38 protein-coding genes, 2 tRNA genes and 2 pseudogenes are annotated in these 49,986 nt (G+C 54.4%); 28 read left to right on the forward strand and 14 right to left on the reverse strand.

What is annotated here, in order from left to right; genetic code table 11:
- Positions 1-14: 14 nt before the first annotated feature.
- The 6 genes from ABIE29_RS22510 to yjfF all read left to right on the forward strand — a co-directional run bounded on the left by ABIE29_RS22510 (position 15) and on the right by yjfF (position 5,018).
- Positions 15-91, forward strand: a tRNA-Asp gene (locus tag ABIE29_RS22510).
- A 53-nt stretch (positions 92-144) separates the two neighbouring features.
- Positions 145-220 (forward strand) — tRNA-Trp (locus ABIE29_RS22515).
- Between the two features lie 296 nt (positions 221-516).
- Positions 517-1,473 (forward strand): galactofuranose ABC transporter, galactofuranose-binding protein YtfQ, encoded by a 957-nt coding sequence (gene ytfQ, locus ABIE29_RS22520; protein ID WP_429621461.1) that lies wholly within the window; start codon positions 517-519, stop codon positions 1,471-1,473.
- Between the two features lie 22 nt (positions 1,474-1,495).
- The gene (gene ytfR / locus ABIE29_RS22525) at positions 1,496-3,010 is read left to right on the forward strand and encodes a galactofuranose ABC transporter, ATP-binding protein YtfR (protein ID WP_429621463.1); all 1,515 of its coding nucleotides are present in this window, start codon (positions 1,496-1,498) and stop codon (positions 3,008-3,010) included.
- Entirely contained in the window at positions 3,007-4,029 is a 1,023-nt protein-coding gene (gene ytfT, locus ABIE29_RS22530; RefSeq protein ID WP_429621465.1) for a galactofuranose ABC transporter, ATP-binding protein YtfT, read from the forward strand. Before ytfR ends, ytfT begins: the two co-directional genes overlap by 4 nt.
- A complete protein-coding gene (gene yjfF, locus ABIE29_RS22535; protein ID WP_429621467.1) occupies positions 4,026-5,018 on the forward strand; it encodes a galactofuranose ABC transporter, permease protein YjfF in 993 nt (330 codons plus the stop codon). The genes ytfT and yjfF overlap by 4 nt, the downstream gene beginning before the upstream one ends.
- A gap of 4 nt (positions 5,019-5,022) precedes the next feature.
- Here the strand turns inward: yjfF and hdfR are convergent, their stop codons facing one another.
- Entirely contained in the window at positions 5,023-5,850 is an 828-nt protein-coding gene (gene hdfR / locus ABIE29_RS22540; protein WP_429621469.1) for an HTH-type transcriptional regulator HdfR, read from the reverse strand.
- A 119-nt stretch (positions 5,851-5,969) separates the two neighbouring features.
- On the opposite strand from hdfR, the gene ABIE29_RS22545 reads away from it, so the two are divergent.
- Complete coding sequence (locus ABIE29_RS22545) at positions 5,970-6,308, forward strand: DUF413 domain-containing protein (protein ID WP_021181829.1); 339 nt, start codon at positions 5,970-5,972, stop codon at positions 6,306-6,308.
- Positions 6,309-6,336: 28 nt separating this feature from the next.
- On the opposite strand, the gene ABIE29_RS22550 is transcribed toward ABIE29_RS22545, so the two are convergent.
- Complete coding sequence (locus ABIE29_RS22550) at positions 6,337-7,860, reverse strand: YifB family Mg chelatase-like AAA ATPase (RefSeq protein ID WP_429621471.1); 1,524 nt, start codon at positions 7,858-7,860, stop codon at positions 6,337-6,339.
- 342 nt (positions 7,861-8,202) lie between these two features.
- Between ABIE29_RS22550 and ABIE29_RS22555 the strand changes: the two genes are divergently transcribed.
- The 8 genes from ABIE29_RS22555 to ABIE29_RS22590 all read left to right on the forward strand — a co-directional run bounded on the left by ABIE29_RS22555 (position 8,203) and on the right by ABIE29_RS22590 (position 16,849).
- On the forward strand, positions 8,203-9,435 hold the full coding sequence (locus ABIE29_RS22555) for an MFS transporter (protein WP_429621473.1): 1,233 nt from the start codon (positions 8,203-8,205) through the stop codon (positions 9,433-9,435).
- Positions 9,436-9,568: 133 nt separating this feature from the next.
- Positions 9,569-9,667: an ilv operon leader peptide gene (gene ilvL, locus ABIE29_RS22560; protein ID WP_071681478.1), complete on the forward strand. Its 99-nt coding sequence runs from the start codon at positions 9,569-9,571 to the stop codon at positions 9,665-9,667.
- 141 nt (positions 9,668-9,808) lie between these two features.
- Positions 9,809-11,455, forward strand: a complete 1,647-nt coding sequence (gene ilvG, locus ABIE29_RS22565; RefSeq protein WP_429621520.1) for an acetolactate synthase 2 catalytic subunit — start codon at positions 9,809-9,811, stop codon at positions 11,453-11,455.
- Positions 11,452-11,709: an acetolactate synthase 2 small subunit gene (ilvM, locus tag ABIE29_RS22570; RefSeq protein WP_021181824.1), complete on the forward strand. Its 258-nt coding sequence runs from the start codon at positions 11,452-11,454 to the stop codon at positions 11,707-11,709. The genes ilvG and ilvM overlap by 4 nt, the downstream gene beginning before the upstream one ends.
- 21 nt (positions 11,710-11,730) lie before the next feature.
- Positions 11,731-12,657 (forward strand): branched-chain-amino-acid transaminase, encoded by a 927-nt coding sequence (gene ilvE, locus ABIE29_RS22575; protein ID WP_021181823.1) that lies wholly within the window; start codon positions 11,731-11,733, stop codon positions 12,655-12,657.
- A gap of 68 nt (positions 12,658-12,725) precedes the next feature.
- Positions 12,726-14,576: a dihydroxy-acid dehydratase gene (ilvD, locus tag ABIE29_RS22580; RefSeq protein ID WP_429621475.1), complete on the forward strand. Its 1,851-nt coding sequence runs from the start codon at positions 12,726-12,728 to the stop codon at positions 14,574-14,576.
- Positions 14,577-14,581: 5 nt separating this feature from the next.
- Complete coding sequence (ilvA, locus tag ABIE29_RS22585) at positions 14,582-16,126, forward strand: threonine ammonia-lyase, biosynthetic (protein ID WP_429621477.1); 1,545 nt, start codon at positions 14,582-14,584, stop codon at positions 16,124-16,126.
- A gap of 21 nt (positions 16,127-16,147) precedes the next feature.
- Complete coding sequence (locus tag ABIE29_RS22590) at positions 16,148-16,849, forward strand: DUF2461 domain-containing protein (RefSeq protein WP_429621479.1); 702 nt, start codon at positions 16,148-16,150, stop codon at positions 16,847-16,849.
- On the opposite strand, the gene ilvY is transcribed toward ABIE29_RS22590, so the two are convergent.
- Complete coding sequence (gene ilvY / locus ABIE29_RS22595; RefSeq protein WP_429621481.1) at positions 16,844-17,728, reverse strand: HTH-type transcriptional activator IlvY; 885 nt, start codon at positions 17,726-17,728, stop codon at positions 16,844-16,846. The genes ABIE29_RS22590 and ilvY overlap by 6 nt on opposite strands.
- 168 nt (positions 17,729-17,896) lie before the next feature.
- Between ilvY and ilvC the strand changes: the two genes are divergently transcribed.
- Complete coding sequence (gene ilvC / locus ABIE29_RS22600; protein WP_021181818.1) at positions 17,897-19,372, forward strand: ketol-acid reductoisomerase; 1,476 nt, start codon at positions 17,897-17,899, stop codon at positions 19,370-19,372.
- A gap of 86 nt (positions 19,373-19,458) precedes the next feature.
- Here ilvC and ABIE29_RS22605 read toward each other — a convergent pair whose 3' ends face one another.
- Both ABIE29_RS22605 and ABIE29_RS22610 read right to left on the reverse strand, forming a co-directional pair.
- Positions 19,459-20,391: a sugar kinase gene (locus ABIE29_RS22605; protein WP_429621483.1), complete on the reverse strand. Its 933-nt coding sequence runs from the start codon at positions 20,389-20,391 to the stop codon at positions 19,459-19,461.
- 153 nt (positions 20,392-20,544) lie between these two features.
- Entirely contained in the window at positions 20,545-20,748 is a 204-nt protein-coding gene (locus tag ABIE29_RS22610; protein WP_021181815.1) for a 2-hydroxymuconate tautomerase family protein, read from the reverse strand.
- A gap of 143 nt (positions 20,749-20,891) precedes the next feature.
- Between ABIE29_RS22610 and pdeH the strand changes: the two genes are divergently transcribed.
- Positions 20,892-21,692, forward strand: a complete 801-nt coding sequence (gene pdeH / locus ABIE29_RS22615) for a cyclic-guanylate-specific phosphodiesterase (protein WP_429621485.1) — start codon at positions 20,892-20,894, stop codon at positions 21,690-21,692.
- A gap of 105 nt (positions 21,693-21,797) precedes the next feature.
- Complete coding sequence (locus ABIE29_RS22620) at positions 21,798-23,843, forward strand: AsmA family protein (protein ID WP_429621487.1); 2,046 nt, start codon at positions 21,798-21,800, stop codon at positions 23,841-23,843.
- Positions 23,844-23,850: 7 nt separating this feature from the next.
- Here ABIE29_RS22620 and ABIE29_RS22625 read toward each other — a convergent pair whose 3' ends face one another.
- From ABIE29_RS22625 to yhjD, 3 genes are all read right to left on the reverse strand, one after another.
- Entirely contained in the window at positions 23,851-24,603 is a 753-nt protein-coding gene (locus tag ABIE29_RS22625) for a CDP-diacylglycerol diphosphatase (protein ID WP_429621489.1), read from the reverse strand.
- A gap of 91 nt (positions 24,604-24,694) precedes the next feature.
- Complete coding sequence (locus ABIE29_RS22630) at positions 24,695-26,017, reverse strand: MFS transporter (protein ID WP_429621491.1); 1,323 nt, start codon at positions 26,015-26,017, stop codon at positions 24,695-24,697.
- A gap of 341 nt (positions 26,018-26,358) precedes the next feature.
- Positions 26,359-27,354, reverse strand: a complete 996-nt coding sequence (gene yhjD, locus ABIE29_RS22635) for an inner membrane protein YhjD (protein ID WP_429621493.1) — start codon at positions 27,352-27,354, stop codon at positions 26,359-26,361.
- A gap of 320 nt (positions 27,355-27,674) precedes the next feature.
- Between yhjD and ABIE29_RS22640 the strand changes: the two genes are divergently transcribed.
- The gene (locus tag ABIE29_RS22640) at positions 27,675-28,541 is read left to right on the forward strand and encodes a crotonase/enoyl-CoA hydratase family protein (RefSeq protein WP_429621495.1); all 867 of its coding nucleotides are present in this window, start codon (positions 27,675-27,677) and stop codon (positions 28,539-28,541) included.
- 19 nt (positions 28,542-28,560) lie between these two features.
- On the opposite strand, the gene pdeR is transcribed toward ABIE29_RS22640, so the two are convergent.
- Positions 28,561-30,552: a cyclic di-GMP phosphodiesterase gene (pdeR, locus tag ABIE29_RS22645; protein WP_429621497.1), complete on the reverse strand. Its 1,992-nt coding sequence runs from the start codon at positions 30,550-30,552 to the stop codon at positions 28,561-28,563.
- Positions 30,553-30,962: 410 nt separating this feature from the next.
- Between pdeR and spy the strand changes: the two genes are divergently transcribed.
- Positions 30,963-31,466 (forward strand): ATP-independent periplasmic protein-refolding chaperone Spy, encoded by a 504-nt coding sequence (gene spy, locus ABIE29_RS22650; protein ID WP_429621499.1) that lies wholly within the window; start codon positions 30,963-30,965, stop codon positions 31,464-31,466.
- An 82-nt stretch (positions 31,467-31,548) separates the two neighbouring features.
- Here the strand turns inward: spy and ABIE29_RS22655 are convergent, their stop codons facing one another.
- The gene (locus ABIE29_RS22655) at positions 31,549-32,769 is read right to left on the reverse strand and encodes a Tm-1-like ATP-binding domain-containing protein (protein WP_429621501.1); all 1,221 of its coding nucleotides are present in this window, start codon (positions 32,767-32,769) and stop codon (positions 31,549-31,551) included.
- Between the two features lie 389 nt (positions 32,770-33,158).
- Here ABIE29_RS22655 and ABIE29_RS22660 point away from each other — a divergent pair, with 389 nt between their 5' ends.
- Together ABIE29_RS22660 and ABIE29_RS22665 are read left to right on the forward strand one after the other, a co-directional pair.
- Positions 33,159-33,695 carry a TetR/AcrR family transcriptional regulator gene (locus tag ABIE29_RS22660; RefSeq protein WP_429621522.1) on the forward strand — a complete coding sequence of 179 codons (537 nt, stop codon included), beginning with the start codon at positions 33,159-33,161 and terminating at the stop codon, positions 33,693-33,695.
- A gap of 398 nt (positions 33,696-34,093) precedes the next feature.
- The gene (locus tag ABIE29_RS22665; RefSeq protein WP_429621503.1) at positions 34,094-34,945 is read left to right on the forward strand and encodes a helix-turn-helix domain-containing protein; all 852 of its coding nucleotides are present in this window, start codon (positions 34,094-34,096) and stop codon (positions 34,943-34,945) included.
- Here ABIE29_RS22665 and ABIE29_RS22670 read toward each other — a convergent pair.
- The 3 genes from ABIE29_RS22670 to ABIE29_RS22680 are packed head-to-tail and all read right to left on the reverse strand — an operon-like array spanning position 34,935 to position 38,270.
- Positions 34,935-36,722: an ATP-binding response regulator gene (locus ABIE29_RS22670; protein ID WP_429621505.1), complete on the reverse strand. Its 1,788-nt coding sequence runs from the start codon at positions 36,720-36,722 to the stop codon at positions 34,935-34,937. The two genes, ABIE29_RS22665 and ABIE29_RS22670, sit on opposite strands and share 11 nt — an antisense overlap.
- Entirely contained in the window at positions 36,719-37,213 is a 495-nt protein-coding gene (locus tag ABIE29_RS22675; RefSeq protein WP_429621507.1) for a molybdopterin-dependent oxidoreductase, read from the reverse strand. Before ABIE29_RS22675 ends, ABIE29_RS22670 begins: the two co-directional genes overlap by 4 nt.
- Positions 37,214-37,235: 22 nt before the next feature.
- On the reverse strand, positions 37,236-38,270 hold the full coding sequence (locus tag ABIE29_RS22680) for a glycosyltransferase family 9 protein (protein WP_429621509.1): 1,035 nt from the start codon (positions 38,268-38,270) through the stop codon (positions 37,236-37,238).
- A 303-nt stretch (positions 38,271-38,573) separates the two neighbouring features.
- On the opposite strand from ABIE29_RS22680, the gene ABIE29_RS22685 reads away from it, so the two are divergent.
- The 4 genes from ABIE29_RS22685 (at position 38,574) to ABIE29_RS22700 (ending at position 46,252) form a co-directional block, all read left to right on the forward strand.
- Positions 38,574-40,139, forward strand: a complete 1,566-nt coding sequence (locus ABIE29_RS22685; protein WP_065683959.1) for a PTS transporter subunit EIIC — start codon at positions 38,574-38,576, stop codon at positions 40,137-40,139.
- A gap of 12 nt (positions 40,140-40,151) precedes the next feature.
- Positions 40,152-41,504 (forward strand): class-II fumarase/aspartase family protein, encoded by a 1,353-nt coding sequence (locus tag ABIE29_RS22690; protein ID WP_429621512.1) that lies wholly within the window; start codon positions 40,152-40,154, stop codon positions 41,502-41,504.
- Positions 41,497-42,705 (forward strand): N-acetylglucosamine-6-phosphate deacetylase, encoded by a 1,209-nt coding sequence (locus ABIE29_RS22695; protein WP_429621514.1) that lies wholly within the window; start codon positions 41,497-41,499, stop codon positions 42,703-42,705. Before ABIE29_RS22690 ends, ABIE29_RS22695 begins: the two co-directional genes overlap by 8 nt.
- A gap of 298 nt (positions 42,706-43,003) precedes the next feature.
- Positions 43,004-46,252 (forward strand): S8 family serine peptidase, encoded by a 3,249-nt coding sequence (locus ABIE29_RS22700; RefSeq protein WP_429621516.1) that lies wholly within the window; start codon positions 43,004-43,006, stop codon positions 46,250-46,252.
- 51 nt (positions 46,253-46,303) lie between these two features.
- On the opposite strand, the gene ABIE29_RS22705 is transcribed toward ABIE29_RS22700, so the two are convergent.
- Entirely contained in the window at positions 46,304-47,851 is a 1,548-nt protein-coding gene (locus ABIE29_RS22705; RefSeq protein WP_429621518.1) for a hypothetical protein, read from the reverse strand.
- Positions 47,852-48,833: 982 nt separating this feature from the next.
- Between ABIE29_RS22705 and ABIE29_RS22710 the strand changes: the two are divergent.
- Together ABIE29_RS22710 and ABIE29_RS22715 are read left to right on the forward strand one after the other, a co-directional pair.
- A pseudogene (locus ABIE29_RS22710) lies at positions 48,834-48,925 on the forward strand (IS1 family transposase); the annotation flags it as partial.
- 907 nt (positions 48,926-49,832) lie between these two features.
- A pseudogene (locus ABIE29_RS22715) lies at positions 49,833-49,986 on the forward strand (fimbrial protein); the annotation flags it as partial.

The raw sequence follows: 49,986 nt of genomic DNA on the forward strand, positions 1-49,986 counted from the left end.
GTAAAAGAATCGGTGGAGCGGTAGTTCAGTTGGTTAGAATACCTGCCTGTCACGCAGGGGGTCGCGGGTTCGAGCCCCGTCCGTTCCGCCACTTATTTAAATTATGCCTGCTACTGTTAGCAGGCATAATGTTAAGCGTAATTTAGGGGCGTAGCTCAGTTGGTAGAGCACCGGTCTCCAAAACCGGGTGTCGCGAGTTCGAGTCTCTCCGCCCCTGCCATATTAGAAACCCTTTGCGAAAGCGAAGGGTTTTTTTTGCTTTCTACTCGCCTAGAATTGCCAGTCCTTCCGCTAACGCGTACAAAATTCCCGCCGAAATCGTTCCCAATTTAGACATTTCTAGCTGTATCTATGTACAAAATGGTTGTAATCCCGCGCTGTGATATCGCTCATCATTCCTGTCTGTATTTCAACTACACCTTATAAGCCCCACGAGTTTTTGGGCACACTCGATGAAAGCGAATACACCAACGGCCATCTCTGTCTGACGGGGTCAGGCAGAGCGAGGAGAAAAACATGGTTAAGCGTTTACTGTTAGCGGCCGCCGTCAGCGGCGTGTTGATGGGAGCGGCGCAGGCTGCCCCCTTGGTTGTCGGCTTTTCTCAGATTGGTTCTGAATCAGGATGGCGTTCGGCAGAAACCAAAGTGGCGAAGCTGGAGGCGGAAAAACGGGGTATTACGCTGAAAATCGCCGATGCGCAGCAAAAGCAGGAGAACCAGATCAAGGCGGTGAGATCCTTTATTGCTCAGGGCGTTGACGCCATCTTCATTGCGCCAGTGGTGGCAACCGGTTGGACCCCGGTATTGCAGGAAGCGAAAGAGGCCAACATTCCGGTCTTCCTGCTGGATCGCATGATCGAAGTGAACGATCCCTCGCTGTATACCGCTGCCGTCGCCTCTGACAGCGTCCATGAAGGGAAGGTCGCAGGAGAATGGCTGGTGAAAGAAGTGGCAGGCAAACCCTGTAACGTGGTGGAACTGCAAGGCACCGTCGGGGCCAGCGTGGCGATTAACCGCAAAAAAGGCTTTGCGGATGGAATTGCCTCTGCCGGTAACGTCAAAATCATTCGTTCGCAGTCCGGCGACTTTACTCGCAGCAAGGGTAAAGAGGTGATGGAAAGCTTTATCAAGGCCGAGCAGAACGGCAAAAACATCTGTGCCGTTTATGCACATAATGACGATATGGCCATTGGTGCCATCCAGGCGATCAAAGAAGCCGGTCTCAAACCGGGCTCACAGATCAAGGTTGTTTCCATCGATGGCGTGCCGGATATCTTTAAAGCGATGATGGAAGGGGAAGCCAACGCCACGGTTGAACTGACGCCAAATATGGCAGGGCCTGCGTTTGATGCCTTGATTGCGCTGAAAAAAGACGGCACACAGCCACAAAAATTTATCCAGACCGAGTCGAAACTGCTGCAGCCTGAAACGGCCAGACAGGAATACGATATGAAGAAAAGCATGGGATATTGATCGTTAACAGGCGGAGCAGATAATGGCTACACCTCAGGCAGCATTATTGGCAATAAGCGGGTTATCCGTGGAGTTTCCAGGTGTAAAAGCGCTGGAGCAGGTTGATTTCACACTACAACGCGGTGAGGTCGTGGCGCTTCTTGGGGAAAACGGCGCGGGCAAGTCCACGCTGATTAAGGCATTGACCGGTGTTTACCAACGCTCCGCCGGTGAGATCTGGCTAGAAGGCACCGCGATTGCGCCACAGAATACGGCCCAGGCGCAATCGTTGGGGATTGGCACCGTCTATCAGGAAGTTAACCTGCTGCCTAATATCTCGGTGGCCGCCAATCTGTTTATCGGCCGGGAACCTACCCGTTTTGGCCTGATCGATCAAAAAACCCTGTTGCGTAATGCCCGTAAGCTGCTGGAAGGTTATGGTTTACCGCTGGATGTCAGCCAGCCGCTGGGCAATTACTCGATCGCCATTCAGCAAATTGTCGCGATTGCTCGCGCCGTCGATCTCTCCGCCAAGGTGCTGATCCTGGATGAACCTACTGCCAGCCTGGATGCCAAGGAAGTCACCATGCTGTTGGATATTCTCAGCCAACTGCGATCTCAGGGAATGGGGATGATCTTCGTCACCCATTTTCTCGAACAGGTTTACCGCATCAGCGATCGTATTACGGTGTTGCGTAACGGCAAGCTGGTCGGGAGCCGTGTCACCGCCGAGTTGCCACGGCTCGAGTTGGTGCAGATGATGCTTGGCCACAGTTTTGATGAGACGCTGCTCAAACGCAGCGAACATCAGGCCGTGCAGGCACCGCCATTGGTGGAGTTTAGCGGTTATGGCCGACGCGGTATGGTTGAGCCTTTCGATCTGGCGCTACGGCCTGGGGAAATAGTCGGACTGGCTGGGTTATTGGGCTCGGGGCGTACCGAGACGGCACAACTGATCTTCGGTATTAAGGCTCGGGATAAAGGCACGGCAAAGGTTGAGGGCAAAACGGTGGCGATCCCAACGCCCCGTAAAGCGGCCAGCCTGGGATTTGGCTATTGCCCAGAAGATCGTAAGACCGACGGTATTGTCGGCGCGGCCACGGTAAGGGAAAACATCATTCTGGCATTACAGGCGCAGCGCGGTTGGTTACGGCCTCTCCCGTTGCGTGAGCAAACCCGAATTGCCGAGGATTTCATCAAGCTGCTGGGGATCCGCACACCGGGGCCGGAGCAGCAAATCCAGTACCTTTCCGGCGGAAACCAGCAGAAGGTGCTGCTTTCCCGCTGGTTGGCGACTAAACCCCGTTTCCTGATCCTGGATGAGCCAACCCGCGGCATTGACGTAGGGGCCCATGCGGAAATTATCCGCCTGATTGAACGGCTCTGTGATGAAGGGTTGGCACTGCTGGTTATTTCCTCCGAACTGGAGGAGCTGGCAGGCTATGCCGATCGCATCGTGGTATTACGCGATAGAAAACATGTGGCGCAGCTTGAACATGATGCCATTACGGTTCCCGCCATTATGCAGGCCATTGCCGTGCAACAGGGGGCAGCATGAACCACAGGAGTTTTCCCATGACCGGTGGACCGCGCAAAGTAAGGTGGGTAATGCCCGCCGGAGCGACGCAACTGGGGGCGCTGGCGGTGATTTTACTTATCGATAGCCTGGTCGCCCCCCATTTCTTTTCAATCCATATCCAGGATGGCCGTCTGTTTGGCAGCGTGATTGATATTTTTAACCGTGGCGCCCCTGTCGCGCTGCTTGCTTTGGGTATGACGTTAGTGATCGCCACCGGTGGGATCGATCTCTCCGTCGGTGCGGTAATGGCGATTGCCGGGGCGACCGCTGCCACCATGACCAGCGCTGGTTACCCATTGGCTTACATCCTGGGGGCTGCATTAGCGGTAGGGGCGCTGTGTGGTCTGTGGAACGGCTTTCTGGTCGCGGTGCTGCAAATCCAGCCGATAGTCGCCACCCTGATGCTGATGGTGGCCGGGCGCGGTATCGCGCAGTTGATTACCGAAGGGCAAATCGTCACCTTTGAGAGTGAAGGATTGGCCAAGCTCGGCAGCGGTGCGCTGATGTATCTGCCGATGCCAGTGATCATTGCCGCCATCATGCTGCTGCTGATTTGGTTACTGACGCGCAAAACCGCCTTGGGGCTGTTTATTGAGGCGGTCGGCATCAATTTGCGCTCGGCACGTAATGCTGGCGTCAGTACTCGCTGGGTGATTATTGCAGCGTATATCATTTGCGGCCTGTGTGCGGCGGTGGCGGGGGTTATCGTCACGGCGGATATCCGCGGTGCGGATGCCAACAATGCGGGCCTGTGGCTCGAACTGGATGCGATCCTGGCGGTGGTGATTGGCGGTGGGTCACTGCTAGGCGGGCGTTTTAATCTGCTGCTCTCCGTCGTCGGTGCATTAATTATTCAGGGTATGAATACTGGAATTCTGCTGTCGGGCTATAAACCGGAGTTTAACCTGGTGTTGAAAGCGGTGGTGGTATTGGCCGTGTTGTTGGTGCAATCCCCCAGTGTGTCATTACAGCGGCTGTGGCGGAGACGTAAATCATGATGAAACGTAACCTTCCCCTATTGATCACGATCGCGGTTTTCCTGCTGGGCTATGCCTTCTGCCTCAGCCAATTCCCCGGCTTCGCTTCCACCCGCGTCTGGTGCGATCTGCTGACCGACAACGCCTTTCTCGGCATTGTGGCCGTGGGCATGACCTTTGTGATCCTTTCCGGCGGCATCGATCTTTCTGTAGGCTCGGTGATCGCCTTTACCGGCGTACTGCTGGCCAAGCTGATTGGTACTTATGGTATTTATCCAGGTTATGCATTTGTCATTGCCCTGCTGATGGGAGCCTCGTTTGGCGCGCTGATGGGGTGGATCATTGACGTGCTAAAATTACCCGCCTTTATCATCACGCTGGCGGGAATGTTCTTCGTGCGCGGCATGAGTTTTATCGTGTCAGAAGAGTCTTTGCCAATCGATCACCCGCTGTATGCCACGTTGGCAAACTATGCCTGGAAAGTCCCCGGTGGTGGCCGATTTACCTTATTGGCACTGGTGATGTTGTTGGTCGTGGCGCTGGGCATGATCCTGGCGCATCGTACCCGTTTTGGCCATAACGTCTATGCCATTGGTGGTAATCCGGTATCCGCTGGGCTGATGGGGGTGCCGGTGCGGCGTACCACCATCCAGATTTACATGCTTTCCAGCACGCTGGCGGCCCTCTCCGGCATTATTTTCTCGTTATACACTTCCGCCGGTTACGCACTGGCTGCCAGCGGTGTCGAACTGGATGCCATTGCGGCGGTCGTCATTGGGGGAACGTTGCTGACCGGCGGTGTCGGCACCATCTTGGGTACCCTGTTTGGCGTGTTGATCCAGGGCTTAATCCAGAGTTACATCACTTTCGATGGCTCGCTCAGCTCCTGGTGGACCAAGATCGTCATCGGTATCCTGCTGTTTTGCTTTATCGGCCTCCAGAAGGCGATGAGCGCCTTTTGGCAGACCAGACGGGCGAAACCCCGGCATCCACGCCTGAAGCCGTCATAGCGGCTCAGGTTGCGGTATTTAAAGGTATTTTCAGCAGTTGGCGGATTAACGGCTGTTGGTCGCTGTTTTGCAGCCAGACGGCGTAAAGCGGGCGAATGATCGGCTGGGTATCTGCAACGGCGATCAGCTGAGGGTACTCTTTTTCCCACTGGCTGGGGAGAAAGGCGCAACCGCCGGTTGTCTCCAGCAATTGGCGCGTCAGATGTGCCGAAGTGGTGGTTAGCACGGGCACGTTGTCGCCCTCAAGCATGCGGGCTTCCTGTTGGTGAAAATCGGCCCCCCATTCCAGTTTGATGTAAGGCATGGGAGTTGGCATGTCGCGTAGCGATGAGGAAAACAGGCGTAGCGAGAAGTTACCCAACAGCTGGCTGGACAACTCATCCATCTTTGGCGGTTCGGTGGTGATTAGCAAATCGAGCTGTCTTTCATGTAGTTGCTTCACCAAAGAATGGCGCAGTGCCACCCTGGCTTCGAGCTGCAAGGCTTCCCGCTGCTGGTAGAGCGATTGCAGCCAGGGGGTAAGGTAAGCTTCCCATAGCGACGCGGTGGCACCGATAGAAAGTTCGCTGTGCTGTAGCGATCGCACCACCTCTTTCTTTGCCAACTGCCAAGTGTTCATCAGGCTCTCGGCATAGGGCAACAGCCGTTCTCCTGCGGGTGTCAGGCGGATGTTGTTGCGATGGCGGGTGAATAAATTCGCCCCTAATTGAGTTTCAAGCTGGCGGATACGGAAACTCACCGCAGACTGCGTTAAGTACAGGGATTCCGCTGCGCGGCCAAAGTGTCGCGTTCTACTGACCTCCAAAAAGGTTTTCAGTAATTCGGTGTCCACACCTATCTCCAAATTTTTTTATCGTTAAGATTTAAATGTTTTGTTTTACACGATGTCAAGCCTATCTAATACTCCGCGCCATAAACAGCACGGCCATGAGAGAATTAGGAGCGTGTCAGATGGCGGATAGCTTCACCACCAACAGTCGTTTTTTTGATAATAAAAACTATCCTCGCGGGTTCTCCCGTCACGGCGATTTCACCATTAAAGAAGCGCAATTGCTAGAGCGTTTCGGGTATGCGTTCAACGAGTTGGATGCCGGCAAACGCCAGCCAGCCACTGAAGAAGAACAGTTGTTCGTTGCAGTGTGTCGCGGTGAGCGTGAACCGGTGACCGAGCAAGAAAAAGTATGGTCTAAATATCTGGCGCGCACCCGCCGCCCGAAAAAATTCCATACGCTGTCAGGTGGCAAGCCGCAGGCTGATGCGGTAGAAGACTACACTGAAAGCGACGATTGATCATTATGGGGCCATTCGGCCCCATTTTCTATTCCAGACTGCGGTGTAGCTGCAGCAGCAGGCGATCCATACTGCGATAGCTGAGCGCTTCGCCGAGATGACGTTTATCAATCTGTTGTTCCCCCGCCAAATCGGCCAGCGTGCGTGCCACTTTCAGGATGCGATGCCAGGCTCGAACCGATAATCCCAACTGACTCAGCGTTTTCTCCAAAAAATCCGCCTCTGCCGTTGGCAAGTGGCAATCTCGATCCACTTCGCGGTTACTCAACAACGCATTCACCTTACCAGCCCGCGCCAGCTGATGCTCGCGAGCCACCAGTACCCGTTGACGTACCTGTTGGCTGCTTTCACCTGCATGGTGCTGCTTGGCCAACACACCGGGTGGCAGCAGTGGCACCTCAATCGACAAATCAAATCGATCGAGGAAGGGGCCGGAGAGCCTGCCTAGGTAACGCAAAATCTGTTGCGGTGGCGTGCGGTTGTGTATTCCCTGATAGTGCCCGGTTGGGCTAGGGTTCATCGCCGCAATCAGCTGCACTCGGGCAGGGAAGCGTACCTTGGCGCTGGCGCGTGAGATGACGATTTCACCGGATTCCAGTGGTTCACGTAGCGCGTCCAACACTCGCCGTTCAAATTCGGGTAACTCATCCAGAAACAGCACGCCGTTGTGCGCCATGGAGATTTCCCCTGGCCGTGGCAAGGAGCCTCCCCCAACCAGGGCGGCCATCGAAGCGCTATGGTGCGGCGCGCGAAATGGCCGCTGGCGCCATGGCAGGGGTTCATCCGGGTGGTGCAATAAGCTGGCAACGGCGACGCTTTCCAGCGCCTCTCGATCGGTTAACGGTGGTAACAAACCGTTGAGGCGGCTGGCCAGCATGGTTTTGCCGGTGCCCGGAGGGCCGAGTAACAGCAGGTTATGGCCCCCGGCAGCGGCGATTTCCAACGCGCGCTTTGCCTGCTCTTGGCCGATGACCTCCTGCAGGTCGGCCGTTTCCGTTGACGTGGCAGCTGCCGGAGGCGCTACGGCGATCGGTAGATCGCCTTTACCCTGCAAAAAGGCGCAAACTTCCAGCAAATGTTCTGCGATTCGGGTCGTGCTGTGGGGAAGCAACCCAGCCTCTTTGCCGTTGGCTGCCGCCAGTATCAGCTCACGCTTGGCCTCGGCAGCCGCTATTGCCGCCGGAATGGCACCGTGCACCGCTCTCAATGCGCCGGAAAGCGCCAGTTCGCCCAGAAACTCATAGTGCGCCAACTTATCTGTGGGCAGCTGCTCTGAGGCCGCCAGAATGGCCAGCGCAATAGGTAAATCATAACGCCCCCCTTCCTTAGGCAGATCGGCCGGTGCCAGATTGACGGTGATGCGTTTGGCCGGAAAGGTGAAGCCGTTGTTGATCAGTGCACTGCGCACCCGGTCACGGGCTTCTTTCACCGTGGTTTCCGGCAGGCCGACCAGCGTGAGGCCGGGTAATCCGTTGCTGATATGGACTTCAACCATGACCGAAGGCGCCTGCACGCCGATGGTGGCGCGGGTATAGATTACCGCCAGTGACATATTGCTCTCCTCGCTGAAGGCAACATGATGCGGGAACGGCCCGATAGCCGCGCGTGAGTCATCATCAAATTGCGTAGTGCTACAAAATTAAAATTAATTTATTTCATCATGTTAGCGATATTTTTCGAGCCGGTACGCATTTCGCCGTAATACCCATTAACAATTACGGGAAAGCTGAAACAAATTAGCAGGCTAACCAAGTTGCAACAGCAGGGCTAATGGGTGTATTTAACAATTGGTTAAAATAAAAATCACTTCTTTAACAAAGCCCCGACCGCTACCGCACTCGCTGCGGCCGCCGCTAAACCTGATAACTTTGTACTCTACGGTAGGGATAACACTATGTTTGGTTGGACTCCGCTGCAGCGCAATGCGGCAATTGCCAGCTTTTCAAGCTGGACGCTCGACGCTTTCGATTTCTTTGTGCTGGTCTTCCTGCTCAGCGATATTGCTCAGGCTTTTCAGGTGGGGATGGAGGAAGTCACCCTGGCGATCCTGCTGACGCTGGCGGTGCGCCCGATTGGCGCGCTGATCTTTGGCCGTGCAGCGGAAAAGTATGGCCGTAAACCGATCCTGATGTTGAATATCGTGTTTTTCTCGGTATTTGAGCTGTTGTCGGCGGCTGCTCCTTCTTTGACCGTCTTCCTGTTGCTGCGCGTGCTTTACGGTGTGGCGATGGGGGGCATCTGGGGCGTGGCCTCTTCGCTGGCGATGGAAAGCATCCCAGACCGTTCGCGCGGCCTGATGTCCGGTATTTTCCAGGCGGGGTATCCGTTTGGCTATCTGTTGGCGGCGGTGGCCTACGGTCTGTTGTTTGAAGTGGTTGGCTGGCGCGGTATGTTTGTGATTGGGGCTGCACCGATCCTGCTGCTGCCCTTTATTTACTTCTGCGTGGAAGAGTCGCCGGTGTGGCTGGCGGCGCGGGCACGTAAAGAAAGCACCGCTTTGCTGCCCGTCCTGAAGAGCCATTGGAAGCTGTGTTTCTATCTGGTGTTGTTGATGGCGGCGTTTAATTTCTTCTCTCACGGCACTCAGGATATGTACCCGGCCTTCCTGAAAATTCAGCACGGTTTCGATCCTAAAACCGTCAGTATCATCGCCATTAGCTACAATATCGCGTCCATTATCGGCGGTATTTTCTTTGGTGCCCTGTCGGAAAAAATTGGCCGCAAGAAAGCCATTATTATTGCTGCCCTATTGGCGTTACCGGTGATCCCGCTGTGGGCTTTCGCCAGCGGTTCGTTCATGCTGGGGCTGGGGGCGTTCATGATGCAATTCATGGTACAGGGTGCGTGGGGGGTGATCCCAACCTACCTCAACGAACTGGTGCCAGCGAATACTCGCGCGGTATTGCCAGGGTTTGTTTACCAACTGGGTAACCTGATTGCTTCGGTGAATGCCACCTTGCAGGCCGCGATTGCGGAACATCATGGGCAAAACTACGGCCTGGCGATGGCGATAATCGCCGGGACGGTGGTGATCGTGATCGCGGTACTGGTGTATTTTGGCAAGGATACGCGCGGTAAAGCGATAGCGGTGGAAAGTAAAGCGCCTGGTGCCGGTGTTAACGTTTGAATTTAATGCGTTTTGTTGCAGCTTTGATCCGGTAGCGCCGAATAATAACGCAAAAAAAGTGTTGTCATGTTACCGGCTGCTATGGTAACTCTGTAGGCATTAGTTCGAAACGAGCACAGTGAACAACCCGATTATGAAAGCCCTAGCCCAAGTGATTAGCCTAGTCGTGATTAGCGTGGTGGTGATTATTATCCCACCGTGCGGGGCTGCACTTGGACGAAGAAAGGCTTAGAAAACAAGCCTGAATCGCAAGATAACCCCCGCACCCAAAAGGTCCGGGGGTTTTTTTATGCCAAGAAAATGTGAACAAGGAGCAGAGAATGACCAACAGAATAAAATCCTGCACTTCCCGCAGCAAGGCGGGGAAATAACCATGAATGGTGCTCAGTGGGTAGTTCAAGCGTTGCGTGCGCAGGGGGTAGACAAGGTATTCGGCTATCCTGGTGGTGCGATCATGCCGGTCTACGATGCGTTGTATGACGGCGGGGTTGAACATCTGCTGTGTCGTCATGAGCAGGGTGCGGCGATTGCGGCAATTGGCTATGCTCGCTCCAGCGGCAAAGTTGGCGTCTGTATCGCCACCTCAGGCCCTGGCGCGACCAACCTGATCACCGGGTTGGCGGATGCGCTGCTGGACTCGGTGCCAGTGGTTGCGATCACCGGTCAGGTAGGTTCTGCGCTTATCGGTACCGATGCTTTTCAGGAGATCGATGTTCTGGGCCTGTCTCTGGCCTGTACCAAACACAGTTTCCTGGTGGAGTCGCTGGAAGCGCTGCCAGGGATCATGGCGGAGGCTTTTGCCATCGCCACCAGCGGCCGCCCAGGCCCGGTACTGATCGACATCCCGAAAGACATCCAACTGGCGCAGGGCGATTTACCTCCTCATCTGATGCCGGTAGAAGATCAGTTCGAACATCCCACAGCAGAGTTGGCCATGGCCACGCAGCTGCTGGCACAGGCGAAGAAGCCGATGCTGTATGTGGGCGGTGGCGTGGGGATGGCACAGGCCGTCCCGGCATTACGGGAATTTGTCGAGCTGACGCAGATCCCAACGGTGGCGACCTTGAAAGGCTTGGGGGCACCGGATGCCAACCATCCGTATTATCTCGGCATGTTGGGTATGCATGGTACCAAAGCTGCCAACTTCGCCGTGCAGGAGTGCGATTTATTGATAGCCGTGGGCGCGCGTTTTGACGACCGGGTGACCGGCAAGCTGAACGCCTTTGCGCCGCAGGCCAAGGTGATCCACATGGATATCGACCCGGCGGAAATGAGCAAGCTGCGTCAGGCGCATGTGGCCCTGCAAGGGGATCTGAAGGCGCTGCTGCCAGCGCTGCAACAACCAATGCAGATTGCCCCCTGGCTGCAACGGGTGGCCGAACTGAAAGAAACCCACCCTTGGCGTTACGACCACCCGGGCCAACCGATTTATGCTCCGTTACTGCTCAAGCAACTGTCTGAACGCAAACCGGCTAATACCGTAGTGACCACCGACGTGGGCCAGCACCAGATGTGGACGGCGCAGCACATGAGCTTTGAACGCCCTGAGAACTTCATCACCTCCAGCGGGCTGGGGACGATGGGCTTCGGCATCCCCGCAGCGGTAGGGGCACAGATGGCACGCCCGGAGGACATGGTGATCTGCGTGTCCGGGGATGGTTCCTTCATGATGAACGTGCAGGAGTTGGGCACCATCAAACGCAAACAGTTACCGCTGAAAATCGTGTTACTGGATAACCAGCGTTTAGGCATGGTTCGCCAGTGGCAGCAACTGTTCTTTGATGGTCGTTACAGCGAAACCAACCTCTCCGATAACCCCGACTTCCTGATATTGGCCAGCGCCTTCGGTATTCCCGGCCAACGTATTACCCGCAAAGACCAGGTTGCAGACGCGCTCGATACCTTGCTTAACAGCGAAGGGCCTTATCTGCTGCAGGTTTCCATTGATGAACTCGAGAACGTCTGGCCGCTGGTGCCGCCGGGCGCAGGCAACGAAACCATGTTGGAGAAAGTATCATGATGCAGCATCAACTCTCGATCCAGGCCCGCTTCCGCCCTGAAATGTTAGAGCGCGTATTGCGCGTTGTCCGTCACCGTGGCTTCCAGGTTTGTGCTATGAATATGGCTTCGGGCAGCAATAGCGACGATATTAATATTGAATTGACCGTTGCCAGCCAGCGCCCTGTGGATTTACTGTCATCTCAGTTAAGCAAACTGATGGATGTCTCCAGCGTTGAGATCCAGCAACAATCATCACAACAAATACGCGCCTGATTGCGCAAAAGGAACAGAACAATGACGAAGAAAGCCGATTATATCTGGTTCAATGGTGAGATGGTTCCCTGGGCCGATGCCAAGGTTCACGTAATGTCGCATGCGCTGCACTACGGAACGTCGGTATTTGAAGGAGTTCGTTGCTATGACTCCCATAAAGGCCCGGTGGTATTCCGTCACCGTGAACATATGCAGCGTCTGCATGACTCGGCCAAAATTTACCGCATGCCGGTAACGCAAAGCGTCGATGAGCTGATGGAAGCCTGCCGCGCCACGCTGCGTAAAAACAATCTGGTCAGCGCTTATATTCGTCCTTTGGTGTTTGTGGGTGATGTTGGCATGGGCGTTAATCCACCGGCTGGCTATAAAACCGACGTGATTATCGCGGCGTTTCCTTGGGGCGCGTATCTGGGTGAAGAAGCGCTGGACCAAGGTATCGATGCGATGGTCTCTTCCTGGCACCGTGTGGCACCAAACACCATTCCTACCGCGGCGAAAGCCGGGGGCAACTACCTTTCCTCACTGCTGGTGGGCAGCGAAGCACGCCGCCACGGCTATCAGGAAGGTATCGCGCTGGACGTTCACGGCTATATCTCTGAAGGTGCAGGCGAGAACCTGTTTGAAGTGAAAGACGGCGTGCTGTTTACTCCACCATTCACCTCTTCTGCCCTGCCAGGCATCACGCGTGACGCGATCATCAAGCTGGCAAAAGATATGGGCTTCGAAGTGCGCGAGCAGGTGCTTTCCCGTGAGTCTCTATACCTGGCGGACGAAGTGTTTATGTCCGGCACCGCGGCGGAAATCACGCCGGTGCGCAGCGTGGATGGTATTCAGGTGGGGATCGGCAAGTGCGGCCCAATTACCAAGCAGATCCAGCAGGCATTCTTTGGCCTGTTCAGCGGCAAAACCGAAGACAAGTACGGTTGGTTGGATCCGGTAAATCAATAACGACAGACAACACTAAACGGATGGTTCGTTCGCCGTCCGTAATATGACTATATTTTGGAGTGAAGAGCATGCCTAAGTACCGTTCCGCCACCACCACCCACGGCCGCAACATGGCGGGTGCCCGCGCATTATGGCGCGCGACCGGGATGACCGACGACGATTTCGGCAAACCGATTATTGCGGTGGTCAACTCCTTCACCCAGTTTGTGCCGGGCCATGTGCATCTGCGCGACCTGGGCAAGCTGGTTGCAGAACAGATCGAAGCCTCCGGCGGCGTTGCCAAAGAGTTCAACACCATTGCGGTGGATGACGGGATCGCCATGGGCCACGGCGGCATGCTCTATTCTCTGCCATCGCGCGAGCTGATCGCCGACTCGGTAGAGTATATGGTGAATGCCCACTGCGCCGATGCGATGGTGTGTATCTCCAACTGCGACAAGATCACCCCAGGAATGCTGATGGCGTCACTGCGCCTGAATATTCCGGTGATCTTCGTTTCCGGCGGCCCGATGGAAGCCGGTAAAACCAAGCTTTCCGACAAAATCATCAAGCTGGATCTGATCGATGCGATGATCCAGGGTGCCAACCCGAACGTCAGCGACGCCGACAGCGCGCAGATCGAGCGTTCCGCTTGCCCAACCTGCGGCTCGTGCTCCGGGATGTTTACCGCCAACTCCATGAACTGTCTGACCGAAGCGTTGGGTCTGTCCCAACCGGGCAACGGCTCGTTGCTGGCAACCCATGCCGATCGTAAAGATCTGTTCCTCAATGCCGGTAAGCGCATCGTCGAACTGACCAAGCGTTACTATGAGCAGGATGATGAGAGCGCGCTGCCACGCAGCATCGCCAACAAGGCGGCGTTCGAAAACGCCATGACGCTGGACATTGCGATGGGCGGCTCCACCAATACCGTGTTGCACCTGTTGGCTGCGGCACAGGAAGGCGAGATCGACTTCGCTATGGCGGATATCGATCGTCTATCCCGCAAAGTGCCACACCTTTGCAAGGTGGCGCCAAGCACTCAGAAATACCATATGGAAGACGTACACCGTGCCGGTGGCGTGCTGGCCATTCTTGGCGAGCTGGATCGCGCCGGGCTGATGAACCGCGATGTGGATAACATCCTGGGGATGAAGCTGCCAGAGACCCTGGAAAAGTACGACATCATGCTGACCCAGGATGAGGCCGTGAAGAAAATGTTCCGCGCAGGCCCGGCGGGTATCCGCACTACTCAGGCATTCTCACAGGACTGCCGTTGGGACACCTTGGACAACGATCGTGCCGATGGCTGTATCCGCTCATTGGAAAATGCCTTCAGCCTGGAAGGTGGTCTGGCGGTGCTGTATGGCAACATGGCGGAAGACGGCAGTATCGTTAAAACCGCCGGTGTGGATCAAGACAACCTGACCTTCCGTGGGCCAGCCAAAGTTTATGAGAGCCAGGATACGGCCGTTGAGGCGATCCTGGGTGGCAAAGTGGTGGCAGGCGACGTGGTAGTGATCCGTTACGAAGGGCCAAAAGGCGGGCCTGGCATGCAGGAAATGCTCTACCCAACCACCTATCTGAAATCGATGGGGCTGGGCAAAGTCTGTGCACTGATCACCGATGGTCGCTTCTCTGGCGGTACTTCCGGTTTATCCATTGGTCACGTTTCGCCGGAAGCGGCCAGCGGTGGCCTGATTGCGCTGGTGGAAGAAGGGGACATGATCGATATCGATATCCCGAAGCGCAGCATGGTGCTGGATGTGCCAGAGAGCGTACTGGCTGCACGCCGTGAGGCGGAACTGGCACGCGGTGATGCGGCCTGGACACCGAAAGCGCGTGAGCGCCAGGTCTCTTATGCGTTACGAGCTTACGCTACGCTGGCCACCAGTGCAGACAAGGGCGCAGTGCGAGACAAGAGCAAGCTGGGAGGCTAACGATCATGGCGGTATCACAACCCCTACCCGATGCCCCCTGTGGCGCGGAATATTTGCGAGCGGTGCTCCGCTCGCCGGTTTACGAGGTGGCTCAGGTCACCCCGTTACAGACAATGGGCAAGATCTCTGCGCGCCTCGGCAATACCATTCTGGTGAAGCGCGAAGATCGCCAGCCGGTGCACAGCTTTAAGCTGCGTGGGGCTTACGCGATGATTGCCAGCCTGGATGAAGAGCAGAGGGCGCGTGGCGTAGTCACGGCCTCTGCGGGCAACCATGCTCAGGGCGTGGCCTTTTCCGGCAACCGTTTGGGGATCAAAACCCTGATCGTGATGCCGGTGTCGACGGCAGATATCAAGGTTGATGCGGTGCGGGGCTTCGGTGGTGAAGTGTTACTGCACGGTGCCAACTTCGATGAAGCCAAGATCAAGGCGATTGAGCTTTCACAACAGCAGGGCATGACCTTTGTGCCCCCGTTCGATCACCCGGCAGTGATTGCCGGGCAGGGTACTTTGGCGATGGAGCTGTTGCAGCAGGACGCGCACCTGGACCGGGTGTTTGTCCCGGTAGGCGGCGGCGGCCTGGCGGCCGGTGTGGCGGTGCTGATCAAGCAGTTGATGCCGCAAATCAAAGTGATTGGCGTAGAAGCCGAGGATTCGGCCTGCCTGCGTGCAGCGCTGGATGCCGGGCAGCCGGTCGATCTGGCGCGCGTCGGGCTGTTTGCCGAAGGCGTCGCGGTCAAGCGTATCGGTGATGAAACCTTCCGCCTGTGCCGTGAATACCTGGATGATGTGATCACCGTAGACAGCGATGCGATCTGCGCAGCGGTGAAAGATCTGTTCGAAGACGTGCGGGCCATCGCTGAACCTTCTGGCGCACTGGCGTTGGCGGGGCTGAAAAAATACGTGCAACAGCACAATATTCAGGGCGAGCGGCTGGCCCACGTGCTTTCCGGTGCCAACGTGAATTTCCACGGCCTGCGCTACGTTTCCGAACGCTGCGAACTGGGCGAACAACGCGAAGCGCTGCTGGCGGTGACCATTCCAGAACAGAAGGGCAGCTTCCTGAAGTTCTGCCAGCTGCTGGGGGGCCGTGCGGTCACCGAGTTCAACTACCGCTATGCCGATGCCGACAACGCCTGCATCTTTGTCGGTGTCCGCCTGACCAGAGGTCATGCCGAGCGGCTGGAAATCATCGATGAGCTGAACCGCGATGGCTATCAGGTGGTGGATCTGTCCGACGATGAGATGGCGAAACTGCACGTGCGTTACATGGTCGGCGGGCGGCCTTCGAAACCGCTGCGTGAGCGTCTGTACAGCTTTGAGTTCCCGGAATCACCGGGCGCACTGCTCAAGTTCCTGCAAACGCTGGGTACGCACTGGAATATTTCGCTGTTCCACTACCGCAGCCACGGCACCGATTTTGGTCGCGTGTTGGCAGGGTTTGAGCTTTCGCAGACCGAGCCAGAGTTTGAGCAGCACCTGCAGGCGTTGGGTTACGACTGCCATGATGAGACCGACAACCCGGCCTTCCGGTTCTTCCTGCAAGGCTGACATCGGCGACAAGGATAGCGTATGAGTAATGAGTTCACCGGGTTCAGCCAACAAGGGCTGGACTTCCTGCAACAGGTGCGGATCGAGAACGACAAGGAGTGGTTTGATGCCAATCGGGGCGTGTATGACCGTGAGCTGTTAACGCCGTTTCGTTCGCTGGTGGATGCGCTGAGTCCTGCGATGCTGATGATTGACCCGCAGTTTGAAACCCGTCCGGCCATTGGCAAAACGCTGTCGCGCATTCATCGCGACACGCGTTTTTCCCATGATAAATCCCGCTATCGTAGCCGCATGTGGCTGACCTTCAAGCGGCCAAGCAAAGACTGGAAGCTGGCACCGGTGTATTTCTTTGAGCTGGGGCCGGACATGCTGCGTTATGGCCTGGGCTATTACAGCGCCGACAAAGCGACCATGGATCTGTTTCGCCATACCCTGCTGCGCAGGCCACAGCCGTTTTTGGCGGTGGCCGAGTGCTGCCGCGCGCCGTTCGAGCTGGTGGGGGAAAGCTATAAGCGCCCGTTGGTGAAAGAGCAGGCGGCGGAAATTGCCACCTGGTACAACCGCAAATCCTTTGCGGTGATGGCCACAGATAACCAGGTGGAAAAGCTGTTCAGCGCCGATCTGGTCGCTACCCTGACCCAGAGTTTCCAGCAGTTGGAGCCGCTGTACCAGTGGCTGATGCAGGTGGAAGCGATGAAGCAGATCGACCCTGCGGATTTATGAGAGCAAACGCCAGAACGCCTCAATCAGCGGTTCGTTGAGGCGTTTTTTCGGCACGCAGACCCCCAGTTCGAACGGTTCGACCATCGAGATATTCTCCAACTGAGAGATGCGGTTGCGAACTGGCTCCGGGCTATTGTCCACCACCACGCTGGGGATCAGCGCGATCCCGCAGCCTAATGCCACCATCGAAACAATTGCCTCATGCCCACCGACGGTGGCGTAAATCAGCGGGTTGGTGATGTGCTGGCGGCGGAACCACAGCTCGATGCGTTTTCGTGACGGGCCATGCTCCGGCAGGATAAACGGCATGTTGGCCCAGTCTGGCTGTTCGGCAAGCGCCTGCGTTCGTACTGCACAGGGCAGAGCAGGGGCAATCAGCACCAGCGGGATCTCACCGATTTGGGTGAAGGCGACGCTGGTGGGCAGCGTTTCTGGTCGCCCGGCGATACCAAGGTCGGCCTCGTTGGACTGTACTTTGTCCACCGCATCGGCAGCATCACCGGTGGTTAGCTTGATTTCAACCAGGGGATGCTGGGCACGGAAGCGATCGAGGATCGGTGGCAGATGGCTGTAAGCGGCGGTGACCGAGCAGAACAAACGCAGTTCGCCACTCAGAGAAGGGCCATGCTGGCCAAGCGCATGCTTCAACTGCTGATACTGCAGCAGCGTTTGTTGAGCAAACACTTTCAGCTGTTCACCCGCATCGGTCAGCTCTACGGTGCGGTTATCACGCAGAAACAGCGGTTGCCCAAGCGTTTCTTCCAGCCGCTGGATCTGGCGGGAAAGCGTAGAGGGGCTGACGTGCATCGCCTTGGCGGTACGGCCAAAGTGATGGCTTTCCGCCAGGTGTAGGAACAGCTTGAGATCACGTAAGTCCATAATCAGTTCGCTCGCAGCGGGGTGTTGCAGAAATTGCAACGTCACGTTCGTAATATATCAATTTAAGCAACGCAATTCCTGTTATACATTGGTTTCAACGGATCCCGTACCGACAGGGCGGGGATGAGAATAATATTGCACGACACAACATCTAACTGGAGCATCACCATGGCTAACTATTTCAACACATTGAACCTGCGTCAGCAGCTGGCGCAATTGGGTAAGTGCCGTTTCATGGCGCGTGACGAATTTGCGGATGAAGCCGGTTACCTGAAAGGGAAAAAAGTGGTGATTGTCGGCTGTGGTGCTCAGGGTCTGAACCAGGGTCTGAACATGCGTGATTCCGGCCTGGACGTGGCCTATGCGCTGCGTAAAGAAGCGATTGCCGAGAAGCGTGCCTCATGGCGCAAAGCCACCGAGAACGGCTTCAAGGTTGGCACCTATGAAGATCTGATCCCGCAGGCCGATCTGGTAGTTAACCTGACGCCAGACAAGCAGCACACCTCAGTAGTTCGTGCCGTACAGCCGCTGATGAAAGATGGTGCTGCGCTGGGCTACTCCCACGGCTTCAACATCGTTGAAGTTGGCGAGCAGGTTCGTAAAGACATCACCGTAGTGATGGTTGCACCTAAGTGCCCAGGTACTGAAGTACGTGAAGAATACAAACGTGGTTTCGGCGTGCCGACGCTGATCGCGGTTCACCCGGAAAACGATCCAAAAGGCGAAGGCATGGCGATTGCCAAGGCATGGGCGGCAGCCACCGGCGGCCACCGTGCAGGCGTGCTGGAATCTTCCTTCGTGGCAGAAGTGAAATCTGACCTGATGGGCGAGCAGACTATCCTGTGCGGTATGCTGCAGGCGGGTTCTCTGCTGTGCTTCGACAAGCTGGTCTCCGAAGGGACCGACCCGGCTTACGCTGAAAAACTGATCCAGTTCGGCTGGGAAACCATCACCGAAGCGCTGAAGCAGGGCGGTATCACCCTGATGATGGACCGCCTGTCCAACCCGGCGAAACTGCGTGCCTATGCGCTGTCTGAGCAGTTGAAAGGCATCATGGCTCCGCTGTTCCAGAAGCACATGGACGACATCATCTCTGGCGAATTCTCCAGCGGTATGATGGCAGACTGGGCCGCAGACGATGTGAAACTGCTGACCTGGCGTGAAGAGACCGGTAAAACCGCTTTCGAAACCGCACCACAGTTTGAAGGCAAAATCAGCGAGCAGGAATACTTCGACAACGGCGTACTGATGGTAGCAATGGTGAAAGCGGGCGTTGAACTGGCCTTCGAAACCATGGTGGATTCAGGCATCATCGAAGAGTCTGCTTACTACGAATCTCTGCACGAGCTGCCGTTGATCGCCAACACCATCGCGCGTAAGCGTCTGTATGAAATGAACGTGGTGATCTCGGATACCGCAGAATACGGTAACTACCTGTTCTCTTATGCAGCGGTACCGTTGCTGAAAGAGTTCATGACTACCCTGCAGGCGGGCGATCTGGGTAAATCCGTTGCTGGTACCACCGTTGATAACGCGCAGCTGCGTGACGTGAACGAAGCGGTGCGCAACCACCCGATCGAATCCGTTGGCCGCAAACTGCGCGGTTATATGACCGATATGAAACGTATCGCGGTAGCAGGTTAAGCACCAAGATTGTAACGGCCCGATTATCGGGCCAACTAAAAAGGCCAGCATTGTTGCTGGCCTTTCGCCTATCTGGACGATGGAAATTACTGCGGCATCGCTTCGCGTGGGATAATGGCCCCGCGATATTGGATCACCGTGCTGGCGGTCAGGTGGCCACGTTTGGCCGCGCTAACGGCATCACCACCGGTCAGGCGCATAGCCAGATAACCTGCGCTGAAGGAATCCCCGGCGGCGGTGGTATCAATCACTTTTTCTTTTGGCAGTTTGACCGCTGGTACGTCGTGGGTTTCCCCATCGGCGCTAAACACCAGGCAGGAGTCTGCGCCACGCTTAATCACAATCTCACTCACGCCAAAGTCACGCGTGCGGCTCACCACCTGTTCAACCGGCTGCTTGCCCCACAGTAAATCTTCATCATCCAGCGTCAGGAAGGCGATGTCGGTACAGGCCAGGATCTCGCGATAGGCCTGCTGGGTCTCTTGCTGGCTTTGCCACAGCCGTGGCCGATAGTTGTTATCGAAGATCACTTTGCCGCCGTTGGAACGGCATTGGCGCAGCAGAGTCAGCAGTTTGGCCCGGCTGGCCGGGTTGAGGATCGCCACGCTGATGCCGCTCAGATACAGGTAATCAAACTGCGCCAGCTGTGCGCACAGGCTTTCTGCCTGCGGGCCATCCAGCCAGTAGCGGGCGGCCGCATCGTTACGCCAATAATAGAAGGTGCGCTCGCCGGTATCGTCGGTTTCGATCACGTACAGCCCCGGCAGCTTGTTGTCCAACTGTTGGATCAGATCGGTTTTCACCTGCTCCTGCTGCCAGGTTTGCAGCATTTCCCGGCTGAAACTGTCGGTGCCGAGCGCGGTGACGTAATGGACGTTCAGCGCCTGTTGCGGCACCTGGCGGGCGATATAGACGGCAGTGTTGAGGGTGTCGCCGCCGAATCCACGGCTGAGATCGGCGCCTTTCTGCGACAGTTCGATCATGCATTCGCCGATCACGGCGAGGTTTTTGCTGTTCATGATAATCCCTGGCTTGATGATGAGTCTGGTTGCTGCGAATACGCTCAGTCTCAACGCAAGGGCGAAGCGAGTCAATAGGAATAAAACAGCGTTTTAATTAGTTTATGATCGCGATCGGGAAACGCGTGGTTTCCCGCCGCTGAGGAAGGAAAACTACTTGGCCGCCGCGCGCAGATCGGTGACGCATTGACCACCAATCCCCCAGTTATCGGTCTCCACCTCATCGATCACTACTACGGTAGTGGCAGGGTTTTTGCCGAGCGTATCGACCAACAGCTGGGTTACGCCAGCAATCAGCTGTTTTTTCTGCTCAGCGGTTGCACCCTCGCGGGTAATTTTGATATTTACGTAGGGCATTTTATTTTCCTCTTGTTATAAAAAAGTTGCATGTAGGTAATGGCCTAATGTAGAGAGCTTTGAACAGGGCTTAAAGTTTTATTGTGCATTGCCGATAACAAGATCGACGAATTTTCCGGCAACGTTATCGTTCCCATTCCCTAATGGCGAAAGTACCAATGATAACCAACATGATCTCTGGTCTACTGACGCCATTGTTTGCCGCCTGGCAGCGTGCCAAAGTCTTCCGTTACTGGCGGCAGTGTCGGCGTTTGTATACTTTTCAACCCATTTACCGCACCTGTGGTAAACTGTTGGCGGTGGAGTTGCTCACGGCGGTACATCATCCGGCAGCACCGGATAAGCCAGTATCCCCAGAGCATTACTTTGCCGCGCTTGGGCTACGCCAGCGCCTGGCGGTCATTCAGGAACAGCTCAATTTACTGCAGCAGTGGCAGATCTTGTTTACCCGTCACGCATTGATGGTGTCGATCAATATCGATGGCAAGGCATTGCAGGCACTGCAACGGCATCCGGCGATGCAGCGGCAAATCAGCATCATGCCTTACCTGCGTTTTGAGTTGGTGGAGCAGGCAGACAGAGCGTTGAATGGGCCACTGCAGCACATCCCCGGGGCGGAGCGCCTGTGGTTGGATGATTTTGGCAGCGGGCTGGCGAATTTCTCTGCGGTCAGTAGTTGGCGTTATCAGTATATCAAGGTGGCGCGCGAGCTGTTTATGCTGCTCAAGCAAAGCGATGAGGGCATCCAGCTGTTTTTTACCCTGGTGCGCCTGATGAGCCAGCACAGTGACGGGGTGATTGTCGAAGGGGTAGAAACAGAGCAGGAATGGCGGCTGGTGCAGCGCTCTGGCGCGTTTGCAGCCCAAGGGTATTACCTTAGCCGCCCTGCACATTTTGACCAACTGAAAACGCTACCTACACGGTTTATTGTCCCCACCCCCTGACCCACTAGCTCCCAAAGCGTGAACTCTGGCCTATCCTCGACTAGGCTTTTAAGTAGGCTGAGGCCCTCAATTGGGTCAGTCAGCTATCGCCTCAAGGGAGCTGTTATGACAAGAACGGGCAAAACTTTTAGCTGGATTGGCGGCATCGTGCTGCTGATCAGCGTGGTTTTGGTGGTGTTCATTACCACTTTCGATTGGAACCGTCTCAAACCCACCATCAATAGCAAAGTCTCTGCCGAGCTGCAGCGCCCGTTTGCTATTCGTGGCGATCTGGGCGTTAACTGGGAACGTCACCAGGATGAGGGGGGCTGGCGTGCCTGGGTACCTTGGCCACATATCCACGCCGAAGATATTATGTTGGGCAACCCGGACAGGATACCTGGCGACGAGATGATCACACTGCAACGCGTCGATGCCTCGATCGCACCATTGGCGCTACTGGGCAAAGAGGTGCTGATCCCGCGTATCTGGTTGAAACAGCCAAATGCCTCGCTACAGCGCCTGGCGAACGGTGACAATAACTGGACCTTCAACCTGGCCAACAGCGCCGATAAAGACCCCAACCAACCGCAGTCAGACTGGTCGGTCAGCATTCACGATATCGTGTTTGATCGCGGCCAGATTGATTTTAAAGATGCCACGCTCAAGGCCGATTTCCAGGCGCTGATCGACCCGCTCGGCAAGCCTCTGCCCTTTAGTGAAGTTGCGGGTAAGCAGCCGGGGGATAAAGCGACGACGCCGGATTATGTCTTCGGCTGGAAGGTAAAGGGAAAATACCATGGCGAAGTCCTGTCTGGCAGCGGCAAGATGGGTGGCATGTTGTCACTGCAAAGCGCTGATATTCCGTTCCCGTTGCAGGCCGATGTCCGTTCCGGCAATACCAGAGTGCAGGTCGCGGGGACGTTGTCCGATGCGCTGAACCTTGGCGGTCTGGATCTACGGCTGAAGTTCTCCGGTGACAGCCTGGGAAACCTGTATGCGCTGACCGGCGTGTTGTTACCGAATACCCCTCCTTACTCTACCGATGGTCATCTGATCGCCCAGTTGCATCAACCGGGCGGTGCGGTATTCCAGTATCAGGGCTTTGACGGCAAGATCGGTGACAGCGATATCCATGGGGATTTGAAGTACGTTGCGAGCCACCCTCGGCCCAAGTTGAGTGGAGAGGTGCTTTCCAAACAGCTGCGTTTTGCCGATCTTGCGCCATTGATCGGTGCGGACTCCAATCAGCAGAAAGCCAATCGCGGCGAGAAGACCCGCCAGCCGAGCGACAAAGTGCTGCCGGTTGAGAAGTTCGAAACCAAAAGCTGGGGGGTAATGGATGCCGACGTCAAATTTACCGCCAAACGCATTGAGCATGGCAGTTCGCTGCCGCTGAGCGATCTGAATACCCACCTTAAGCTGGATAACGCGGTGATCCTGATGGACCCGCTGCGCTTCGGCGTGGCCGGGGGGAACCTGAATGCCACCGTCCGTCTTGATGGTAGCAAGAGCCCGATGCAGGGCCGGGTGGATATGCATGCGCGTAAGTTCCAACTGAAACAGCTGCTGCCGAACGTGGAGTCGATGAAGCGCAGCCTGGGAGAATTGAACGGCGATGCCAAATTGACAGGCAGCGGCAACTCGGTAGCCGACTTGCTGGCGACCAGCAGCGGCGACCTGCGCCTGCTGATCAATGACGGCGTGATCAGCCGCAGCCTAATGGAAATTCTGGGCCTGAACGTAGGCAACTATCTGGTAGCTCAACTGTTTGGCGATGACGAGGTGGGGATCAACTGTGCGGCGGCGGATGTCGGCATTCGCAGCGGGTTGGCGACGCCACGGCTGTTCGTGTTTGATACGGAAAACGCCATCATCAACATCACTGGCAACATCAATTTCGCCACCGAACGGCTGGATCTGTCCATCGACCCGGAAAGCAAAGGGATGCGGGTGCTGACCCTGCGTTCACCACTGTATGTCAAAGGGACGTTTAAAAAACCGGACGCTGGCGTGAAGGCCGGGCCGCTGATTGCTCGCGGGGTGGCTGCGGTGGCATTGGGTGTGGTGGTTGCCCCGGCAGCAGCGTTGCTGGCTCTGGTGTCACCGAGTGACGGCGGCGAACAGAACCAGTGTGGCAAGATCCTGCAGCAGATGAAGAATAAGAAGTGACCCAAGATTACTGTAGTACCTGGCAGTTGTGATCCTGGATCTCTTCGGCGGAGGCCAGATTCAGCTGCCATAGGTTACGTTTCACAGCCAACAGCAGGAAATCCCCTCTCGGCAAGGCCGTCATCGCCATGCCGTAGCTCCCCATGCTTTCACGTGCGCCCTCAACGCCCTGAGCCAGCAAACGGAATGCCCCAAGCTGCTTGAGTTCAGCGGCGCTGGCGCGGCGAGCCAAATAATCATGCCCCAGCAATCCACCGGGTAGCGGCTGCCAGCTTTCGCTGAAATCCCCTTGCAGCTGCGCCAGCCGGGTTTTTACCGCCGGTTGCAGGCAGGAGATGTGAATATGCAGCTGATTTTGCGTACGGCCGTATTCGGAGTTGATCGCCAGCGAGATGGCAGCATCGTCGATCGGTTTACCGAGTTTATCTGCCATAAAATGCCGGGCCTGCCAGGCTAAGGCGAAGAAGTTGGCGGTGTTGGGCTGTAATACCTGAGGGCTTTCGATGCCAGTGATTTTGGCCGTTGGCATCAACAGGTACTGCAACGGCCCATTGCGGTCTTTCAGCACCACGAACCCTGCCTGCTCATCCACCTGTGCGCAGGGGGCCGGATTATGGTTTTGTTGCTGATTAGGCAGGCATTGCTGGCTGACGATATGCCACAGTGCATCCGGGTGGGCCGGTTTCAGCCAGAAATAGGCGGCAATGGCGATAATAATCAGCAACGTTACAGACAAACAGAGCCAACGGCGCAACGACATAGTTAGGTTTCCTCAGCAAAGGGAGGGATAGCATAACTGGGTTTTGTGACAACAGACAAACGGCCCCCATAGGCAGGGGGCCGGGAGAGGATTACAGCGACTTGTGGCGGGTTTCTTTCATCAGCAGCAGCGCGATCAGCGTCAGGCTGGCCATGGCCGCCAGGTACATGCCAACGTAGAACAGCCCGTAGTTGTTGGCCAACCAGGTCGCAATATAAGGCGCTACCGAAGCCCCCAGGATCGAGGCCACGTTATACGAGAACGAGGCCCCGGTGTAGCGCACTTCTGTTGGGAACAGTTCAGGCAGCAGCGCGCCCATCGGGCCAAAGGTCAGGCCCATAATGCTCAACCCAAGCAGCAGGAAAGCCATCACCAACAGCTGATTGCCTGAGCCCAGCATGCTCGGGAACAGGAAGGCAAAGCCGATCATCAACAGAGTGATGACAATCATGGTCTTGCGGCGGCCAAAGGCATCGGCCAGCAAACCGGCGATCGGCACCATCACGCCAAAACCAATCACCGCTACCATCAGCATCCACAGGAAGCTGTTGCGTGAATAGCCTAACCCCAGCGGCTCTGCGGCCGTGCCGTAGGTCATGGAGTAAACGGTCATCAGGTAGAACAGCGTATAGGTTGCCAGCATGATGAAGGTACCCAGGATGGTGGCCTTTTTGTGCTTGCTCAGCAGCGTCCCGAGCGGAACCTTGACCTGTTTGCCCGCCTTGGCCACTTTGGCAAAAACCGGGGTTTCATGTAGCGAAATACGCACATACAGGCCAACCAGCACCAGTGCGGCAGAGAGGATAAACGGCACGCGCCAGCCCCAGGTCATGAACTGTTCGTCAGTCAGCAGCCAGGAGAGCAGCAGGAAGGTGCCGTTGGCGAAGAAGAAGCCGATCGGCGCACCCAGCTGTGGGAACGATCCGTACAGCGCACGCTTGTTGGCTGGCGCATTCTCGGTGGCCAGCAACGCAGCACCGCCCCATTCGCCACCCAGACCCAGACCTTGGCCAAAGCGCGCCAGCGCCAGCAGGATCGGTGCAAAGATGCCAATGGTTGCATAGCTTGGCAGCAGGCCGATCAGCACGGTGGAAATCCCCATGGTCAGCAGTGAAGCCACCAAAGTCACCTTCCGCCCGACGCGATCGCCGAAGTGGCCGAACAGGGCAGAGCCGATTGGCCGCGCCACAAAGGCGATGGCGAAGGTGGCCAGCGATTGCAGCGTGGCGGCGGCAGGATCGCCCTGTGGGAAGAAGATATGCGGGAATACGATCACCGCAGCGGTGGCATAAATATAGAAATCAAAGAACTCGATGGCGGTACCAACCAGAGAGGCGACGATGACTTTTCCCCGGGAGTTAACCGGTGTGGACGCGGCATCGGCGTCCAAGGGGGTTGCGATGGTGGCTTGCATAGTTATTTCTTATATTTTGACTAGGGAAAAATTCATCTTAGTCATAGCAAAATGGCTTTTCAACGGGGAGGGTTTGTACTATCTGGCAAATAAACTGTTAAAAAGATTAATGTTTTAGCGATGATGTTTTATTTGGTCTTAAACGTGGCAAAGTGAGCAGTATACAGAGATAACAACTGGAAAAGCCGCAAAGAAAAGTTATGCGCCAGATTGTTATGCTGTTTTTGGTCGGTTGCTTGCTTGAGTTTTAGAGTTATTGACTGCTTTTTTGCCTGATTGTCGAAATAAAAAACCAGTCGCAACCTGGCGACTGGCATGAATACAATGCTGGTGAGTGATATTCACTTGCCCTGCGGCAGGGTTTTGTCCTCTTTATACTGTGCCGTGGCGATCCAGGCGGCGCAAAACAGCGTCAGGCGGGCAAAAAAGTAGAAGAACGCCATCAGCCCGATCACCGAACCAAAGGCGGCACCGGAAGGCGATTTGGCGACCTGCGGCAGCGTCATGGTCATCACAAACTTGATCGCTTCAAAGCCAATTGCGGCGATCAGCGTGCCGCGCAGCAGCGCTTTTTTCTTCGGCTTATGGCGCGGCAGCATCCAGAAGATCCACAGAAACAGCAGGTAGTTGGCAAAGATGGAGATCGACAACGCGATCAGCGTCATCGCCGGCCGCAGCCATTCAATGCCATCCAACCCCAGCGCATGCACGATGGCCGCCTGGGCAGAGCCCGCAATCGAGGTTAACGACAGCGTGACGATCAGCGCCACTACCAGGCCGGTTAATGAAATAAAATCGCGGGTGTAGCGAAAATAGATTTTCTCCTGATCCTGAGGATTACGTTCCCAGACGTCACGGGACTGGGCGCGGATCGCCTCACGCAGGTTACCCATCCAACTGATGCCGGAGTACAGCGCCAGCGCCAGGCCGGTCAGGCCCACGGTGGTACGTTGCTGGATGGCGGTATTCACCGTGTTCTTCAAGGTACTGGCCAGCGTGGGATCGCTGATGCTATTGACGATCTGATTGATCAGTTCGGCCAGCAGGTCCGGGTTGGACGCCAGCACAAAGCCCACGGCGGCAAACGACACCATCAGGATCGGGATCAGTGAGAGAAACGAGAAGTAGGTAATGGCGGCGCCAAACTGGCTGCCAAGACGGTCGTTGAAGCGTTCGGTGGCTCGCAGCAGGTGAGCGATGGTGGGCCAGGCTTTAACGCGCTCTATCAGGCGAGCGAACCCTGAAAGGCCTTCATCCAGTTTTTGGTGGCCGGTTTTGATGGCGATCGTCGATTTCTCAATGGCCTCAGGCTGCTCTGGAGCGGCTTTATTCTGCATTACGTCACGGTATCCTTCGGGTAATTCAATGGGCATGTGCTTGATTATAGCCAAATATGCCTTTGATTTGGCCGTTATTAGCGAGATTGGGTTAATTCTGATGATGACCTTTACCCACAGCGGCAAGCGAGATCGTTCGATTTTGTCCTATTCGCCACACGACTGAATTTCTGCCGGATCCCTGCATTTTTATCTATCTCATCGCCAGGAAGGCTTTTACTCATCTTATGGCGCGCGCTTTTTCACCCAGTATGCGCCTACTGCAGCCGTAGGGGCTGGAACGGTTATCACCTGAATCAATAGATAAAATGGAAGGTCTTATGAAATTATTCAATCATCCCACCTGTCGCCCATTTACCGAAGCGGGCAACCTGTTGCAACTTTCCGCTTATTACGAGGAAGATCGCCACATTATGTGGATGCTAATGCGTGCAGAGCCGCGCCCTTGCTTCAATCAGGCGCTGATCGAGGACATCATGACGCTGGCGCAGGCGGCGAAAGAGTCGACGTTGCAGTTCGACTTTTGGGTCACTGGCTCGCTGGTGCAAAACATGTTTAACGTCGGTGGGGATCTGAGCTTTTTTGCCGAAGCGATCAAAAACCGCAAGCGTGAGTCGATGATGGCCTATGCCCGGGCCTGTATCGACTGTGTGCATGCGGCGGCACGTGGCTTTGATACCGGGGCTATCAGCATCGCCATGGTGGAGGGCAGCGCGCTAGGGGGCGGTTTTGAGGCGGCATTGGCGCACCATTTTGTTTTGGCGCAGAACAATGCGCGGATGGGGTTCCCGGAAATCGCCTTCAACCTGTTTCCCGGTATGGGTGGCTATTCACTGGTAGCCCGCAAGGCAGGTATGCGCCTGGCGGAAGAACTGATCTGGAGCGGGGAGTCTCACACCGCCGAATGGTTCGAAAGCTATGGGCTGGTGGATAGGCTGTTTCAACCGGGTGATGCCTATATGGCGACTCGTACCTTCATCGACACCATCAGGCCCAAGCTGAACGGCATACGTGCCATGTTGCGCGCGCGTCAGCGGGTATTGCAGTTAACCCGCTCCGAGCTGATGGACATTACCGAGGATTGGGTGCATTCGGCCTTTACCATCGAGGAGAAGGATCGCCTGTACATTGAGCGGTTGGTGATGTTGCAGGATCGGCACACGCTTAATCAGCGTCACGCAGGCTAAGCGTTAATTCCCGCCCGCATCACTTTGGTGATTGCGGGCTATAGGTTTTCAGCCACTGCTCCAGCTGTTCGGGCAGCATTGGCCGGGCGAACAGGAATCCCTGTTTTTCATCGACCCCTACGCAGTCCAGGAAGCGATTTTCACTGTCCGTCTCGACCCCTTCGGCAATCACCTTGAACTGTAGCGCTGCGGCGACCGCGACGATGGCGCGGATCAGTGATTGTGATACCGGAGCCAGGTTGACGCCGCGCACAAAGCTCTGATCCAGCTTGATGGCGTCCAGCGGGATACGTGCCAGTTGGGCCAGAGAGGAGTAACCGGTGCCAAAATCATCCAGATGTACCTGTGCGCCCAGGGCCCGTAGCCGGGCGATTACCTCGCACGCCCGGTTTTCATCCTCTATCAGGCTGCTCTCGGTCAGCTCAAAGTCCAGCGTGCAGGGAGAAAGCCGGTTGTCTCGCAGTACCTCAACCAGATCGTTAACCACGCTGTCATCTACCAACTGCCTGGCGGAAAGGTTAACTGCGATGCGTAAATTCAGCCCCTGCTGCTGCCAAATGGCTGCCTGTTTAGCGGCGGTTTGCAGCACCCAGCGGCCAAGTGGGGCAATCAGCCCGGACTCTTCGGCGTAGGAGATGAACTGCAGCGGTGGGATCAGCCCGCGTTCCGGTGAATCCCAGCGAACCAGCGCCTCTACGCTGTGCACGGCTCCGTTGAGCGTTGCGACCTTGGGTTGGTAATACACTACCAGTTGCTCCTGTTCCAGTCCCTTACGCAGATTGGTATCCAACCACATGTATTCGGCAACGCGGCGGTTCATTTCCGGCGAGAAGACGATAAAGGTGCGTTTGCCCTGCTCCTTGGCGACGTACATGGCGGTATCGGCGCTGCGGATCAGGCTGTCCAGATCGTGGCCATGCTGCGGGCACAGGGCAATGCCGATCGAGCAGCCGGTGTAGACTTCGATCAGACCGATGCGGAAGGGCGTTTGCAGGCGCTCGATAATGCGCTGGGCCAGTTCTTGCAGCATGATCCGGTCGGCCTGGGTGACCAGTACCAGAAATTCATCACCTCCCAGACGGGCAAGCTTTTCCCCGTGATCCAGACAACTGAGGATGGTGCGGGACACTTCAACCAGCAAGCGATCGCCAAACATATGGCCATAGGCATCGTTCACTTTTTTGAAGTTATCCAGATCGAGATAGACCAACCCGACGTGGCTGTCACCGCGTTCGCTAATCGCCCGGTTAATATCATCCTGAATGGCGTTGCGGTTTGGCAGGCCGGTAATGGTATCGGTATTGGCCAATAGCCGCAGGCGTTCCTGGGCGCGGCGTTCTTCGGTGATATCCGTGCCGGAACAGATCAGAAACAACTCTTTTTTGCCGCTGCCGCTGTGGACGAACTTGTTGCGGAACAGGAATAACCGCTCGCCTTTGACCGTTTTGATCCAGCGCTCCACCTCATAGGATGCCCCGTTGCGAAAGAAGTTGGCAATATTGCGCCGTGATGCCGCAGCCTCTTCGGGGCTCATAAACATCTTGAAGACGTTTTTGCCGATCACGTCCTGTTCCTGCAGGCCGGTGTACTCTTCGCTCAGGCGATTAAAGCGTTGGACGCGACCGTGCTGGTCAACGATGACAATGACGGAGTTGGCCTCCGACACCACCTGTTCGGCAAACGACAGGCCGTGCACCAAATCACGCGCCACGGCCTCGGTATCGGTATAGGCAGAGGCGGTGCCTGCCCACTCAAATTTATTGACCCGGCGGCCAACCAGATGCAGATGGATGGGTTGGCCGCTGAGCTGGATGGTCAGGTCCAGGCTGGCAGTGACCCCACTCAGGCGGCGGATTTTTGCCGCCTGCATTTCGTCGAGGGCTACGGCAAGGTGCGTTTTGCCCTTGATTGCCGTCAGCTCCAGGGCGTTGCTGTCAAACGCCAGATGCCAGTAAGGGCTGCTGGTGCCAAAGTGGGTGTTCAGAAGCATCGGGCCTTGGTCTGCGAACATGATCTTTCCTCAAAAAGGGACGGCCGGACCCTACGCTGCAGCCTGAAAGACGGTGGGGATCGCGTGAACGACGTCTGTATAGAGTGTAAAAGAGAACCGCGTACTGTGCGAAAATCAGTTTTGGGCTTCGTTGAGCCAGGGTTGCGGCTAGGGATGCTAAATTTCCCCAAGCCGGAGGAGGACAATAGTCACACTAATAATTACGCTTGGGCAATGTAATCTTCCAAATAACAGACGCCTTCTCCATAATTTATTCATAATTGATGGATATTGGCATTTTTGATTTTAAAAAATTTACACTCACTCTCATTACTATATATTCATGCGCATACTATTATTTCCGACGACGAGATAGTGAGCCTGTTAACGTACAGCGCTCCTGATGAAGAATAACTTTTAAGGAAATGAACATGCGTAAACTGACGGCTTTATTTGTCGCTTCAACGTTAGCCCTGGGTACTGCTTCTGCCGCCTTCGCTGCCGACGCAACTACCACCCCGGCAACGGCATCGGCCACAACCGCCGCTCCGGCGAAAATGATGCACCATAAAGGCCCGGGTAGAGAAGGTCCGTTTGCCGGCTTGAACCTGACCAAAGAGCAGCGCCAGCAGATGCGCGATATCATGAAAGAGTTGCATCAAAACCGCGCCCCGGGTGCTAAAGATGAGCGCCAGGCACTGCACAACATGGTCGCTTCGGAAAGCTTCGACGAAGCCAAGGCAAAAGCCCAGATTGATGCGATTGGCAAAGCGCAATCCGAACACATGCTGGAACGCGCCAAAGCGGAAAACAAGATGTATAACCTGCTAACGCCAGAGCAGAAAAAACAATACAATGAGAATTATCAGAAACGCGAACAGAAGATGATGGAGCATATGAAGAAAATGCGTGATCATGTTCCTGCTGCTGAATAATTAACATTGCTGTCAAAATAAAAATGCCGGGTTATTTGCCCGGCATTTTTTATTGTCTATTCAGAAAATAACCCGGTGCGGATTATTCAGCCGTAGCAGCAATGGCATTAAATTGCTTGATAATCACTGCGGCGAACAGGGGATCGTTGATATGGTACGGCACTTTGAGCAACCGACGTTTTGCGGTCTGTATCAGCGTCCGTTCCAGCGAGTGAACAAAAGCGTCCAACGCTTGCGGATCCCAGAAGGGCTGTCCTGGCGCATCCAAGGTTGAAAAGCCACCCAGCGGTACCACAAAGCATACCTCCCCGGTACAGGCGTTCAGCTTGTCGCCAATCCAACGCCCCAACAGGGTATTTTCCTGCGCCGTGGTGCGCATCAACGTCACCTGGTTGTTATGAGGATAAAATTGACGATTGGCATAGCGGGTCGGAATGGTTTTCGGGTGACCGAAGTTGATCATATCCAGCCCTCCACATGACATCACACTTGGGATCTCGGTGCGGGCAATGGCTCCAAAGCGATCTTCGTTGCAGGCCAACACGCCATCAAACAGGTAGTCGCACACCTCGGTGGTGGTCAGATCCAATACGGCGTTAAGCAAGCGGTTATCGATCAGCTTTTCCATTGCCTGGCCACCACTGCCGGTAGCGTGAAACACCAGGCAATCCCAGTCGTGCTCAATGGCGCTGGTCACGGCCTTGATACAAGGCGTAGTGACGCCAAACATGGTCAGGCCGGTGGCGGGTTTACTGTCGGCATCATCATCGATATGAAAGCGGATGGCCCCGGCTATCTGGTTGGCCGCATTGCTCAATACCTTGCGTGAAATGCGATTTAGCCCAGCGATATCGGTGACGGAATACAGCATGGCAATATCGCTGCAGCCGACATAGCCGGCGACATCACCCGTAGCCATACTCGATACCATCAGTTTTGGCAGGCCGATGGGCAACTGTTGCATGGCGGGCGTGATGATCGCGGTGCCACCAGACCCGCCCAAACCTAGCAACGCAGCAACATCACGGCGTGAGAGCATGAAGCGCTCAAAAGCGATAGCCATGGCCGCAATCGCCTGCCCGCGATTAGCACAAAAAACGGCTTGCTTACCTCCCGGATGGTAACCTGCGATCTCATGTGCAGAAATGTCTGCGTGGTACAGAGAAGGCTTACCGGAAGTGGAGAGATCGAGAGTGATGACGGGTAAATCGAGATTGGCGATCAGATGACGGACATATTCCAGTTCTTGTCCTTTAGTATCTGCTGTGGTAGCAATATAGACAAAACCTGGGGTGCAGCTCATCTTCTGTTCCTGAAAAAGGTTCAGACAACTGTCTGAACAAATTTGATTTTAATGCTATTTATTATTGTAGGTTGGGGAAACCCTGGTGTTGGACAATAAGGCTGTCGTTTATTTCTTGGCCATAATGAGACTGCCGTATCATTTTTGCAAGCATTAATTTACTTAAAGTGAGACTTGTATCCCGTTTTTGGCTATCTTAGTTAGCTGTCATTTTTACGCTACCGATGGGCCTGGATCTGCCGGTGAAGCTGGTTATCGTATTGGTTCCAGGGCTGGAAGATACGAGGAGGTTCGAGGAAAACGTGCCAATATCCGCATTTCCCGCTTCGCGGGATGAATCTTTGACACATACTCGTGCCAAAACCCGCAGCTTGCTGCTGGCCTGTGCGATGGAGCTCTACGATGGCGGTGTCTTCCCTTCGATTACTGAGCTAGCGGCGCACGCGCAGGTCTCCCGTGCTACCGCTTATCGCTATTTTCCCACCCAAAGTGCCCTGATCTCTGCCGTTGTGGCGAAAAGCCTGGGGCCGATCCTGGAATGGCAGCCGCAGGATAACGATGCGCTCAAGCGCATTCATCAGCTGTTGGCGTTTGCCTATCCGCAGATGGAGCAGCATGAAGGTGCGCTGCGAGCGGCGCTACAGCTGTCGCTCCAGCAATGGGCCAAGGCAACGCCGGGCGAAAAGTTTGTGCGTGGCAATCGCAAGCGGTTGTTGAAGCTGGCGGTGGAACCCTTGCAGAACAAACTTCCGGCTGAAGCCCTGCAACGCGTGATCCACGCCTTTTCGCTGATTTATGGTTCCGAAGTGTTCCTGGTACTGAAGGACATTTGGGGTTTAGAGCTCGGTGATATTCAGGATGTGACCCAGTGGATGGCTAAAGCCATCATTCGCCAGGCGGAGGAAGATGCCAGCTCCGGAGGGTAATCCACCAAACGAGTGACGGGCCGGGGAGTGTTCTCCGGCCTTTTCATTGGTTTTTTGGCAAATAAAAAACCGGAACCCCTGCGGGCCCCGGCTTAACGAGGGGTGAAGCAATTAACTCTGTGGTTAAACTTGCTCAGCTTGCAACTACCCGAAGATGCTTTAATCAGGTGTTGTGGCCGGCTTATAATTTCCCTGGTGTTGATATGGTTATTACTAACGTATCGTTCTACTATCGTTTTTATAATATATCACTTCTTATACCATGTTTGACTATAAAAGATGGTATGTCAAGCAAGCTATTAGGCTAATATTGTATAGTATGCGAGATTTCGATAACGTTTTTGTACGGGTGGGTGTCAAAGCGACTGAAAAATCAGCGAGATATATCGAAGGATAAAATGTTTAACAATCATCAAAAATTCGATTCGCAGTCGATTGCAGGCAGGGTCAGGGAACTCTTTTTACAGCATGGGATCGGCAAGCGACAACATGCCAAGGAGCTCAGCCGCATTCTGGATCTGAGTTTTTCCCATGCTCACCGCAAGCTGAAAGGCCAGAGCCCATGGACGCTGGAACAAATCAACAATGTGGCACTGGCCTTGGGAGAAACGCTGGCGTCTATCGTCGATATTCTCCCCGACAGTGAGCCTGTTGGGTCCACAGTGGCACAGGATGCCATCTTTTCGCTGGCTGGGGTGGCGTTGCCTTGTGTGGCACACATCGGCAGCGAACTATTAGGCGGCAAGCTGGCTGAGTTTGTTGGCTTGCAGCAGGATGGGCAGTGGACCGTTTATCGGGCCAGCGAAGCTCCGCTGGGCAAGCGTTTTGCTGTTGAACTGATCGAGATCCGCCCCGGTCATATTGAAGACGATCGCCTGAGCATTGCGGTATTGGATGATGCTCACCAGGCGGCCGATGAGCTGACCAAGTATCTCAATAGCCAAGGGTTCAATGCCGTGGCCTTCTATGACGTCAGCAGTTTCTGCCAGGCGCTGGCCAAAAGCCCGTTTGATGGCTACGTGGTGGATTGGTTGATAGGCCATGAGACGGCGCAGAAATGTATCGAAACCATTCGCACTTCCGATCACGCGGATGCGCCGATCCTGGTGCTGACCGGCCAGTTGGGCACCGATTTGCGTGAGTCAGAGATTGCCAGAGCGATGCGAGATTATGACGTGCTAGGCCCGTATGAAAAGCCGGTGCGGCTCCATGTGATCGAAGCCGCACTGCAGCGATGCTTCAATCTGTAGCGACAAACAGCGACGTGAGTGAGGTGGATAGCGCCTCCATGCGTACCGGCTTCATCAGATAATCGTCAAACATGGCGCGTTGCTCGCTGGGTAGCAGCTCCGGCGTATAGGCGCTGATGCCGATAATCGGGATATTACGGTTCGGGCCACGCTGGCCACGCAGCTGTTGCGCCACGGCCACGCCATCGATGCCGGGCATTTGCAGATCGAGCAGCAAGGCATCGTAAGGCCGACGCAACAGTTTTTGCAGTGCACGTTCCGACGAGTCACACAGCTCATGTTGATAGCCCAGCTTATCGAGCAGGGCGATAAAGGCCATGCCTGCGGCAGGATTGTCGTCTACCACCAGGATTTGCTGCTCTTTTTTCAACAGCGTCGTCGCCGGTCGTGGGCTTTGCTCAGGCAACGGTTCTTCACCGATCTCAACGGGAATGCTGACGATAAAGGTGCTGCCTTTCCCTATTTCGCTGTACACCGTGATCGTGCCGTCGAGCAATTCTACCAGGCCGTGGACGATCGCCAATCCCATGCCAACCCCGCTGTATTGACGAGTATTTGACTGATCGAGCTGAGTAAAGGGCTCAAAAATCTGCGGTAGCAGGGCATTGTCGATACCGATGCCGGTATCCGTGACCTCGATGATCAACGAACTCCCCGCCGGTTGACTACGCAGGCAGCTGTGCAGAGTTATAGTGCCGTTTTCGGTATATTTAAAGGCGTTGGTCAGCAGGTTAACCACGATTTGCCGTAGTCGCTGCGGGTCGGAATAGACCTGCGCATGGGTTAACTCCACCTCACGCACCAGCTTGACCCCAGGTTTATGGGTCAGCATGGTGATTTCATCCGTCGTTTCTTCGATCACCTGCTGGGCATTAAAGGGAACAATACGCAGCTCCATCATGCCGCTATCCAGGCGCGCATAATCGGTGAGATCCTTCATCTGGCTTTCTATCTGTTCGGCGGCGGTTTCCAGCCGGTGGAAGGTATCCTTGTGCTCATGGGATACACGGGTATTGGTCAGCACATCGATGGCAGACATGATGCTTTGCAGCGAGGTGCGCAGTTCATGTCCGATGGCCCCAAGGAAGGCGTTTTTGGTGCTGATAGCCTTTTGCTCTGCGCGGATGGCTTTCGACTGTTGGCTGATGGTTTGGCGCTGCTGGCGAATGACGATCAGCGTGATCGCAATCAGCGCGATTACCGAGAACATGATGATCACCAGGCCATAAAAGATGATGTGCCTTTTCTCGATAAAATCTTCGTAAGCCCCGGTGCGCTGTTTCACTTCAGCATGGTCTGCCAGGTTGGCCATCATAATCGCAGAGGGTTTGATTTGTTGCATGGCCTGCGAGATCAGCCCCAAATCCACCTGAGGGCTGTTGACCAACTGATCCAGCTGGGTTATTTCTTCACGCATCCGTTCAACGAGCTCGGGATACCCAGGCTCGTGGTATAACGGCAGGGTTGATTCTGACGGACGGGCGAGCACCGAATAGCGAGAATAGAGAATATCGAACCTCAGCCTCAGGTTATCGATATCCATCTGGTTGGTGCTTTTTTGCTGTTCCACCAGGGTTTCAAATTCTGCCAGCTTGATAGCAAATTTGGCGATTGACCAAGAGTAGTTCTCCTGCGTACCGGCAACGGCATACAGCCCCTTTTTGGACAAGGTGGCGCTGTAGTAATACAGAGTTACCGTCGAGGCGAGCAGGAATAAGGCGGCAAAAATGGCCGGAATAGCCAACCTGCCGCTGTCTTTAAAACGGACTAACTTCATTTAATGACGATCCTGTTGATCTGCCAGATAAAGCGTGAGTTATACAGCGGAGAGTTGAGCTCCGCGCCCCCGGCATCGCGGGGATAGATCAGAAACAGCGGCCCGAAATCGCGCACCTTTAACATTTCACCGCCCATTTTATAGGCCAGGATCATATTGTATTTAGCCACGTCCGAGATGGGTACATCAATATAATAATCGTTCAGCGCATAGAGCGTCATCATGGTGCCTTCGGCCCCCACTTTAGCCAAAATATCCGCCAGCAATACGCCATCGAATTTTACTCTGGGCGTCCACGAAGTGGTGGTCGTGATGCTGCGAAGCGGCATGGCAAACAGCTCTTTATCGGTAAAGACATAGGTTTTGTTCTCGGCGTCGGTAGTGTTTTTGATCTTGCCGCCGACTTCCAGGGTAAAGCTGAGTGCGCTGGCTTGGGTAATGACCAAAGCCAGTAGGGCAAACGCGGTATTTCTCATTGCGGTCAACAGCATCGGTAGCTCTCCAGGCCGGGGATCACGCCCACGGCAATTCGTTTAGCATCAGGGTAGTAAAGGCAAATTCGACCTGCTCCAGGTCATGTTTTCTGGCGCTGGCCTGCACGTTGTTCAGCTCGGGGATGGCAAAATAGACTGGCTGACATAATGGATAGTCTCGGACCCGCAATTCGGGAGCGATTGAGGTAAAGAAGGCAGTCGTTGGTACATCGTAGCCAGCGGCAATATGCACCGCAGCGGTATCCGATGTCAGAACATAGCGGGCATGTTTCACCCAGGCCAGGAAATCAGCGGTCGTGGTGGAGAGCGGTTGAATATTCACATAATGCGGATGATCCACCGCGCCGAACCCCAGCACCGGGCAGGCAAACCTCTCCCACAGCGCGTTCACCAGTGGTACATGGGCACTGGCCGGAATGCTGCGTAACGGTGTACTGGCGGTGGGGCAAAACAGCACGTAGGGCTTATTCTGCCAGCGTTCAGGTAATGGCGGCAGACACAGTTTTTGCATCCAGCGGTTGGTTTTCGCCGCGGCAGGAATAGCGGCAGGCTCAACGCCCAGCGCCCTCAGAAAGAAATCAATCATCGGCAACGTGGTAAAGGCTGGCCAGAACAGCTGATTACCGGCATCAATACACAACTCTTGCTCAGGAATATGCTCCGCTTTCCACGGCAGCCAACGCAGATCGGCCACCACGCCCGCCGCCAGATGGTAAAGCTGATCGACATAGTGTGGCGCGCGCCCTGGCCGGTAGATCATCGTACGCAGGTTGGGATTAAACTCGCGCAGCGCCTCGAGCGCGGTCAGGCCAATAATGGAATCGCCCAGCGTTACGCCCATGCCATTAATGATGTGCACGACAGATTCGTTGCAATAATCCACGCTGAAAGGAGCCGCAGCGGCGTTGCGGATACCGCGGTAGCCAGCCAGGCTAAAATAATCACCGGAAAAACTCGCCTGCTGCTCAAGATCCCATGACGCGACCATGACGCCGTCTGGCGTCAGCAAACTTCCCCGGTGATATAACACTTCATCCTTTGTTAACACTTCCATGATTTGTCCTGTCTACGAAGGTGCGGCTAAGGCTAGGAGGAATAGGCAAAAGAATGGCAGAAAACGCCGCGCTTTGCAGGTGAGAATAAGCGAAATAGCATTAAAAAGATTGGAGTTTACGCCTTACCGCTAGCCGCCTGTCTGAAAACGACCGGGGCGGCGATTTGCCGTACCTGTTAATTGGCCCCAAGCCCTGATTTTTGACGGGCAAAAAATGAGCCTTGAATCAGCCAGTATTTGGCCTTGATGGTGGGAGCGCTGGCATTGTTTGATAGAGCGGTAAAGTAAACCAGGGGCCAGATAATGAAATCCAACTTTAAAAACGAAATACAGACGTTTGGGCGTTCCCTATTATTGCCTATTGCCGTGTTAGCCCCGGTGGGGATGCTAATGGGGATCTGTAGCGCGCTGGGCCAGGCGTATATGATCGATAAACTGCCGTTTTTGGGCAATGCCTACTGCAAGGCGATCCTCTCTTCGGTGGGATTAATCAGCAGCGTGGTGTTCCAGAATATTCCATTGCTGTTCGCCATGGGGGTCGCTTATGGCATGTCGAAGAAGGAAAAGGGTATTGCGGTCTTCGCTTCGGTCATCGCCTATCTAACCTTACTGATCTCCATGCACGTGCATCTGAAAGTGATGGACCAATTGGTGACGGAGAATATGGCGTTGGTCGGGCAGGGCATGGTGCTCGGCATCCACACGCTGAAAATAGAGGCGCTGGGAGGGATCATTGCCGGTTTGCTTGCCGCCAAGGTGACAGACCGGTTCTATCGGCTGCAACTGCCGTTGGCCTTTGCCTTCTTTAGCGGGAAGAAATCGGTCGCCATTCTATCGATTGCCTTCACCATCCCGGTCGGCCTGCTGATCCCGTTCGTGTGGGATGTGTTTACCTATGGGATGCGAAGCATCTCGACCGTGATGATGGCCCCGAACATCGGTGCTGGGATCTACATGACCCTGAACCGTTTGCTGATCCCGTTTGGCTTGCACCATGTCCTGAGTTCGACGGTGCGCTTTACCGAAGCGGGTGGCACCTATCTGATTGATGGGCAAACCTACGTTGGCATTCTGCCCGCCATGAACAAGATCCTGTTTGAATTGGGGCCTAACCATCCGGCATGGAATGAGTTCATGCCAACGCTGTCCAGCTACCTGGCTTCGTCGCAGATGCTGACCACGTTGTTCCGCGTCCCGGCTATCGGGCTGGCGATGTACCACATGGCCTATTTCAAAAACAAGAAATTCGCCAAAGGGATGATCCTGACCGTGGTGCTGACGGCGTTCCTCGGCAATATCACCGAGCCGCTTGAGTTCTCCTTCCTGTTTATTGCGCCGCAGCTCTTTGTTATCTATGCGATCTTGTGCGGCCTGTTGACCATTCCTCTGCAAATGTTGGACGTCTCGATTGGCTATATTCGCGGCACCATCTTTGACTTCGGCATCTTTGGGCTGATGTACGAAAACACCCATTGGCCGAACCTGCTGCTGCTGGGCGCGATTAACTTTGTGGTGTTCTATGGCGTGTTCCGCTACGCCATTGGCAAGTTTGATATCAAAACGCCAGGCCGCGAGAAAGAGATGGCGGATAGTGCACTGCTCAATAACAAAGAGTACGACAAGGTAGCGGAGCTGGTCGTAGAAGGACTGGGCGGCAGGCAGAACATCAAGCGGGTAGAAAACTGTGTGTCGCGGCTGCGTATCGACCTTGGCGACCAGAAGCTGATGAACATGGAGTTGCTGAAAGAGGCCGGCTCATTGGGGACCTTTATTCCCTCCAGCAACCATATTCACGTCGTCTTCGGGCCACACGTCGAGTTTGTCCGTAACGCGGTAGATGACAATCTTGCTGGCATCCAGCAACGTTAAGAGGAACACAGCATGCGCGCACTTTATGATTCCAAAAGTAAAACCATCGACCATCAGGGCATGAAAGACCTGTTCACTCATGAAGCCAGAGTACAGTCATGGCTCGACGTGGAAGGTGCTTTGGCGATGGCGCAGGCAAAGGTCGGTATGATCCCCGCTGCTGCGGCAGAAAATATCGCCGCCAACTGCCAGTTGGAGCGGATCGATCTGGCGGAGATCGACCGTTTGATGCGTCAGATTGGCCACGGATTTGTTCCTGTCATCAAGGTGCTGGTCAAAGCTTGTGATGCAGAAAGCGGCAAGTATGTGCACTACGGCGTGACGACCCAAAACATACAGCAGACGGCCCACTTGCTGATCGTGCAGAAATTCCACCGTCATCTGATGAAGTTTGTCGATGACACGCTGGTCAATCTGGCCCACCTGGCGAAGGCACATAAAAATACCCTGATGGCGGGGCGCACCCACGGCAAACACGCGTTGCCCATCACCTATGGCTATAAGGTTTCCGTGTGGATCTATGAGTTGCTGGCGGCGGTGGAACGCATGCAGGAGGCGGAAAAGCGCGTATTCACCGTAATGATGGGCGGTGCGGTGGGGGCGTTTCATGCCACCGGGGAGGCGGGTAGAACGGTGCAGGCTCTGGTCGCCGAACAGCTAGGGATGCACTCCATGGTGGTGCCTTCGCGCAGCGCCAGAGTGTTCCGTGCCGAGTACATCAGCAACCTGTGTTTGCTGGCGACCACCCTGCATAAAATCGCCGAAGAGGTCTATCAGACGTCCAGCGAGGAGTTTGGCGAGGTCTCCGAGGCGTTCACCAAAGGCACCGTGGGCAGCAGCACCATGCCGCAGAAGGTCAATCCCAAGCTGGCAAAGGGCATCATTGCCAACGCCCAGAAGCTGTATTCGGTGATGACGGCGGTGCTCTACGTCTGCCCAAGGCCATTTGAGGCGGACAGCTCGGCCTACTTTATCTTTGATGCCAGCCTGCAGGAAAGCATTGAGCTGATGGCCGAGATTATCCTGCGGGCCGAGGAGCTGACGCGCACGCTGGTGATTAACCCTGAGCGGATGCATGACAACGTGATGCTGACGCACGGGCTGATCAACAGCGAGAAAATCATGATGAAGCTGGTGGATAAGCTGGGTAAGGATCCGGCCCATGAGCTGGTTTACACCATGGCGATGCGCAGTACCCATGAACATCTCGAATACAGTGAGATATTAAGCCAGGATCCGGTCATGGCCAGCAACTTCACGGTGCAGGAGATTGCGGAACTGCTGGATCCCGGCGCCTATACCGGCCTGTGTGCTGTCTTGGCCGATGAACTGGCGGACCGGGTATTGGAGAGAAGTCATGAATGACCTGCGCTCCGGGGTCATCAAATCCAACCGGATCGTGTTCCCCGATGGAATCAAGGCCGGTTATCTGCTGGTACAGCAAGGGCAAATCAGCGGGTTTGCCAGCCACTTTTCCGGTAGCTGCATCGACCATAGCGAGCGGATCATCATGCCCGGCTTTGTCGATATCCATGTGCACGGTTGGGGGCGGGGTTCGTTCGGCTACAAGGGCAATAAGGCGTCACTGAAGTGGATGAGCCACGATTTGGTCAAGGCTGGTGTCACTTCTTACCTGCCCACCTCCGGCACGATGCCAAATGATTTCCTTGAGACGTCGTTAATAGAGGCAGCCGACTATATTGCCACGGCAACGCCAGCGAACGGGGCCGAAGCCATTGGCATCCATATGGAAGGCCCCTACATCAGTGAAAAACATCTCGGTATGCAGCGAGCCGACTGCCTGCAACGGCCAAGCATTGAGGGATTCGAGCGCTTTAATCAGTTGGCAGGGCGGAACATCCGCCTGATGACGCTAGCGCCAGAGCTGGAAGGGGCGTTGGATTTGATTCGTCATCTGCGGGCGCAGGGGATCACCGCGTCGGCAGGGCATACCGATGCCACCTTTGCTGAGGTTACGGCAGCGATAGAGGCGGGATTAAATCACTTCACCCACGCTTATAGCGGGATGCGTGGCTTCCATCACCGTGAGCTCGGGGTGGTTGGTGCGCTGATGTACTATCAGGATACCTATGCGGAAGTTGCGAAACAGAGCGGTATCACTATCAAACCGGAGGCATTTGATCTGCTTTATCGCCTGAAACGCGATCGACGTATGGTGCTGATGAGTGACTGTATGGGCTATGTCGATTTCCCGGAAGGCTATGAGTTTCACCATTACCTGCGCAAAGAGACCTTCCGTATCAAACAGGGGCAGTTAGAGATTACCTCAGACGGTGGCGATACGCGCCACGTTTGCCCCTGTGACTACGGTGCGGTCCAGCAACTGGAGATGAACTTTCTCGATTCGGTGAAGAACATCGTCGATCGTCTGGATAATGGTCTGGTTTCCGTCGCCAGTATCGCTTGCGAAAACCCGGCGTTTCTGGCGGGCGCGCAGAGCCGCAAAGGGTCACTTTGCCTGGGGAAAGATGCCGATATTCTGGTGCTGAATGAAGGGTTGGATCTGGTGGAGGTCTACTGCCGGGGCGTTCGTCAGACACTGTAACCTTATCTAATGCACGGCCAACGTTGGTTGGCCGTTGTGCCCTCCAATCCCTCCTAGCCAAAGCTCCCAGCGGTACAACCTCAAAAAATTTCAGCGACTTTATTGATGAAGGCCGTCACATAATCTAATTATTTGAGGGACTGTAAAAAAATATGTTGATATTTATCAATATGTGTCAGTTCAAAAAGTGAGCACACTGCGGGTGCTCGTTTGAAATGGTATACAAATCAATAAAAAAGGTGTGGCCAACTTGGCACAAAGAAATATCTCTGTGAGCATTACTGAAAGGAATATCAGCATGAATTTGATTTCAAAGGTATTTTTTCACAAGGCTTGTCAACAACCCAACAAAATAAATCAAAACCAGGGGAAAAAAGTAACACTTAACAAGTCACTCATTGCCTTGACCATTTCCGCCGCAATCTCGCCGATGGCCGGTGTGGCCACCGCAGCTTATGTGGAAACAGGACAGATTGGCGATAAAGCCAGTTGGGAAACCGAGGAGTACAGCAAGGATTGGGGCATAACTGCGATGAAGGCATCCAGCGCCTATGCGCTGGGATTCTCTGGGCAAGGGGTTAACGTTGGCGTAATGGATTCTGGTGCTCTGTTATTTATTCATCAAGATCTTAACGGCGATCGCTTCCATGCCGTCCAGGCTAATGGCATCTACGGTTCGTCCGGTTTGCGTTACCCACAGTCGGCACCGGGGTTACAAGGCGAATATATCGAGGGCGAAGCATTTGATATCAGTGGCCAATGGGTAGCCGGTGTTAACGATGGCCATGGAACCCACGTAACCGGCACCGTTGGGGCTAATCGTGATGGTGAAGGCATGCACGGTGTTGCCTGGGGCGCCAATATTTATGTCGCTAATACCGGTGGCACGGATAGCAATAACTATGGCCCGTTCCAGGATTATCAGTACTTCTATACCGGTTGGAAAGCGCTGGTTGATTCCGGTGCAGAGGTGATTAACAACAGCTGGGGCACCAACATTCGTATTGTCGACAACGGGTCAACCGGCAGTGACGGTGGCAATACCGGGGTGCATATCCCGGCCAATAACATGACCCAGTCAGAATATGAGTACTTTTATTTCAATAAAGTCTACGGAGATAATCCGTCCTTTGTTGATGCTGCCTATGATGCCGTGAAAGGCACCACGGTGGTGCAGATATTTACCACGGGCAACCGCGATTTTGCCAATCCATTCTATCGTGCACTTTACCCTTATTATCACCCTGAAGCCGAGCAGCACTGGATTGCTGTTGCCGGGTTGCAACGGGTAACCGGTACCGATAAATACTCCCTCTCTTATACCTGGAATGAGGCTGGTGAGGCCAAATGGTGGACCGTGGCTGCGCCGGGAAATGGTATCTACTCAACCACGGTGAATGCGACAACCGGGGCTCCGGGCTGGGGGAACTCATCAGGTACCTCCATGTCGGCTCCCCATGTGGCTGGTGCCATGGGCGTACTGCTTTCACGCTATCAGGATATGAGCGCTCTTCAGGTTCGTGATGTGATGTTCACCACCGCCAGCCACCAGAACCCAGACGGTAGTACGTTGGCCAACTGGACTGCGGCTGACGGTGTTCCCGATGTTCGCTACGGCTGGGGAGTGCCCGATCTTGATAAAGGTATGTATGGGCCCGGTCAGTTCCTTGGCAAGGTTGAATACAACATGGCCACAACACCGCTTGATGTCTGGAGTAATAACATCAGCCAGCAAGCGCTGGATGCGCGTAAACAAGAAGATTTGGCCTGGCTACAGAACTATAAAAATCAGGGTATTGCGGCTGGTGGAGCCTATGAGCTGGGTAACAGTTTCATAGTCAATGACGGTAACAGCGATCCGACGGATCATATCGTTAGCCAGGAGGATGCGGAAAAATGGCGGCAAGACTATTACGCTGCGCGTGCTGCTGCTATTGAGGCCAAAATTGGCGCCGATCTCTATACCGGTTCCCTGGTTAAACTCGGTGCGGGTACGTTGGTCATGACCGGTGATAACAGCTATCAGGGGAATACCACCGTGGAGAACGGCGCCCTGTATGGCTTCACTGAATCCTTTGGTAGCGGCACCGTGGCGGTGAATGGCGGTAAGTTCGGGGTCATTGGCCACTATAACGATACGTTTACGCTGAAGGGGCAATTGACATCGACAGCAAGCCATAAGGCTAATATTGACGTCAATGCCGGGGGCACTTACGTCGTCAGCACGGATGAACATGTCAATGTGGGTCAGTTGACCTTTAACGACGGTTCGATGATTACTGTGGGTTCCAACGACAGGGACGTGTACGCAGACGTGTTTAATAATGGCACCGTCGCTGTTGGCACGGTCACCGCTGATGCCTTAACCGGTGTTGATAAGGCCATTGCCACACCTCAGTACGCGTTCTTCAACACCCAGGTCGAGGTTTCTGGTAATGCCCTCACCGCCAGTTTTGGCCGCAATGATGATGTGACGTTTGCCTCGTACGCTTCAAACCATAATGGCCGCTCGATTGCCAATACGATTGAGGGTACGGGTAGGGGGACGCTTTTCAACTCCTTGCTCATGGCATCTGGTGAGGAGGTTAGTGATACCTACAATTCACTCGGCAGTGATATGTACCTCAATACGCAAAATGCCAGCATCGTTAATTCAATGACGATGTCTCGCGTTATCAAGGATCAGGCGGTTGGCATAGGGGGAGGGCGTTATGTCGAAACGGCCGATGGTTCGGGTCGCTTCTGGATGGCGCCTATAGGTAGCTGGTCTAATGTGGATTATGGTCAATCGAGCATGGACGTCGATTTCTTCGCTACCTTAATCGGCAGTGAAATCGATGTAAGCAGCGGCACTAAACTCGGGCTGTACTTCGGGGCGGGTAGAACCGATTTCAAAGGGGGAAGCAGCGGTAAAATCGACAGTGACGACCTGCACTTCGGGGTTTACGGCGTTTCCAAAATCGCTGATGCGGTTTCACTGAATTATGGTGCGATGTACACCAGGCAGGATCGTGATGCTAATCGTACTTTGAGAGTCCTCGATCAGGTTGACACAAATTCTGTTTCCCCAGATGTGGATATTACCCAGCTGTTTGCAGAAGCGGCCTATTCAGGATTCAATACCGATAGCTATTCCGTTGAGCCTTATTTCGGTATCAGCTGGATGCATATCAAATCCGATGGCTATGTGGAAACGGTTAACAATATGGTGTTTACCACCAACGTTGATAACCAGGATCTGCAGGTCACCACCCTTGGCGTGCGCACCGCGGTGCCATTTACCTTGGCTAACCTGGATATGGCAGTGAAAGGCGATCTGTATGGTACCCACTTCTTCGGTGACACTACTCCAGAAGCGACAATGTCTCTTGCCGATAGCGGAGTAGCCAGGATCCAGGGGGGCAAATTGTCTAACCTGGTTGGCGTGGGGTTAGGTATTGAAACCAAGCTCGGTAAAGCAACCACCTTCGGTCTGTCATATACCGGTGCCTATAATAGCGATATCACTTCAAACGGCTTTTACGCCAAGTTAAAAATCGATTTCTAGAGTTATAACGCGATAAAACAACCACCGGCCAAGGCTGGTGGTTGTTCCCGATCAAATGAAAAAGTCAGGATATCTCTGTTCTAGCACGGCGCGCAGCTGCTGCCGATCCAATCCTTCAATCTCCTGAATAAACCCCTCTGCCGGGATCTTCTTCTTCGCCCGGGAAAGCCCGTGCTGGCTGAGCAGCGAGATATCATCGCGGCTGAGATAGAAATTCACCTTGATGTAATCCCACTGATAATACTTCAGATAGCTCGAGATTTTATTGGTGAAGGTGATCAGCAAATCAAAGGGGATCTGCTTGAGCGTGTGTATCTCATTGATATTCAAGTAGCCAACAATCTCAATATGGAAGTGCGACTTCAACACCTCTTTGAAATAGCCCACCTTACTTTCCGAAGAGTTGGTCACGATAATGACGCGTTTTTTCTCCTCGCTGTGGACTCGGTTTTGCAGCTCATATTTCTTCAGGATCAACACCAGCGTGGACAGATGCACCGGCGAAAAGGTGGTTTGATAGTGCTGCGCGATGGGCGCGGTAGCCTGGGTGACGCCCTGATAGAGCAGCGCGTGCCGGGTCTGCACCTGATGCAGCTTTTTATCGTCAAAGTAGAGATTGAACTTGTTTTGTACGATGGTCGAATAGACGAACTGGTAGATCTCGGCGAAGAAGGGCGAACGGTTGTGGATTTCTGCCCGCAGCAACGGGGCCAGGGTTTCACAAAGGCGGCCAACGAGCGTAATCAGCGTGGGATCGTAGATATCAAATGGCCGCCAGGTGTAGGTCAGCGATGAAATCAGCAGGTCGAGAAAGCGATTTTCGTGCTCGCCATCCAGCAGCCCAAAGTCAGAGGATTGAATAAAGCTCAGGTTATCGCTGTGGGTGATGAAATGCCCGCGTCGCATGCGGTGTAGCGCAATGCTCATATACACCAGGAAGTATTTTTTGCTGTTATAGCCCAGCGTGATCCGCTGGCTCAGCCGCTGTTGGTACAGTTCGGCGGCGGCGCTGATTTCCTGCTGGCACACCTTTAAGAACTGCGTGGCAATGGAGCGGTTAATCGGCTCGTTGGCTTTGTGGGGCACCAGCAGGTGATCTTCGCCGATCTCGATGGTTTTCAGGATCGTCAGGCAAATGGCGATGCGCAGCAGGATCTCGTCGCCATCCAGCCGCGAGCCCTGTTTGGGAATGGCGGTAACGGTGAGATGATTGGCCTGTAAAAATGCCGATAGCGCCTGGTTATCGTTTTTGAGCGTGGTTGGGCTGACGTTAAACTTGCGGTAATACTCGCTTTTGTTTACCACGTCCTGCAGGCAGAGCGCCACGCTGAGATCTTTAATGCGTTCATCGGTGGTGGTGATGTAGCGGTTAAACGGGATCTGCTCCAGAAAGGCGATGTATTCCCGGTAGCCGATCGCTGTGACGATCCACAGCCCATCGATATGCAGGTGGCAATCTGGTTCCAGGAACTCGTTGATCTCCTTCATGGAGCGCTTCAGCGTCGACGTGGTTTTGCCAAACCTGGAGGTGACATCCTCGATTAACACCGGGCTGTGTTCCTGAATATATTTCAACAATGACAGGTCAAAACTGTTCACCAAGGCATCTCAACGTCTGGTCTGGAGTCGGTATTCGAGCGTATACAAAATGGCGGGGATTGTCTGTGATCTGGGTGGGTAAGGGGAGTTGTGACGCACTGCAGTTGGCTTGTTTAATTGAGGTGTGTCCGGCTTGCCTAGGCCGCTGACCGTCAGTGGCGCGTTTTTTCTTTCCGTCTAGGATCCTCGTTTCCGTTTTCGGGTAAGGTCGGAAACACCGGTATAAAAATAATTCTATTTTTCTGGAGACTTCGCTGGACATTTTCAGATAGACCTTTTTTGGCCAGCTACACGATGCGATCCCCCGCACTAAACGGGGAAGGGGCTGTACAGGGTGCAGCTCACCGGGGTATCGTTTCAACAGTGATCGAAGATCTTGGCAGCAGTGCTTGCGTCTCTAGTATTAATCACATGATTGACATGACCGGCGGTAATGGTGGGCTGATTTCGATGACGGAGTATGTTTAATGCTGGAATATTCGTCAGGAATGGGGACGATGAAGCCCCGTATGAATGATTTATGAATAAAGTGTGGGGTTATCACGGGAGGTTGCGCCATCACAAATATGTCATCGCGCCATAAGGTTGTCTGTATTTCATGAGGATAATGCCTCTGTATTCATTTCATACCTCAGTTCACCCGTAATCTATCACATGCCTCGGTCTCCTGGCCGATGGTCATGCTGTCATTAACGAGTTCAATAATAATTTATTGTGAACGTTGCGCTCCCATCAGCACGACCTGCTAGCACTGGCCTGGCCATAGGTATTTAACGTTTCGAGGTTCGTTCTTCTTTCCCTCATGCATCCGTTTTTACATTGCTGCACAGTTGAACATCAGTCGACCAGAGATCCTTTTCCGATATGCTCAACGAGAAAGTACCTGCTAGGAGCATCCGGGGCTTATCAAGCTCTATTATGATTATAATGACTTTGGTGATTTCCCCTGAATGTACAGGCTGGAGCATCTGCTATTTACCCGCGCCTTGCCCGTAAAACAGTCTGTTTCTCACGGTCGATTGAGGGGCATGAAAAGGTCATCGGGCCTTCATCGAAAAACACATGTTCTACTAATTGGCATTATTACCAGTATTTTCAATGACCTGACATAAAAATGTTTCCTTTTCACCTCCGCCCCCTCCCTTGTCTGTAGCCCACCCTGACAATGTATCAGCCTCTCCAGGATGCAGCGATTTTTCTTAATAATATTTATTAATTCATAAAATACAGTTGGTTGCGAATTTTTAACCAGCACCACTTGCCTCCAACTCTGCCAGCAACTATCCGCCCGCGTACTGACGCCCTGTCCCACCCGGCGGGCCCCATTTAATAAGTTTAAATAAAAAAAATTAATTACGACTATTTCCAGTCCTCCCCTAATATTTATCTCATCCAACGCCGCTGACACCGGCATGAACGTCAGAACAGGGTGTCAGGCAACTGATGAGAACAGCGTGATAGTGTGGATTCATTTATCACCACAGACGAAGGTAAGATGATTGATTTTATTTAACTTAATATTGAAAAAAGCACTTAACACAGAAAGTGTATAATTTTGACTTTTTATGCTAATTACCCCCTCCTGATCAATGGTGGTGTGAAAATTAGTTAATCTGGCTGGAATGGTTTTTATAACTAATTAACTGCTAATGGGTCGCGCAGTTGACCCACAAAAGTATTAAAACAATCAGTGCCCACAAGCGTAATTCGATGAAGCGGTTGGGCGTATTCAGCAATCAGGAATTGATGCTGAAGGTTAAAATTCTCGGGCTGCACTGAAGATAGTTTTAACCTAATCAGAGCATTTAATCGCTCGTTAAAGGTTGCTGTATTAACGGGCAGCAGGTTTGAACGTAGCTTTACGTTTAAAAAAGGAGGTATGACGAATATATAAGACGCTTATTGTTCGCTACACCCCCATTTACACACCAAGTATTACCATGATGGTAATGATACTCGATCTATAAAGGACGTTTTAAAGATGAAAAAAACAATTGTTAGTCTTTCTCTGCTGGCTGCACTGGGTTTGGCTGCTTCTGCACAGGCTGCTTCAACCGGTACCATTACGTTTAATGGCCTGCTGACTGACAGCACCTGTGACGTGGACATCGAAGGCCAGGGCGCTGATGCCACCG

This window comes from Serratia sp. 2723, from assembly GCF_050434425.1.
Lineage (GTDB): Bacteria > Pseudomonadota > Gammaproteobacteria > Enterobacterales > Enterobacteriaceae > Chania.

What these genes read in the sequence shown, in the direction of transcription:
- ytfQ (WP_429621461.1), top strand. Translation starts at nt 517, where the DNA reads ATGGTTAAGCGTTTACTGTTAGCGGCCGCCGTCAGCGGCGTGTTGATG.
- ytfR (WP_429621463.1), top strand. Translation starts at nt 1,496, where the DNA reads ATGGCTACACCTCAGGCAGCATTATTGGCAATAAGCGGGTTATCCGTG.
- ytfT (WP_429621465.1), top strand. Translation starts at nt 3,007, where the DNA reads ATGAACCACAGGAGTTTTCCCATGACCGGTGGACCGCGCAAAGTAAGG.
- yjfF (WP_429621467.1), top strand. Translation starts at nt 4,026, where the DNA reads ATGATGAAACGTAACCTTCCCCTATTGATCACGATCGCGGTTTTCCTG.
- ABIE29_RS22545 (WP_021181829.1), top strand. Translation starts at nt 5,970, where the DNA reads ATGGCGGATAGCTTCACCACCAACAGTCGTTTTTTTGATAATAAAAAC.
- ABIE29_RS22550 (WP_429621471.1), bottom strand. Translation starts at nt 7,860, where the DNA reads ATGTCACTGGCGGTAATCTATACCCGCGCCACCATCGGCGTGCAGGCG.
- ABIE29_RS22555 (WP_429621473.1), top strand. Translation starts at nt 8,203, where the DNA reads ATGTTTGGTTGGACTCCGCTGCAGCGCAATGCGGCAATTGCCAGCTTT.
- ilvL (WP_071681478.1), top strand. Translation starts at nt 9,569, where the DNA reads ATGAAAGCCCTAGCCCAAGTGATTAGCCTAGTCGTGATTAGCGTGGTG.
- ilvG (WP_429621520.1), top strand. Translation starts at nt 9,809, where the DNA reads ATGAATGGTGCTCAGTGGGTAGTTCAAGCGTTGCGTGCGCAGGGGGTA.
- ilvM (WP_021181824.1), top strand. Translation starts at nt 11,452, where the DNA reads ATGATGCAGCATCAACTCTCGATCCAGGCCCGCTTCCGCCCTGAAATG.
- ilvE (WP_021181823.1), top strand. Translation starts at nt 11,731, where the DNA reads ATGACGAAGAAAGCCGATTATATCTGGTTCAATGGTGAGATGGTTCCC.
- ilvD (WP_429621475.1), top strand. Translation starts at nt 12,726, where the DNA reads ATGCCTAAGTACCGTTCCGCCACCACCACCCACGGCCGCAACATGGCG.
- ilvA (WP_429621477.1), top strand. Translation starts at nt 14,582, where the DNA reads ATGGCGGTATCACAACCCCTACCCGATGCCCCCTGTGGCGCGGAATAT.
- ABIE29_RS22590 (WP_429621479.1), top strand. Translation starts at nt 16,148, where the DNA reads ATGAGTAATGAGTTCACCGGGTTCAGCCAACAAGGGCTGGACTTCCTG.
- ilvY (WP_429621481.1), bottom strand. Translation starts at nt 17,728, where the DNA reads ATGGACTTACGTGATCTCAAGCTGTTCCTACACCTGGCGGAAAGCCAT.
- ilvC (WP_021181818.1), top strand. Translation starts at nt 17,897, where the DNA reads ATGGCTAACTATTTCAACACATTGAACCTGCGTCAGCAGCTGGCGCAA.
- ABIE29_RS22605 (WP_429621483.1), bottom strand. Translation starts at nt 20,391, where the DNA reads ATGAACAGCAAAAACCTCGCCGTGATCGGCGAATGCATGATCGAACTG.
- ABIE29_RS22610 (WP_021181815.1), bottom strand. Translation starts at nt 20,748, where the DNA reads ATGCCCTACGTAAATATCAAAATTACCCGCGAGGGTGCAACCGCTGAG.
- pdeH (WP_429621485.1), top strand. Translation starts at nt 20,892, where the DNA reads ATGGCGAAAGTACCAATGATAACCAACATGATCTCTGGTCTACTGACG.
- ABIE29_RS22620 (WP_429621487.1), top strand. Translation starts at nt 21,798, where the DNA reads ATGACAAGAACGGGCAAAACTTTTAGCTGGATTGGCGGCATCGTGCTG.
- ABIE29_RS22625 (WP_429621489.1), bottom strand. Translation starts at nt 24,603, where the DNA reads ATGTCGTTGCGCCGTTGGCTCTGTTTGTCTGTAACGTTGCTGATTATT.
- ABIE29_RS22630 (WP_429621491.1), bottom strand. Translation starts at nt 26,017, where the DNA reads ATGCAAGCCACCATCGCAACCCCCTTGGACGCCGATGCCGCGTCCACA.
- yhjD (WP_429621493.1), bottom strand. Translation starts at nt 27,354, where the DNA reads ATGCAGAATAAAGCCGCTCCAGAGCAGCCTGAGGCCATTGAGAAATCG.
- ABIE29_RS22640 (WP_429621495.1), top strand. Translation starts at nt 27,675, where the DNA reads ATGAAATTATTCAATCATCCCACCTGTCGCCCATTTACCGAAGCGGGC.
- pdeR (WP_429621497.1), bottom strand. Translation starts at nt 30,552, where the DNA reads ATGTTCGCAGACCAAGGCCCGATGCTTCTGAACACCCACTTTGGCACC.
- spy (WP_429621499.1), top strand. Translation starts at nt 30,963, where the DNA reads ATGCGTAAACTGACGGCTTTATTTGTCGCTTCAACGTTAGCCCTGGGT.
- ABIE29_RS22655 (WP_429621501.1), bottom strand. Translation starts at nt 32,769, where the DNA reads ATGAGCTGCACCCCAGGTTTTGTCTATATTGCTACCACAGCAGATACT.
- ABIE29_RS22660 (WP_429621522.1), top strand. Translation starts at nt 33,159, where the DNA reads ATGGAGCTCTACGATGGCGGTGTCTTCCCTTCGATTACTGAGCTAGCG.
- ABIE29_RS22665 (WP_429621503.1), top strand. Translation starts at nt 34,094, where the DNA reads ATGTTTAACAATCATCAAAAATTCGATTCGCAGTCGATTGCAGGCAGG.
- ABIE29_RS22670 (WP_429621505.1), bottom strand. Translation starts at nt 36,722, where the DNA reads ATGAAGTTAGTCCGTTTTAAAGACAGCGGCAGGTTGGCTATTCCGGCC.
- ABIE29_RS22675 (WP_429621507.1), bottom strand. Translation starts at nt 37,213, where the DNA reads ATGCTGTTGACCGCAATGAGAAATACCGCGTTTGCCCTACTGGCTTTG.
- ABIE29_RS22680 (WP_429621509.1), bottom strand. Translation starts at nt 38,270, where the DNA reads ATGGAAGTGTTAACAAAGGATGAAGTGTTATATCACCGGGGAAGTTTG.
- ABIE29_RS22685 (WP_065683959.1), top strand. Translation starts at nt 38,574, where the DNA reads ATGAAATCCAACTTTAAAAACGAAATACAGACGTTTGGGCGTTCCCTA.
- ABIE29_RS22690 (WP_429621512.1), top strand. Translation starts at nt 40,152, where the DNA reads ATGCGCGCACTTTATGATTCCAAAAGTAAAACCATCGACCATCAGGGC.
- ABIE29_RS22695 (WP_429621514.1), top strand. Translation starts at nt 41,497, where the DNA reads ATGAATGACCTGCGCTCCGGGGTCATCAAATCCAACCGGATCGTGTTC.
- ABIE29_RS22700 (WP_429621516.1), top strand. Translation starts at nt 43,004, where the DNA reads ATGAATTTGATTTCAAAGGTATTTTTTCACAAGGCTTGTCAACAACCC.